Below are 57,113 nucleotides of genomic sequence, written 5' to 3'. Positions count from 1 at the left end.
CGGGAGCGCCTCGTTCTCGTTGACGAGCAGGGTGGTGGTGCGCTCGGCGATCCGGGCGGCGGCGAGCCGGTGCCTGCGTGCGCCGACGACCCGATCGACCTCTCTCGGGGACACGTAGGGGCTGCCGCTGAGCAGACCGACCTTGTCCTTGAGCCGCAGGATGCGCAGGACCGACGCGTCGAGCCGGTCCTCGGTGATCTCTCCGCTGCGGACGGCGGCCAGGACGCCGTTGTAGGCGACGTCGATGTCCGGCGGGAACAGCAACTGGTCCGCGCCGGCCTTGAGGGCGAGGACGGGCACGCGGTCGTCACCGTACTTGGTCCGCACGCCGCGCATGTTGAGGGCGTCGGTGACGATCACGCCGTCGAAGCCGAGCTCGCCGCGCAGCACGCCCTGGAGGATCGTGGGCGAGAGGGTGGCGGGTTCGTTGCTGGGGTCGAGCGCGGGGACCTGGAGGTGCGCGGTCATGATCGAGTCGACGCCCGCGGCGATGGCGGCCCTGAAGGGCGGGGCGTCGACGCGGTCCCACTCCTCGCGGGTGTGGGTGATCACGGGGAGTCCGGTGTGGCTGTCCTCCGCGGTGTCCCCGTGGCCGGGGAAGTGCTTGGCGCAGGCCACGACGCCGGCCTGCTGATAGCCCGTCACCTGGGCTGCCACCATACGGCCGACCTCGCGGGGGTCGGCGCCGAAGGAACGGACGTTGATGATCGGGTTGGCCGGATTGACGTTGACGTCGGCGACCGGGGCGAAGTTCTGATGGATGCCCAGAGCGGCGAGTTCGGTGCCGGATATGCGCCCGGCGGTCCGCGCGCCGGAGAGCGAGCCGCCCGCGCCGAGCGCCATCGCGCCCGGCAGCTGGGTGGCGCCGCTGCCGATGCGGACGTTGGCCCCGTGCTCCTGGTCGATGGAGATCAGCGACGGGATGGGGGTGGGCAGGGCGAGCGAGGCCCGCTGCACACCGTTCGTCAACTCCGCGACCTGATGGGGGTCCTGGATGTTGTTCGCCCACCCGGAGAAATAGATGACACCGCCGATGTGGTACTTGGCGATGAGCTCGGCCACGGTACGGACGCCGAGTTCCCTGAGGTTGCGGTCCTGGTCGAACTGGCTGGGAGAAGTCGCCGACGTGCCGTAGAAGTACGGCACGAAGAGCTGGCCGATCTTCGCCTCGACGCTCATCCCGGCCATGATCTTTTTGAGGCGGTCGTCACGGTCGTGCGCGAGCGCGGGGGTGGCCGTGACGCCCACGACGCCGGTCGCGCTCGCGGCGGCCACGGTCGCGGAGGCGAGGACGGTTCTCCTGGACAGACTCCGGTCCTGCATGCGGACATGCTCCTTCCAGCCTTGCCCAGCAAGGGAATTGAAGGAAACGTGCACTGCTCGGTGCTCCGAACAGCGGGAAACGTAGCCCTCACGTCACGGGCGGGGCAAGAGGTCTAGACAAAATAGGTCTAGACAATGTGGAAAGGCGACGAGCCGTCGGACCCGCCCGGTAGCGCTCCGCGGCCCTGGCGCCGGGCCTCGCCATCTCGGGGTCGATCTCGCGGTCGATCTCGCCGTCGCGGTGGTGGAGCCGGCGCGTGTGTGGGACCGCGGTTTCCGTGGCACTCGTAGCAGCGGCGGGGTGCCGGCCAGGCCGCACCGCCCGGAGCGAGGGGCCGTGGCCGACCGGGTGAGTGGCGGACGGTGCCGACGTGACCCGCAGGATTGCCCTCACAACGTGGTCGGGACGACATGGTCGAGCACACGAAACGCGGCAAGCAGTACGCCGTCGCCGCCTCCGGACAGTGGACCGACGAGGAGGAAGGCCGCCGTAGGCTGCCCGCCGGAGAGGTGCACGCCTGGGAACCGGGCCGGAACGAGACCGTGTGCGGGCTGTCCCTCCACCGCTCGCAGCTCGCGCGCTTCCCCCACGTCAGCTGGCCCGACACCTTCCCGGAATCCGGCGGCGCGGCCGACAGGGTGCAGCGGGTGTGCCCACGCTGCGCCGCCGCGGCCGGACGCCGCGGCCGGGACGCGCGCCCACGGTGGCACCGCGTCCGCCCCCGGCCGTGAGTACGGCTCCGGTGTCTGCACGCATCCCGGACAACGGCGGCCACGGACGCGGCCGCCGTGACGAAGGCCCGCCACGGAGTCCGGTTGCCGCCTCCCACACGGCGCCGGAGCGAATCCTCAAGGCGCCACGCACCGTTTCCGCACCCGGACCGGGGGCAACCGTGCGGGCATGACAGGTACATCGTTCGCGCGACGCACCCGGCGCACCGCGCGGCGCGCCGCCGACAGCACGGCGATCGACCGTGCAGCCCGGGCCGGCTTCGTGGCGCGAGGGGTGCTCTATTTCCTCATCGGGATGATCGCGATCCGTATCGCCTTCCACCCCGGCAGCGGCGAACAGGCTGACCGCTCGGGCGCGCTCGCCGAGATCGCCGACAAGCCCTTCGCCTCGGTGCTGCTGTGGGCGCTGGGCATCGCCACGGCCGGGATGGCGCTGTGGCGACTGTCGGAGGCGGCGTTCGGCGCCTCCGCTCCGGACGGGCGCAAGGCGCACAAGCGTCTGCTCTCCGCCTGCCGTGCCGTCTTCTACGGCTTCGTCGCCTACTCCGTGATCGCCTTCGCCACCGGGTCGGGCAACGGGGGCAACTCGTCCGACCGTCAGTCCAAGGACATCACCGCGAGGGCGCTCGAGATGCCCGGCGGACGCTGGCTGGTCGGCGCCGCGGCGGTCGGGGTGATCGTCGCGGGCGGATGGATCCTGGTCCGGGCGGTACGTCGCACATTCCGCAAGCACCTGCGGATGGCCGGAGTCGGCCGACAGGTGCGCCGGACGGTCGACGCGCTCGGCGTCTGCGGCGGTGTGGCCCGGGGGCTCCTGTTCGGCGGCGTGGGAGCGTTCGCCCTGATCGCCGCCGTGCGGTTCGATCCCGAGAACGCCAAGGGGATCGACGACACGCTGCGCGCCTTCACGCGGACCCCGGTCGGCCCGTGGCTGCTCGTCGTGATCGCCGCGGGTCTGCTGGCCTTCAGCGGCTTCTCCTTCGCCAGCGCTCGCTACCGCAGGACCTGAGCCGGCGGTCGTTCGACGGCGAGGGATCGCGGGGACCGGCAACAGTGGCGCGATCGCAGGAGTCGGGCCCTCGATCCCTGCGGGGGCCGGGCTTCGCCCCACCGGCACCGTGCTGACCGTGATGAGCGGGACACCAATGCCCGGTGACGGGAACCGATGTGACGCGTTGACACTCCTGTCTGACGGGGATCCGGGAGACCGCGCTGTCGTCGCTCCTCCCCGGACCTCCACGGCACACCTCTCACGTGTGCCGTCACATCGACGAGTCGAGAACGAGGAAGCCACGTGCCCCTGCCGATGCACCGACGTCTGGCCATGAGCGCCACCCTGATCGCCGCCCTCGCAGGCGGCCTCGTCCCCGCCACAGTGGCCGCCGCGGCGCCGGCCGCCCCCACCGCCCCCGCGGACCGCACGACTCCCGCCCCCGACATGGTCGGCGTGACGGCGGCCCTGGAGTCCGCGATGGCCAACGGCGCACCCGGCGCGATGGCCCGCTTCGTCGGACCCGACGGCATCAGGACGCGCACGGTCGGCGTCCGCGACCGCGTCTCCGCGGCAGCCATGGACATCCGGGCACGCTTCCGCATCGGCAGCGTCAGCAAGACCTTCTCCAGCGTCGTGCTGCTCCAACTGGTCGACGAGGGAAGGCTGGAGCTCGACGCCCCGGTCAACCGCTACCTGCCCGGACTGCTGCCCGACGACCGCATCACGGTCCGGCACCTGCTCACCCACCGCAGTGGCCTCGCCGACTACACCGAGGCCATGTTCGCGCAGACCGTGCCCGGCTTCGAAGCCGTCCGCAACCGCGTCTTCACCTACCAGGAACTGGTCGACCTCTCACTGGCCGAACCCCGCACCACCGAGCCCGGTGTCGCCTACAAGTACTCCAACGCCAACTTCATCGTCGTCGGCATGCTCATCGAGAAGGCCACCGGGACGTCGGTCGCCAAGCAGTACGAGCGGCGCATCATCGAGCCGCTGAAGCTGGGCCGGACCTCCTACGTGCATCCGCAGACCCGGATCGCGGGTCTGCACGCACGCGGCTACCTCCACCCCGACGAGGCCGGGGCGCCGCTCGTCGACTCGACGGAGCAGACCGCTTCCTGGGCCCAGTCGGCCGGCGCGGTCATCTCCGACCCGGCCGACCTGAACACCTTCACCACCGCGCTGATGCGGGGCAAGCTGCTCTCGCCCCGGATGCTGGACGCCATGACCACGGTCACCCCGACGGACACCGCCCAGACCCGCTTCTACGGGCTCGGGCTGCGCCGCTACGACCTGTCCTGCGGCACCCAGGTGTACGGCCACACCGGCACCGTGCAGGGCTTCTACACGTACGCCTTCGCCACCCGCGACGGCCGGCGCGCGCTGTCCGCCATGGCGAACACCTCGAACCGGGGCGCGGCGAACACGGCGCTCGGCGGATCGCTGGAAGCCGCCTTCTGCGGGAAGAAGACCGAGCCCACGGCGTCGTCGACGCGTGCGCCGCGCCCGCTCGCGACCATGCCGGCGGAGGCCGACCTGCCCGAACGGCGCTGAGGCCCGCCGCGGGACCCCGGTGACGGAGTCCCGCACCCGCCGTCCCCGCGTTGCCCGCCCGCCTGTTCGCCGTCGACGACGTCGAGGACACCGTTGCCCGCCTGCGGTGCACGCCTTTGACGAGGTGGCCCTCGTCCGGCCGCACCCGTCGAAGACGGGCCACGCCGCACGGTCCGCAAGTGGCAGGCCAACCTTCCGGTGGCTCGTGAGTCTCACTCATCGGGGGTGGCGGGCATGTCGGAGCATCAGATCGCGTTCTTCGTGCGGGAGTTGGGGACGTCGGCGGACCCGGCGAGGCGCGCGGCGTCGGCCAAGGGGCTGGGGCGGCTCGGGCGGGCGGAACACGCCGCCGCCCTCGTCCGGGCGGCCGGTGACGGGGATGCCGCGGTGCGGGCGGCGGCTGCCGTGGGGCTGGGCCGGCTGGGGGTGCGGCAGGCCGCCGCCGAGGTGCTGCCGGCGCTCCTGGTGGACCCGGATCCGCGCGTGCGGCGCCGAGCGTCGCTGGCCGTGTTGCGCCTCGGGCTCGACGGGCCCGGGATAACGGAGACGTTCGCACGGCTGCTGTCCGACCCGGACCGGCATGTGCGGATCAACGCCCTGACCGCCCTGGAGGCGCGGGGCACGGTCGGGGACGCGGCGGCCGTGGCCCGGCTGCTCGGCGACCCGCACGACGTCGCCTGGGGACTCGCCCGCAAGCTGCTGTACCGGTCCGACGACGATCCGGCCGTCGCGGCGGAGGTACTGCGCACCGCCAGGCAGGGCGCCCCCGCCGCCCGTGTCCGGGCCCTGGCCATGGTCCCCTCCCGCTGCGACGGGGCACTGTTCGACTCCCTGCTCACCGGACTGCGGGACCCGTCGGCGCAGGTGCGTGCCGCGGCGGCCTCCCGGCTGAGAAGCATCGGGTACACCACCGTGCGGGACACGCTGGCGGCGGCTCTGGAAGCGGAGACCGACCCGCGGGCGGCCGCCGCGATGCTCAGGGACGCCGAAGGGGACGACGATCCGGACACGGCCGGTGTCGCGCTGCGATGGCTGACGGACCCCGTGGCCGGACCGAAAGCCGTACGCGCCCTGGGCGGCCTGGGCGTCTCGGAGGCGGCCGAGCGGCTGGAGTCCGCACTGGACGACAGCAGTCTTCCCGCCTCGACCCGGGCGGCCGCCGCCGTGGCCGTCGCGGAGGGCGGCGGGTGGGACGCCGTATGGCAGCTTCTGCCGTACCTCGACGACGAGGACCCGGTACTGCGCGCCGGGGCGGTCGACGGGCTGGGCGTGCTGGTGAGGCACGGGCTGCGGCCGTGGGAGCGTCACGCGGTGGCGTGGGCGCTGACGGCGCATCTGGAAGCCGGGCACGACGTCTCGCAGACCCGCAACGCCCTCCGCGGCCTCGCCCAGGCGCTGCCCGGCCTACGCCGCCTGGCGGACGAGACGTCGAGCGGGAATGTGAGGGCCGCCGCGCTGTGGCTGCTGGAGGACGGCGGTGCCACCGCACGCCAGGACCTGCGGCGCTTCGTGCGGAGCCTGGACGATCCGGACGAGGGCGTCCGCCGTACGGCGACGTCCGGTCTGCTCGCGTGGGCGAGGGCCACCGGCGCACTGCCTCCGGACATCGGTCCCGCCCGCGACCGTCTGGCCCGCCTCGCGTCCGACGACGGCTCGCCGGGGGTGCGGTGGGTCGCCGCCGCCGCACTGGAGGCCCTCGACGCCCCGCCGACCGGGTGAGCCGACCGAGACGGGCCCGGCCGTCGCTGCAGGCGACGGCCGATCGCCGGGCCCTCGGGGTGGGGGAGGTGACAGCCCCTCCCACCTGCAAGCGATCCGCCTGTCCGGACCGGCGAAGAGCGACGTGAGTGGGGCCGGCGAGGAGTTCGTCCGGCACGATGCCTCCCCGAACCGCCCGCCGCCCGGTTCCGTGACCTCGCCGCCCTGCGCCGGTTCCACTCCGCGAGTTCGTCATGGCACCGCACGCCCCCATCGGGCGCCGGGCCCGTGCCGCGTGACACCCCCGGTGCCGCGGCTGCCCCGCACGGCACCACCGAAACACGCCGGACCCGTGCGGTCCAACGCCTGCCTCCATACGTTGAGGGCATGATCCGACCGGACCCGGCGGGGAAAGGACACACGTGGACGTCGATACGAGGGTGCTGCGCTACTTCCTGGCCGTGGCCGAGCATCTGAGCTTCACCCGGGCCGCTCGGGAACTCTTCGTCACCCAGCCGTCCTTGAGCCGGCAGATCCAGCGGTTGGAGAGCGACCTGGGGGCCGAGCTGTTCACCCGCGCCGGCCGGGAGATCCGGCTCACGCGTGCGGGCGAGGACCTGGTGGCCGCGGCGCGGCGGGTGCTGGACGACTGGGAGCTGGCGCTGCGTCAGGTGCGGGGCGCCCGGGCCGCGCGGGAGCGGTTGCTGCGGGTGGGGTTCGTGGCGACCGGCGCGGGACCGCTGGGGCGCAGGGCGCGTGCCGTGTTCAGCGCCCGGCGCCCCGACGTCCGGATCGAGCCCAAACGGTTCGAATGGGGCGGTGAGGCGGAGGCGTTGCGGCAGGGCCTGGTCGACGTCGCCTTCGTCTGGCTGCCCGCGGATCTGACGGGGTTGCGGGCCGAAGTCGTCGCGACGGAGCCGCGGTGGGTGGCGATGGCCGCCGGGCACCGGCTGGCGGGCTCCCGGGAGCCGGTCGACATCCTGGAACTGCGCGACGAGCCGCTGATGTGGACGGGCCGGGCCCCCCGCGCCTGGGTGGACTGGTGGGCGGTCAACCCCCGGCCGGACGGCTCCGCTCCGGTATGGGGGCCCGAGAACGACAACGTGGAGGAGATGCTCGAACACGTCGCCGCCGGCGCCGCGGTGTGCTTCGGCACGCGTTCCATGGCCGCGTACTACGCGCACCCCGAGCTGGTGTGGCGGCCGATCGCCGGCATCGAGCCGCTCCGCGTCGCCGTCGCCTGGCCACCGGAGGCACACGGCGAGGCAGTCCACGACTTCCTCACCGCCGTCCGGGAAGCGGCGACCGACGACGCCCCGCGGACGACAGCGTGAGGGCGAGGGCCTGCCGGCCCTTCGGCCCGCGGCCGGGAACCCATGCCCCGAACGCATGGGCACAGGCATTGGACCGCGTCGCGGAGCGGCTGATTCGCTGAGCCCACCTTCGGCAGCGGGAGTTCGGCACCGACGTCGGACCGCGCCGGAGGGGAACCGCGGGACACGAGGAGGGACATAACGGTGGACGAGCCGTTGAGCAGAAGCAGCGTGCTGCGCGGAGTGGGACTCGGGGCGGCGGGGCTGGCCGCCGTGATGCTCCCGGGGGCGGGCGCCGCCGGCGCCGCGGTGCCGGCCGGAACGGGTGAACACCCGCATGTGCGGCTGATCCGCCGCTACTACGAGGCCTACGCGTCGGGCGACCCGGAAACGCTGAGGCCGTTCTTCACGCCCGACATCCGCTGGACCATTCCCGGCCACCACCCACTGGCCGGGACGAAGGAAGGCGTCGACGAAGTCCTCGCATTCTTCAGGGAGTTGAGCAAGTCCGGCTTCCGGGCGAACACGCTGTGCATCGCAGCCGACCGGGACTGGGTCGTCGACCTGCACCGGGGGTGGAGCACGACTCCCGAAGGACTCGACACCATCTGGGCGCTCGCCTTCCGCATCCGGGGCGGGAGAATCGCCGAGGCGGTCAACTTCGCCGGGGACCAGCACGCCGCCGACGCCTTCTTCTGGCGCGCCCACCCCCTCGCACCGCTGCCGGACCGCCTCGCCGCAGAGCACGACAGGTAACCGACCGCCGACCGGACGTGTGTCCCGGCCGCGATGAGCGCCGAGGGCGTCGCCGACCGCCTCGACTCGGGTCAGTACCCGCAGTGCGCGCCGAAGATCCCGCTGAAGGATGCCCTGTCAGTACCTGCCTCGGCAGTGACTCCCTCTTCACCAGCGAGAGAGGTTCGCTGAGGGCCGGACAATCCAGGCCGTCTGAAAGGATCCACTCGGCATGCGTTTCAGGACTGCCGCACCGCCGGCCCGCGTCGGCCTCCATCGCGCCGGGCTGGCCGCGGCCTCCCTGCTCTCCGCCACGATGCTCCTCCTGTTCTCGGCCGGTGGCGCGCAGGCGCATCACGGGTTCGACGACTTCGACACCGACCGCCTCTACTACATGGCCGGTACCGTCTCGCAGGTCCGCTGGGGCGAGCCGCACTCCTATTTCACCGTGACCGTCGAGGACGGCCTCCCCGCCGATGCACCCGAGCGCGATCTGCCCGTCGGGCTGCGGGACGCCGCCGACAGCGATCCGATCAGCGCCGCACCGTCCTACAGCGGTTCGCACGACGAGCTGGCCGTCACCATCGCGCCGCCGAGCTTCACCTCGATGTGGGGCCTTGACCGCAAGCTCGACGACGGCGAGCGGATCGAAGCCGTCGGCTACATCGGCAAGAGCCACAACGACGAGTTCCGTCCAGTGGTGTTCTGGGTCGAGGACGGGCAGCCTGTCAACCAGGTGCTCAACGAGGAGCTCCCGGCCACTCCGCTGCCGGTCCCGTATCCGGAACGCGGCGCACCGTCCGCCGACGCCGATCAGGATGCGCCGTCGACCTCAGCGGACTCCGAGGCCACGTCACCGACTGCGGTGTGGGTCGTGCTCGGTGTCGTGCTGGTTGCCGTCGTCGCGGGTGGAGTCTTCTCCCTGCGAGCACGGTCGCCCCGAGCGTGATTGCTCTTCATGGACGAGGTCTTCTTCCGGCTGGAGGACAGCTGGTTCGCCGAGGCTGTCCGAGGCACGGCCTATCTGTATCCGATGCTCGAAAGCGTCCACATCATCGGGATCGCCCTCCTCGTCGGCCCAGCCGCAGCCTTTGACTTCCGGCTGCTCGGGATCGGCCGACGGGCGCTGCGGGTGACGACTGCGGCCGACCACTTCCTGCGCCTGTCGCACCTCGGCTTCATGATTGCCGCGGCCACCGGCGTGATCATGTTCCTGCCCGGCGCGAGCCTCATCGCCGATCGTGGCAGCGCCCCGTGGAAGCTCGGCCTCATCCTGCTCGCCGGTCTGAACATCCTGATCTTCCACCGGTGGACCTACCGCAGCGTGGCCGACTGGGATGAAGATCGGCCGACGCCTGTCGCCGCCCGACTGGCCGCGGTCGTCTCCCTCACCTCGTGGACGGGTGTCACGGTCGCGGGAAGGCTCCTGGCCTACAGCTGAACAGGACGGTCGGGTCGGCGTCGCTCAGGTCGGCGGTGGTGACGTCCTTCGACGCACTACCGAGGGCCGCAGGGAGCCGCCCATGGCCGACGTCGCGCAGGGCGGCACTTCCAGCGCGAGTGTTTCCGCAGCTCAGGGCGGACATGGGGGACATCTCGTTGGCGGTGGCGGGGAGATTGAAACGTATCAGCACATTGACCGGGGTCGGAGCCCATGCTCTCCTGGTACTCGCTTGCTGGATGCTCCGGCGCTGTGGCGGCCATTTCGCTGCAGCGACAAGCCGGCCGGGCATGATGGCAGTCAGGGAAGACTCGCCCCTGGCCGGGCTCCGGTTGCCGGCTATCTCACTTCGCGCCCTCACAAGGCGGCGGGTGTGGCCGGACGTCCAGTGACCAGCGCGGAGTCATCACGTCGAGTGATGTGGTTTCGGGAGTTCGGACCACCCGAAGGGGACGCCGCCACAACGAGAAACGCATCCCATGCCGATCGATCACATCGCTCGCGCCTGTGCGTCCCTCGCTGCGGCAGAACCGACCGATGAGGAAGGCAGACCGCCGAAGGCGCGCGCCGGTCGATCGACATGATGGATGCAGCCCCTGGAGGTTGGTCATGCAGGACGAGATGCGCGGGCGCTCGGGTACGCGATACCCGGGAGACAACCGCAAGACACCAAGAAAGGCGGCGGTGAGTGGCTGGATCGGCAGTGCACTTGAGTACTACGACTTCTTCATTTACGCGCAGGCCGCTGCACTGGTGTTTCCCAAGGTCTTTTTCCCCTCGGCCAGCCCGACCGTAGCGGTCATCGCCTCGCTGTCCACGTACGCCGTCGGTTACGTGGCCCGGCCGCTCGGCGCGTTCGTCCTGGGGCACCTGGGCGACAAGCACGGCCGGAAGAACGTGCTGGTGCTGGCCATGCTGTTGATGGGCGCGTCGACGTTCGCCGTGGCGCTGCTCCCCACCTACGGCCAGGTCGGCCTACTGGCGCCCGCCCTGCTCGTGCTGCTGAGACTCGTCCAGGGATTCGCGGTCGCCGGTGAGCTGGGCGGGGCCGGCGCCATGATTCTGGAACACGCCCCCTTCGGCCGGCGCGGTTACTACGCGAGCTTCGCCCTGCAGGGAACCCAGGCCGGGCAGATCATCGCGGCCGCCGTATTTCTTCCGCTGTCCGCGGTGTTGTCCACCCACGACTTCACCACGTGGGGATGGCGTATTCCGTTCCTCATGAGCTGCGTGGTGCTGTTCGCCGGCTACCTGATCCGTCGAGGCGTCGAGGAGACGCCCGCATTCCAGGACCAGGCGGCGCAGCGCGAGATCCCCAAGGCGCCGATCCTCGAGGTCGTCCGCGAGAGCCGAGGGAACATGGTGCGGGCCGTGTGCATGGCCCTGACGAACGTCATCGGAGTCACGGCGGCGGTGTTCGGCGCGGCCTACGCGACGCAGCCCGGGTACGGCGTCGAAATGAGCACCACGGTCTATCTGTGGATTCCGGTGGTGGCCAATCTCGTCGGCATCGCCGTCATCCCGGTCTTCGGCAACCTGTCCGACCGGATCGGCCGGCGGCCGGTGCTGATCATCGGTTCCCTCGGCTCGGGTGTGCTCTCCTTCGCCTACCTGTACGCCGTGAGCCAGCGGCACGTCATGCTGACCGTTCTCCTGGCGATCGTGATGTGGGGCGTCCTGTACCAGATGTGGAACGCCACCTTCGCCAGCGCCTTCCAGGAGATGTTCCCGACGCGCACCCGGGTCACCGGGTTCGCGGTGTCGCAGAACCTCGGTCTGCTCATCGCGGCGTCCATGCCCACATTGTTCGCCGTCATCGCTCCGCCCGGTTCCAGCAACGTGCCGCTCATCATCGGAGGCATCTCCTTCGGGCTCACGGTCGTCGCCGCCGTCGCCGCTTGGTCCGCCCGCGAGACGCACCGAGTCCCTCTGGACGACCTCGGCAGGCCGGACGCGGTTCCCGTCTCGATCGAGGCGTTCGAGAAACTGCGGCGGGGCGCGAAGGTCGGCTAGCCCGTCTCCCCGTGGCCACGGGAAGCCGCAGACGGGTGGGCGGCGCATCTTTCCGGGCGGTGTGACTGCACCGGTCCAAGAAGGCCTTCCCTCCGACGCTCGGCTTGCGACCGTGACGGGTGGGCGCGGGCCCGCGCCTCCAGCCGGATGCGGCCGCCGCGTTGGACGGCGCCGACGACGTGAGGCCGGTGGGGCCGGGCCGCTTCGGCGATCCCGGCCGCCGCCCGATCGGCGGCCGGGAGGTCGGCGGCCGGGAGGTCGGCGCCGGCGCCTCATGGCCAAGTCGGTGGGCACCAAAGATGTGCCCGTGCCACCGGCCCATCCGTCGGTACGGCGTCCGACCTCGTGCGGATGGAGCCCTGTCCGTGCTGCCCACCATCCTGTCCTGGAAGTTGAACAGGTAAATTTCAAACTCGGTGGTATTCGAACGTCAAGACTCCTCGGGTGCCCGAATGATTCCGGGCGAACCGGAGTGTTGACTCAGAATTTCGGCCGTGGATAAAGTGGACAAGGCGTTATTGAAACGATTCATAAAGCTCACCGCCCGCCGGGCGAAGTGCCCTTCCGTGGCGTCCCCTCCCCTCGTGACGTTGACGCAGAGGAGACCACGGCACCTGCAGTGACTCACACAAAGGCCGATCTCATGACGACACTGCGAATTTCCCGACGTGATCTCCCCGCGCTCGGAAGCATCCCTTCGGGCCGTCGCGCACGGCGTCATCCGATTCCTGGGCTCACCGGTCGGTCGGCGCTGTGCAGGGCCGTTCTCGCTGTCCCGGGGGAAGCCTCCCAGGTGCCGAAAGCGCGTCGATTCACGACGACCGTCCTGCGTCACTGGAGCGTTCCGGAAGACGTCCGGGACACCGCTGAGCTGGTAGTGAGTGAACTTGCCTCCAATGCGGTGAGGCACGGGTGCGGCGACTTCCTGCTTCGCCTGTCCCTGGAGGACAAGGTGCTGCGGATCGGTGCGACCGACTGCGGGGCGGGGCCCGCAGTCGGTGGCGCTGAACCAGAGAGCGGCCTGAGTGAGCGCGGCAGGGGCATGGCCATCGTGGAATGCGTCTCCGCGTGGGTGCGGACCCGGGCGTGCGAGGGGGGCTACACCGTGGAAGCCGGGCTGACCATCGGCAACTGAAGTCCGCGGACGCGGTCGCCTTCCCGGCAGTGCAGGAAGCGCGCACGACGCTGATCGGGCCGTGCCTGTTCCTCCTCCTTCCCATCCGCCCCTTCAGGACGCGGCGCCTGAGCCGGTAGGCCTCGCGCAGAAGCGGCGGGGCGTGCTTTCCACGCGACGCGACCGGTTCGCCGCAGGCCGCAGGCTCGGCCGGCAGCCCGGCAGCCCGGCAGCCCGGCAGCCCGGCAGCCCGGCAGCCCGGCGTACGACACGGCCGCCTGTCCTCGTGCTCGACCGGAACGCCGTCGCCGCGCCGGCCGACCTCCGCGGCCACCCCACCGGCGTCTTCCGTACCCGACACCGCAGACCACTCCCCACGTCGCACCGGCACCGCCATGATGGGAGCGCTCCCGCACCGCCGCACGTGCAGATCCACCGACGCCGGAAGGACCGCTCATGCGCACCACTCCCCGTCTCTCCCGGCGCACACTCCTTACGGCCGCCGTCGCCGCGAGCGTCACCGCCGCCGCTCCCTTCCAGGCGTCCGCCGTCCACCGCTCCCTGCCGTCCGCGTCCTTCGCCGGGTTCCGGACGGTGGGCCGGGTCAAGCCGGCGGCCGACGGCTGGGTGCAGTACACCTGGCCCGGCGTCGCCTTCGAGGGCCGGTTCCGAGGCACCGGCGTCGGGATCCTGCTCGACGACGCCGCCAACGACTACGACGTGCAGATCGACGGAACGACCGTCAACACACTGGTGACGCCAGGGCGCACGATGTCCTGGGTCAGGGATCTCACCGACACCGAGCACACCGTACGGCTCGTCAAGCGGACGGAAAGCCCGTGGGCCGTCGGCCGCTTCGGCGGATTCGTCGCCGCCCGAGGAGGAAAGGTCCTTCCCGCCCCGGCGGCGCGGAACAGGCAGATCGAGTTCATCGGCGACTCCTTCACCGCCGGATACGGCAACGTCTCGGGCACGCGCGACTGCTCGGCCAACGGAGGAGTCGACCGGAACAGCAACGCGGACCTCGCCTTCGGCGCCCTCACCGCCCGGAAACTCGACGCCGACCACCAGCAGAACGCGTTCTCCGGCCGCGGCATGGTCCGCAACTACAACGGCGGCGACCCCGGCACCGATTACCGCACCTACTACGACCGGGCCCTGTTGAACATCGCCGGCGACGTCTGGCACAGGCCGCGCACCTGGCGGCCGCAGGTCGTCGTCATCGGCCTCGGCATCAACGACTTCTCGACCCCGCTCCGCCCGGGCGAGCCATGGGCCACGCAGAGTGAGCTGATCGCCGCCTACGCGAGCGCCTACCACGGCTTCCTCGACAGGCTGCGGGCCCGCTACGGAAGCAGGACGTTCCTGGTGGTCAGCGCCACGGCGGTGTCCGGCACCGCCTTCGCCGACACCGCCCGGGACATCGTCACGGACCGCAACGCACGGGGGGACGACCGGGTCGGCTACTGGTACTACGACGATCCCGGCCTGGACCGGCTCGGCTGCGACTGGCACCCCTCCCTCCGCGACCACCGGATCATCTCCGGTCTGCTCGACCAGTACCTCGCCACTCTGCCGCTGGACTGGTGACCGGGAGGGGCGGCCCAAGCCGAGCGGGGCCCGGACCGCCCGCAGCAGTGCGGCACGACGAGGCGCTTCTGCACGGGTGGCGGGGCTGAACACGGCTGGCGGGACTGAACGAGGAACGGCATCCCGGCGCCCTTGGGCGGGGCGGAGCGGCAGGATGCCTTCGCGCTTGCCGGCAGCACCGTCATCCCGAACGGACCGGGGCGGTGCCGGGGTGATCGAATCGTTGCCGCACCGCGTACAACCGCGTACGGCCCTCTCCTGTCCCACAGTTGGCCGCGAGGACGAACCTTCGGCCGGGGCGCCTGCGCGTGGGGACCATGCCGCAGGGGAAAGGAGCGACCCGAGGATGGGGAAGACGATGTGGAAAGCGGCGGTGGCCGGTGGAACGGCGGTCGTGTTCACGGCGTTGACGGCGGTGCCGGCCGAGGCCGCGGAGGGCGGGGTGGCCTTCACCCGGGTCGCGGTGAACGGCGGGAAGCCGATCGTGATCGGGGTCAAGGACGAGGTCGAGGTGCGTGCGTCCTTCCGGATGACGACCACACTCAGATACGACGCCGGGCCCACGGTGTTCCCCTACCGGGGAAAGCCCGACAGCGGAGACACCCTCTACACCTCCATCATCACCAGCGACTGCGAGGTCGTGGACAAGGAGAAGGGAATCTGCGACTTCAAGGAATGGCTGTACATCGACCCGCGGCACCTCGACTTCGGAAACGAGGACGCCGGCACCTGGCAGACCGCTGCTCGGGTCTATCTCGCCGGCGATGCCCACGACACTGACGACGAGGACCTCCCGTTGCAGGTCAAGCGGGCCACACGCGTCTCCGTGAACGCCTCGCCGGAACCGGTCGCCGCGGGAAGGACGATCACCGTGACCGGGCGGGTCACACGGGCGAACTGGGACACCCACACATACCAGGGGTACGCGGGCCGCACGGTGAGCCTGCAGTTCAAGGCGGCGGGAGCCTCCTCCTACACGACGGTCAAGAAGGTGACGTCGAGCAGCACAGGGGCGCTCAAGACCACGGTGAAGGCCGGCAACTCGGGGACGTGGCGGTGGTCGTACTACGGGAACTCCACCTCCGGCGCGAAGTCGTCGACCGGCGACTACGTCGCTGTGCGGTAGGCGAGGCGCGCGGACCGTCCCTCGCCGAAGCGGCATCCACCGGACGGGCGGGACGCGAGAACTTCACCCCCGTCAGGACGTGGCCGACCTGGGGAGGCGGACTCGTGCCGAGGCATGTCCGATCCCACTGGGCCGGCTGACCTGACACCGCTCGTCCGTGACGGAACGCGCTGCTTGGCCGGCGTGGCCAAGCAGCGCGCTCGACCTGGTCCGCCACCAGCGGCCGAAACCGTCCGAGAGGGCAGTCGCCCCCTCGACGCATCGGGGCGCCCACGCGGTTGCGGCGGTGCTCTCGTCTCCGGGACGACGAGCGGACGGGACGAACACAGGGTCACGCGTGACGTCGTCCAGGGCCCGCGCCCGGGCGTCGCACCGTCGGCCGGTCACCTCGACGCGAGGGATCCCGACCGCGCTGCGGCGCGGTGGGCGCTGGGACTCACGCCCTTGTGGCGTTTGTACGCGGCGCTGAAGCCGAAAGCGTCGGCATAGCCGACGGACCTGGCGATCTGGGCGATGCCGAGGTCGGTGTCGGACAGCAGCGCCTCGGCCTCGTCCATCCGGCATTCGGTGAGGTAGGCGAGGGGCGGACGGCCCATCAGCCGGGTGAAGCGCTTGGCGAACAGCGCGCGGGAGACGCCGGCACGAGCGGCCAGGGAGGCCACCGTCCAGGGTTCGGCGGGCCGGTCGTGGAAGGCCTGCAGGGCCGGCGCGAGGACCGGATCGGTCAGACCCCGGTACCAGCTGGGCGCGTCCGCGCCGGCCCGGTCGAACCAGCTGCGCAACGTGCACACCAGGGCCCAGTCGAGGAGCCGGTCCATCAACGCCTGCGATCCGGCCGAAAGACGGGCGGCGTCGGTGGCCGCCGTCTCCAGCCAGGCGCAGACCTCGACGTCCTCCTTCATCACCAGGACGGGCGGCAGGGCACGCAGGAGCCGCTCGTGGCGGTGGCCCGAGGCACGGTAGGCGCCCACGATCAGCGCGGTCGCCTCCTTCGAGTCGGCGCCCCATCGGATACCGCCGAGTTCCTGGGCGCTGCACCCGGCGCTCTCGGTGAAGCAGGCGATCTCGTACGCGGCGTGGGAGCCGCGCACGGTACCGGGGCGGTCCGCGAGATGGAACGGTTCGGGGCCGCGGACGATGGCCGTGTCACCGACGCCGACAGCTCGCTCGGTGCCGTCGGCCAGCAGCAGGGTGCCCCCTCCCCGCAGCACGCTGATCATGGTGAGCGGCGCGGCGTCGGAGAAGCGGATGGTCCACGGCACCGTCAGTACCGCGTGGCTGACGACCGACCCCTCGGCCCGGATGCCGCTCAGTAGCGAACTCAGAGGATCCATGAAAGACACCGTAGACGATCTCCTATGTTTGAGAGCGCTTCTCCCATGGATCATCTACGTCGTCGGGGCTGTACTGGACTTGTTCCTTCGGACCCAACGAGACCAGCCGGGAGACACCGTGACGCAGCACGACAGCCGTGCCAGGACAGCCCTCGTCGTCGTCGCACACCACCGCGCCGATTCCCTCACCGCGCACACGGCCCGCCGTGCCGCCGCCCGGCTCGAAGCCGCCGGCTACCGCGTCGACCTCCTCGACCTGCACGCCGAGGGGTTCGACCCTCGGATGAACGTGGCGGACCAGCCGGACTGGGGCGACCGGGACAAGCGCTACTCGGACGAAGCGCACGCCCACATGCAGCGCGTCCTCGACGCCGATGCCGTCGTCGCCGTCTTCCCGGTGTACTGGCAGCACGTACCCGCCCTCCTCAAGGGCTGGATCGACCGCGTGTGGAACTACGGGTTCGCCTACGGCCGCAGCAAGCCCCGCCTCGCCGGCAAGCGCATCCTGTGGCTCGGCCTCGCCGGCGCCACTGCCGACGATCCCGTCGTGGAGGGGATGCAGACCGTCCTCGAGACCGCCCTGAGCGAGGGCATCGCCTACTACTGCGGCTTTTCCCACTCGACCGTCGGCCTGCTCACCGACGCGGAGGAGCGCCCTCAGCGCGTCGACGCCGAAGGCAACCTCCTGGTCGGCGACGCGGTGACGGGCGCCGAGCGAGAGGCGCAGTACGCCGATCTCGACCGTCGCGCACGGGAGTTCGTGGAGAAGTTCGTCGCCGAGGAACTCGTGGCGGCCTAAGCGGAAGGGGACGCACGCACCTGAGTGAGGAGCGTTCGCCGAACCGGGCCGAGCAACGCTCCGAAGCCCTGTCGCCGCGCAGGCCGACGGAACCCGGCGGCGGTTTCGTCGGGATCGGTGGGTCGCGCGGCGCGCGGTCTCAGCGCCAGTCGTCGATCACGTACGCGTCGGGGTGGCTGTACCCGGGTTCGTTGGGCCTGTGCATGGTGACGCCCTGCAACCAGGTGCCGAAACCCCGGTCGATCATGCGCCGGTAGGCATCCGGGCGGCCCAGGTTCACGCCGGCGTCCAGTTGCCCCAGCCCGCGCTCGGCGGCCAGCCGCTCGCACGCGACCAGCAGTCGCTCGAACCGGTCGGCGGCCCCCGGACCAGGACGCACGGCGCCGAATTTGACGAAGCACACGTCCGAGCCGGCCTCCGACCCGGCTCCGCAGTGGCAGACGGCCAGGCCCTCCAGCTCGGAGCCGGCGCCATGGAGCAGGACGGTGTCACCGAGCCCCTGCGCGTGCGCCGCCACGATCTCCCGCTCCAGGCTCAGGCCCTCGTGCACGGCTCCGGTCAGTGCGCGACAGGAACTCAGCGCGCCGGGCCGCTCGGCAGCGGGCAGTTCGCCGTAGAGCACTCTGCCGGGCACCGCGGCACCGTCGGTGACCTGCTTCTTCATGATGGCTGTGAGGAAGCGGGGCCAGAAACCGTACCGGCGGTAGAGCTCAAGATGCTTGGGACTGTGCGCGAAGGTGAACAGGCCGAGGTGGCGGTTCCCCCAGGCGTCGAAGCAGTCCATGACCGGTTGCATCAGACGTCTGCCGATGCCCTGGTCCCACAGATCCGGACGTACGGTCAGCGGTCCGAAGAACCCGACGCTGCCCCAGTTGGTGGCGAAGTTCGATCCGACGACTTCGCCCTCGACCGTCGCCGCGAATGCCGCCCGCGGATCGGCCGCCCAGCGCGTACGGACGTAGTCGACGGTCCCGAAAGGATCAGGAGCCCCCAGGAAGGTCCCGAAGGCGAGCCTGCAGATCTCATCGGCCCGATCCAGGTCCACCGCTTCCAGTGGGCGGACTGATACCGGGGCCGCGCCACTCCTGCGCTCCGCTGCTGGTGGGGTCATCGCTCTCTACCTCCGTCGCCCCTTTCCATCGCACCACGGAGGTGCGCCGCGGGCGAGGCGACAGGAAAGCCACTGCTGCCCGGGACGGACCGACAGGTGCTGTCCCGCGTGCCCCCGGGCGGACGCCTCCCATGTGAGGGCGTGCATGGCAGACGCGGTGCGCCGGTCAGTCGCTCAGGGCTTGTTCGACGGTGGGGTGGCAGGGGATGACGGCGTCCAGGCCGACGAGTCGTAGAACGCGCAGGACGGATTCCCGGGCGGCGGCGATGCGCAGCCATCCGCCCGCGCCGCTCGTCTGCTGGTGGACGGCGACGAGGACGTTGATACCGCTGGAGTCCATGAAGGTGACGTCGCCGAGGTCCGCCACGATCCGCGTGCCGGCGTCGCGTCCGCCTTGCAGGGCCTGGCTGAACCGCCCGGTGACGTCGTGGTCGATCTCGCCCCGTACGGTCACGACGAGGACGCCGTCGACCTGGGAGTGCTCGATGGAGAGCCGGTCTGGCCGGTCCGCTCTCGGAATGTCGCTCACGGTCTCCTCGACTGCGCTGGGGCGTGCCCGGGCGGGGCACGTACACGGGGATTCTGCCCCACCTGCCCGGGCGGATGCACTCACCCGTACGGCCCGGCCGTGCCCGGGACCGCCGACGCATGCCGGACGGCACGGCGAACAGCCGCCCTCGTGATGAACGCGAAGGGGGCGGCAGCAGTTTCGTAATGACATCCATTTTCATGTACTGTCTGTCCCGTACACGCTCACACCGGAGGTCCTCATGGCCGTACCCAAACGCAAGATGTCGCGCAGCAACACCCGGCACCGCCGCGCACAGTGGAAGGCGGTGACGCCTCAACTGGTCACCGTCACGGTGGACGGGGTGGCGTACCGCATCCCCCAGCGGCTGGCCAAGGCGTACGAGCGTGGCCTGCTCCGGCCCGAAGGCTGACGCTGCGTGGCCCACGTACCCTTTGCGCGCCTGCCCGTCACCGTTTTGTCGGGGTTCCTCGGCGCCGGCAAGACCACCCTGCTCAACCACGTCCTCGGGAATCGGGAAGGGCTGCGCGTCGCCGTCATCGTCAACGACATGAGCGAGGTCAACATCGATGCCGCCCTCGTCCGCGGCGGCGAGGCGGCCCTCTCGCGCACCGAGGAACGCCTGGTCGAGATGACCAACGGGTGCATCTGCTGCACTCTGCGCGACGACCTGCTGGTGGAGGTGGACCGGTTGGCGCGCGAAGGGCGCTTCGACCACCTCCTCATCGAGTCCTCCGGCATCTCCGAGCCCATGCCGGTGGCCGCCACGTTCGCCTTCGCCCGCGACGACGGCGCCGCCCTCGACGAAGTGGCGCGGCTGGACACGATGGTCACGGTGGTGGACGCCGCCAACTTCCTGCCCGAACTGGCCGGCGGTGACGAACTGGCCGAACGGGGCCTGGATCAGTACGAGGACGACGAACGCACGGTCAGCGACCTGCTGATGGACCAGGTCGAGTTCGCCGATGTCATCGTCCTCAACAAGCTCGATCTCGTCGACGCCGAGTCCGCGGACCGCCTCCGGGCGACCTTGGCACGGCTCAACCCCGCCGCCCGCGTGGTGCCGGCCGTGCGGGGCCGCGTCCCGGTCGGCGAGGTCCTGGGCACCGGTCTCTTCGATCTGGAGCGAGCGCAGCAGGCGCCGGGCTGGGTCAGGGAACTCAACGGCGACCACGTTCCCGAGACGGAGGAGTACGGCATCTCGTCGACCGTCTTCCGCTCCGCCGCATCGTTCCACCCCGGGCGGCTGTGGGCGTTCGTGAACGAGTCGCTCGACAGCGGCGCCTACGGACAGGTGCTCAGGTCCAAGGGCTTCTTCACGCTGGCCAGCCGCCCCCGGGTGACGGGGCTGTGGTCCCAGGCCGGCTCGGTCGCACGCTTCGAGCCGTCCGCCGCGCGTGACGCCGACAGTCCCCACGCCCAGGAACTCGTGTTCATCGGCACCCGTCTGAACGCCGAGGCCTTGCACATGGCCCTGACCGAATGCCTGATGAGGGAGGACGAGCGGCTTCCTCGTCGCGATCCCTTCCCCGCCTGGGACACCTACGGCTTCGACGAGGCGTGCGCGCACGATCACGAGCCCCTCACCGCGACGACGGGGCCCTGAGACTCCGGGCTGGACGGTGGTCGCAGCCACGGCACCGTCCGGCCCGGACAGCGCCCTCATTTCCGGCGCACTGCCCCTCGCCCGTCGGATGCCGAGCAGTGCACCGGGGCCGGGCGGGCGGACGCGACCGAGTCACGGCCGGGGTCCCGGCACGCGTGCATGCCCGGCCTGCCTGCCCCGGTCGTCCTGAGAGGGCGAGCAGGGTGCGCACGGCCTCCGTCAGCTCGCGCGGCTGCGGACCCGGCCCGGGGCGTCCGGGGCGCGCTGCCGGCGGCGTGGCGGTTCTCCCTCGTTCGCGGACGACTGGCAGGTGATGCAGATGCCGGTCAGCTCGACGGTGTGCTCGAGCGCGGCGTAGCCGGTGTCGGAGGCGATCCGCCCGGCCCACTCCTCCACGGCGTCGAACGCTCCACCGTCCCCGACCGGGCCTCGCCGGACTGGAGAGACCGGGCCGGGCGACCGCCGTCCTGCCCGGGCGGGGGAGGCAGGACGCCGCGTGCGCGGCGGCCGGCCGCAACGGCGATCGCCCGCCGCTGCCCCCCTGGTGGCGGGCGGCGGCGGGCGGTCGCGTCGGTGCGTCAGTGACTGGCGGTGAGTTCGCCGCTGAGCTTGCCGTGCAACCGGGCGCTGGGGTCGTTGAGACCGGTGATCTCCACCGTCTTGCCGCGCTGGGCGTACTTCGTCTCGATCGCGTCCAGAGCCGCGACGGAGGAAGCGTCCCAGACGTGCGCTGCCGAGAGGTCGATCACGACCTTCGCGGGGTCACCCGCGTAGTCGAACTGGCCGACGAGGTCGTTGGAGGAAGCGAAGAACAGCTCGCCGGTGACCCGGTACACCACCGTGCTGCCGTGCGGGTCCGTGACGGCGGTGACCTCGGCGAGGTGCGCGACGCGCCTGGCGAAGATCGCCATCGCGGTGACCGAGCCCACCACGACGCCGATCGCGAGATTGTGGGTGGCCACCACACACGCGACGGTGATCACCATGACCGCGATCTCGCCCGCGGGCATCCGCTTGAGGGTCTTGGGCGCGACGGAGTGCCAGTCGAAGGTCGCGAACGACACCATGATCATGACGGCGACCAGGGCGGCCATGGGGATGTCGGAGACCACCGGGCCGAAGACGATGCACAGCACCATCAGGAACGCGCCCGCCAGGAACGTCGACAGGCGGGTTCGGGCACCGGACACCTTCACGTTGATCATCGTCTGGCCGATCATGGCGCAGCCGCCCATGCCGCCGAAGAAGCCGGTGACGATGTTGGCGATGCCCTGGCCGACGGACTCACGGGTCTTGTTGGAGTGGGTGTCGGTGATGTCGTCGACCAGCTTCGCCGTCATCAGCGACTCCATGAGGCCGACCAGCGCCATGGCGAACGCGTACGGGGCGATCGTCGTCAGCGTGTCCACCGTGAACGGCACGTCCGGCAGCCCCGGCGCCGGCAGCGAGGACGGCAGCTCGCCCTTGTCCCCGACGGTCGGTACGGCGATGGCCGCGGCGACGGTGATCACGGTGAGGATCACGATGGAGACCAACGGTGCCGGGATCACGGTGGTGACCCTCGGGAACAGCACCATCAGGGCCAGGCCGCCGATGATCAGCGGATAGACCGCCCACGGCACGTCGGTCATCTCCGGCACCTGGGCCATGAAGATCAGGACGGCGAGCGCGTTGACGAAGCCGACCATCACCGAGCGGGGGACGAACCGCATCAGCCTGGCCACCCCCAGCGCGCCGAGGACGACCTGGAAGACGCCGGCGAGGATCACGGCGGCGACCAGGTGGCCCAGGCCGTGCTCGCGATTGAGCGGGGCGATGACCAGGGCGACGGCGCCGGTGGCGGCGGAGATCATCGCGCGGCGGCCGCCCACGACGGAGATGACCACGGCCATGGTGAAGGAGGCGAACAGGCCGATCGCGGGGTCGACGCCCGCGATGATCGAGAAGGAGATCGCCTCGGGGATCAGCGCGAGGGCGACGACCAGTCCCGCGAGGACCTCGGTGCGCCAGACCTTCGGGTCGTTCAGCCAGTCGGGCTTCAGGCCGCGCAGGCGGGCGGCCGGGGACACAGCGGCAGCGGAAGACAAGAGTTCGGGAACCTGTCGTGCTCGGGCACACCCCCTGTGTCGATCGGGGACGCGCGGAAGGACGCGGAGGGGCCGGGCCGGCGCCCCCGCGGGCGGCCCCGTCATCGCGGAGCCGGAAGACCAGGGAGGACGGAGCGGGCGGGCACGAGGGCGCCGGGAGTCACGTCCAGGGGCGAAGCGTCACGGCGGGCAGGCGGCGGCGCCGGGCGACATGGGCTCGCGCACGCGTCTCTCCTGCAGGAATCGGAATCGGATCTTCGCCGGGGGCGCCATCGGCCCCGACACGGCAGAGGCGGAGCGGCGGCACGCCGCCCGCACACCGGCAACTCTACCCTAACGTTAGAGTAGGGATTGGCGGCCCCGGCCAGGGGCGGCGTCATGACGCAGAGGCCAGGAGCAGGGACGTGGGCGGCAAGCAGATGCAGATCGGCGAGGTCGCCGCGCGCACCGAGCTGTCCCTGCGCACCATCCGGCACTACGAGGAGACCGGTCTCGTCGTCCCCTCGGCCCGCTCCCGCGGCGGCTTCCGCCTCTACACGGACAACGACGTCGCCCGCCTCATGGTCATCCGGCGGATGAAGCCGCTCGGCTTCACCCTGGACCAGATGCGGGACCTTCTGGACGTCACCGACCGCCTCGACGAGGGCGGCGCACTCGGCCCGGACGAGCGCGAGGAGCTCCTCGAGCGCCTGCGCGCGTACGAGCGGAGCGCGGCGCAGCAGGTGGAGAAACTGCGCGTCCAGCTCGCCCGCGCCGAGGACTTCGCCGCCACTCTGCGGGCACGGCTGCCCGAGCCGACCCGCCCCTGACCGCTCCCGGTGTGCTGTCGGTGCGCGGCATCGCTGCCGGCCGACGGGTGCCGACGCCCTCGGCGTCTCGCGAGGCACCTGCTGAGCGCCACAATGTGGGAACGATCCGGCCGGCCGCGCCCGTCGACCCCACCGTGTGCCCGGAGGCGTCGGTGCGCGCACGCGCTCGGCCCCGGATCCGGGAACGCGCCCGTCGTCGGTGCCGGCCTCGTCGTCGACGTCCGCGCCCGGTTCGGTTCGCCGCCGTGCCCGACACGACGGGCGACGCACGGAGCGCCCTCACGATTTTGAAAGTCGTTTTCATGTGACTAGCGTGGGAGCCCGACCGAAGGGACACCGAGATGAGTCGGATCACACCTGGCGGGTACACCGTGCGTCCCGCGACAGCGGCGGACGTGGACGGCGCACGCCGCGTCATGCTCGACACCTTCTACAACGAATTCGGGTACGGGTACGTGCCCCAGTGGCACCATGACGTGGTGGACATCGAGGGCACGTACCTCGACGTTCCGCGGCACCTCCTGCTCGTGGCCGTCCACGACGGCGAGGTGGTCGCCACGACGGGCGTACGGTCCCAGGGCCCCCGCCATCCGCCCCACCCGCGCTGGCTGGCCGAACGCTACCCGTACGGCACCACGGCCCAACTCGTCCGCGTCTACGTGCGGCCCGAGCACCGGCGCCGAGGGCTCGCCCGCACACTGGTCGACGCAGCCTGCGACTTCGTCATCGGCACCCCCGGCTACGACCGCATCTACCTCCACACCAACGTGAACGTCGAGGGGGCGGAGGCATTCTGGCGCAGTCTGGCCAAGGAAGTGTTCGACGCTCGCACCACCGGCGAACACGGACCGGGCGTCGCCACGGTGCATTTCGAGATCCCGATGTGACCGGCAAGCCGTCAGCCGGCGTGCCGGCCGGCAGGGCGAGGCGCCGCGGACCCGGCGCGGCCGTCGCAGCACGCGAGGTTCGACCACTTCGTCGGCTTCAGCCGCGCCTTCCGCGCCGCCTACGGCCTCTCGCCCCGCGACTGCCGGCAGTGCGCCCTCAGCCCGGCCTGCGGACGCCAAGTCAATCGACCGTGGACACACGGTCAATGACCTTCCCGACGGCAGGGCAACCTGATCGGCATGGCATCGCTGGATGCCGTCCACTGAGGTACCTCACAGACGGGAGAGATCTGTGCACATGGCAATGAGCAAGAGCAAGGCGGCGCGGCGCATGGGTCCAGGGGTTGCTGCGCTGTGCTTCAGGGAAACTCGTCCCGAAGCTCCTCGGCGGCGAGCCGGCACGGGCGGCGGCCCTGGAGGGCGGCGCGGGGCGGATTCATCCGGTGCACGGCGTGCGGCGCCCGGCCGGGGCGGGTACCGCGTACGGGATACGCCATCGTCGCTGCGGCGGCGGGAGTGGACGCCGCAGCAGAACGCGGGGCGACGTCACGCAGGGACGCCGAGCGGCGGGTGCTCGAGCACGCGGGGCTTGTACTCGACCAACTGGATGCGGCCGTCGAAGGTGCGGTGCTCGATCATCTCGAGGGCGACGTCCGGATAGCCGTCGTAGATGCGTTCTGCGCCCGTGGCCCCGGTGATCACCGGGAACATCACGACCCGGAAGCGGTCGACGAGTCCGGCTCGTAGCAGGGATCGGCACAGGCTGAGGCTGCCGATCGTGCTGAGCAGCCCCGAGCCACTCGATTTCATGGCGCGGACCGCCTCTACGGCGTCGTCGCGGACGAGCGTGGAGTTGGCCCACGTCAGGGGCTCCTCGAGCGAGGAGGAGAAAACCACCTTGGACGCCTGCGTGAGCTGGTCGACGGACGCCTCTTCTTCGGGCCTGAACTCGTCTTGGCCGCTCGGGACCTCGCCTGCGGCGAAGCCCGACATCAGGCGGTAGGTGTTCGCTCCCATGAGGTAGGTCGCCCCGGGCTGCTCCCCGAGCCATGCGAGGTACTCCGAGCCCTCGAGGCCCCAGAACCCGGGCCATCCCTCTCCCGATGCGTGGCCGTCGAGGGAGGTGATGAAGTCGACGAGAAGTTCCGACATGGCTGTGTCCTCTCCTGGGGTGTCACGAGCTTGGACCGGCAGGGAGCCGCAAACTCATCGGCCGTGCTGTGGAGTGAGGAGAAGACCCATGGCGCCGCAGCCGATCAGGTCGGCGGAGCGGCACCGCTTCGGAGGACCTGGGTCCTTGAATGATTGCGCTATACATGCAGTCGGGTGATGATCTCCACCGGGCCGACGTGGATCACCTCTTGACGATGTCGTCGCGGGTGACGGCGAGCGTCGCGTCGATGTCGCGGTGCATGACGGCGGCTTGGGCGGCATGGTCACGTCGTGGGGCTGCCGGCCTGTCCCCGGCGCCCTTGCCCGAGAGCTGGACGAGCCGACGGCCTCGGCGAGGTCGCCACCGCCGGTGAGGTCCAGCAGGAGGTAGCGGTCGACGCGCAGCGGCGCGAACAGGCCGGTGTCGCCGAGGACACAAGACGCACTCAACAGCCGCTCGAACTGCCGCGCCCAGGCCGCAGAACATCTCTACCCACAGCGGCACAGCCTTCAATTCTTCGGCCATACAGGGGGAATGACGGTAACTCATCCTTCAGTGGCCCATTGTGAGGCCTCAAGGGCTACGGAGATGGTTCGGCCCCCGAAACCTGAACTTTCGCGATCTCGTGGACGTCACTGCGCTCTGCCACACTCTGGCTACCTGTCCGCCCGGCAGGTTCTCCCGAGCCCACGAGGAGCACTTCGCATGCTTTCCAAACTGCCCGTGAGGATCACCGTCGCCGCCCTCGCCGTCACCGGACTGCTCGCCACCGCGCCTTCGGCCGCGGCGATCCCCGCGGACACGCCCCCGGTAGCCGCCGCCCAGTCGCCGTCCTCCGATGTCACCGTGAAGATGCCGTCCGCGGTCGCCGATCGCCTCGGCACCGGCCGCCAGGCGCTGATAGACGCCGTCTCCACCGATGTCCTCTCCCGGTCCCACGATGCCAAGGGCCTCGCCCCGAAGGACGCCGTCAGAAAGCTCGCCGCCGAAGGCCGCGACGTGGTCGTGGACGTCCGTACCGTCTCGCGTGGCTGGGCCCGTGGCGTCGCCTACGTCGAGGCGCCGCGCACCCACCACGGCGAGCCGGAAGGGTGGCTCTACATTGCCCACCGCAAGAACGGGCGCTGGGTCACCGGCCTCGAGGGCGACCGCGAATTCGCCGACCATGTGGCGAAGTCCCCGCTGGTCGGCAAGGCGGAGCGGAAGACCATGACGGCGTACGCGCAGCGCAAGGTGACGGCGCCGGAGCAGGCGCCGTCGATGGGGACCATGGCCAACACCGGCGGGCTGTTGCTGCCTTGGATGCCCGACTACTACATGACCCTCACCGGTGGCGCGCACTCCCACGACGGCTCGACCGGCTACTGGAGCAGCCTCGACTTCGCCGGGGGCAACGCCAGCGGCCGGATCCGCTCCTCGCAGGGAGGGACGGCGACCTCGATGTGCGGCGCGGGCGGCGGCTGGACCCGGGTGATCCACCCGGGCGGCTTCTCGACGGACTACTACCACATGTGGAACGCGACCTACTACAACGGGACCTCGATCGGCAGTAGCGCCCTGCTCGGCAACATCGGCACCGACACCTGCGCGGGCGGTTCCGCGACCGGAGCCCATGTGCACTGGAGCCTGCGCACGTACGACGCCAACTACGCCGGTCAGTACACCTGGCTGAACGGCCGCACCATCGGCGGCTGGACCTGGTGGAACGGCAACAGCCAGTACTCCGGCTGCGCCACCCGCCTCGGCGTCACCGCCTGCCCCGGTACGGCGATCTACAACCGCACCAGCTGACAACCCACCCGCGTCGCCGTGCCCGGCCGACACCGCCGGGCACGGAGTCGCCGGTCAGGCATGAGAGGCCCGCGGCGGCCGAGTACGCAGTGTTCAGCGGCGCTTGGACCGCGACCGGCTGATCGTGTCCTACCAGTCCCGCTACGACGCCGGCCGGCGGGGCAGCGGTGACATTCGGCCCTGAAGGCGTAGCCGAGTATGGCCTGCATCGGGGCGAGGGCACCGGTTCGGCACCGCTCCGGCGGGGCGTGATGCCAACGGCGGTGTGCAGGAAGGGATCTCGCGACAGTGATCGCACTGGTGTTCGCCTGGCGCCGTCATGGCCTGGCTGGGCCAACCGGTCCCTGCCGCCGCCCGCCGTGCGCCGCCTCTTCCGCCTTGCCGTCCCCACGCCTTCCCGCGCCTGGGCTGGGACGATGGGTCCATGGATCCAGTCCTGCACCGACTGCCAGCCGCTTTCTGGACCGTTCCGTACGTGGGCTCCCGGTTTCCGGGGGCGTCGGAGGTGACTGACCCTCCCAGTCTGGAGGAGGGTGCGAACTGCCAGCTGTTCGCCTACGAGGTGCTTCGGCACTTCGGTCTGGCTGTGCCCGCTCTGCGTTCGAGTGAACTGTGGGCCGATACGCAGAGCTCAACCCGTGTGTTGGCCGCCCAGCCACTTGACCTGGTGCTGTTCAACGCCACCGACGACGCTTACGGCGCCCACGTAGGCGTCTGGGTGGATGAGGGACGAGTGCTGCATCTGTGCGCAGAGGTAGGACGCCCGGCAGTCTGGGAGACGGAAGAGTTCGCGGCGCGGGAGCGTTACCGGGTCCTGATCGGCATCAAGCGTGTGGTCGACACGACGCAGAACACCCTCGGCTGACTCGACAGGGCCCTCCGGGGGCATGGCGCCCGCGGGGCCTTGAAAGGGCCCGCCCGGTGCCGGAGGGCAGAGCGGTGGTGTCGGCCGCGCCCCGGCCGCCGGTGCCCCGCAGCCCGTCGCCGTGCGGCGGCCCTCCTCCGTGCCCGTGGTCACCTCCGCCGGCGGCGGGCCGGGCATCGACCGCGACGTAGCCGTGGAACGGCTCCGGACGGCCCGGGCGGCCGACGTCCTGCGGGGCAACTGGGCAGGCCGTGGGCTTCCACCGGGCCCGGGCGGCAGGGATCGCGTCTTGCCGCACTCAACATGCCCCATGCGCTCGTGATCTCGATCGTGAAGGACGCCGAGGAGGCAGCTGTCACCGTCGATCAGCTGGACGAGACCGACCACGCCGTCGCGGGCGTCCGTTCCTTCTCTGCTACCCGAGTCCACCGAGACGGAGGGCGTTCTCGATCTCGCTGAGTTTCGCGGAGGACAGAACGCCCGCTCGCTCGATCAGGTCGTCGCGGGACACGGTGGTCAGCCACGTGCAAGGGGTGAAGCCCGGACGCGGCAACGCGACCCGAAGCACGCCTTCAAAGGGCAGTCCTTCCACGGCGCCTACTGCCACTTCGACGCCCAGACCGGTGATGTCGACACCCGCCCGAGCGACGACCTGCATCACCCGGATCCCGGACGCGTCGTCTCCCGACAGCAGCACGACCGGCCGCCGCTCGTCGAACTGGACCCACCAGAGTTCGCCACGTTGCACATGTCCTCCTGACACAGGACGGCGGGTGGACGCTGCGCGACCCCGTCACGCTGTGGAGACGGGGGAGGCCACCCGTTGATCATCGGTGTGCGAAGACAGACGATCACGCGATGGCCGCAGGTCACAGCGTAGACCCTGCCCGCTGGCAGGAGGCTTTGGAGGACCCTGATGAGCCGGACAGCGGGACGGTTCACACGGGACGAATCCCGGTCCCCGGTACGGAAGTTGGCGCTCGGACTGCTGCCCGACCTGCCGCGCGAGAACTGCTGGACCATCGCCGAATGGGCTGGGGAGAGGACCCCGGACGGCATGCAACACCTGCTCGGCCGGGCCGGGTGACGCCGACCGGGTCCGCGACGACGTGTGTGACTACGTGGTGGACCACCTGCACGACGACCAGGCGGTACCGGTGGCCGACGAGACCGGGGACGTGAAGAAGGGCACCGACACGGTCGGCGTCCAGCGCCAGTACACCGGTCCCGCGGGCAGGATCGAGAATGCCCACATCGCCGTCTACCTGGTCCGGGCCGGCCGGGGCGGGCACGTGGCAGTGGGCCGGGAACCGCACGTCTCGCGTTCATGGACCTCCGACCCTGACCGCTGACGGGATGCCGGACTCGACCAGGACACCGGCTTCGCCACCAAGCCGGAACCGGCCACTCGTAGGGTTGCCCCGTTCCTGGACGCCGGCCACCAGGCCGCATGGGTCGCCGCTCCAGATGCCGGGTCGGCAGTGCGCTGACGCACTCACCGCTGGGCGGATTGTTGAGGAAACCGGACGCCTCGTACGGAGCCGATGATGACGACCTCGCGCACATCCTGCGGCTGCGTCACGGGGTCACGCCTTCTGCGCGGCGTCGATCTCGGAGATCAGGGCCTCGATGCGGGTCCTGATCTCGTCGCGGATGGGGCGTACGGACTCGACGCCCTTGCCGGCGGGGTCTTCGAGCGCCCAGTCGAGGTACTTCTTGCCGTGGAAGACGGGGCAGGCGTCGCCACAGCCCATCGTGATGACGTAGTCCGACGCCTGGACGGCCTCGGTGGTGAGGATCTTCGGCTTGGCGGCGGAGATGTCGATGCCGACTTCCCTCATCGCTTCGACAGCCGCGGGGTTCACCTGGTCGCCGGGGACGGAACCGGCGGAGCGGACCTCGACGCGGTCGCCCGCGAGGTGGGAGAGGAAACCGGCAGCCATCTGCGAACGGCCGGCATTGTGCACGCAGACGAACAGCACGGAGGCGAGCGGAGCGGAGGACATGCGTTCTTCCTTCACAGGGTGAGTGGCAGGTGGGGCGGGGGTTCCAGGTGCTCGGCAGGCCGGCGAGCAGGTCGGTGATACGGCGGTCGGTGCCGTCGCGGATCCGGTGCGGCGGACATGGGAAGACCCTTTCGACGGGCCTGTGGGTCAGTCTCAGCTGGTATCAGTGCCGGATGATGTGACAGTATCAGTCCATGATGACGTCAGTCGACACTGACCTGATCCGGGTTCTGGCCGACCCGCTCAGGCTCCGGATCGTGACCCTGCTCGCCCGCGAGACGCTGTGCACCACCCACCTCGTCGAGGAGACCGGTGCCAAGCAGACCAACCTCTCCAACCACCTGAGAGTCCTGCGCGAGGCCGGAGTCGTCGAGACCGAGCCGTGCGGACGCTTCACCTACTACAAGCTGCGCCCCGACGTCATCGCCCAGCTCGCCGGGCAGTTCGCCGACCTCGCCGAACGAGCCCGTACCGCCGCCGACAACAAGAGGGCCTGCCCGTGACCCGCACCGAAGCGCCCGCGACGACCCAGGAGGCATCCGTCGTCGCCAGGCTCTCCACGCTCGACCGCTACCTCGCCGTGTGGATCCTCGTCGCCATGGCCGTCGGCCTCGGGCTCGGGCGGGTGATCCCCGGACTGAACGACGCGCTGGCGAAGGTGGAGATCGGCGGCATCTCCCTGCCGATCGCGCTCGGCCTGCTGATCATGATGTATCCGGTCCTGGCCAAGGTCCGCTACGACAAGCTCGACGCCGTCACCGGCGACCGCAAGCTGATGATCTCCTCTCTGGTCGTCAACTGGATCCTCGGTCCTGCGGTGATGTTCGCCCTGGCATGGATCTTCCTGCCGGACCTGCCCGAGTACCGCACCGGCCTGATCATCGTCGGTCTGGCCCGCTGCATCGCGATGGTGATCATATGGAACGACCTCGCCTGCGGCGACCGCGAGGCCGCCGCCGTCCTCGTCGCGCTGAACTCGGTCTTCCAGGTCCTGGCGTTCGGCCTGCTCGGCTGGTTCTACCTCGACCTGCTGCCCGGCTGGCTGGGCCTCGGCGACGGCGAGCGCCTGGACATCTCCATGTGGAAGATCGCCCTGAACGTGGTGATCTTCCTGGGCATCCCGCTGCTGGCCGGCTTCCTGACCCGCCGGATCGGCGAGCGGAGGATGGGCCGCGAGAACTACGAGCAGAGGTTCCTGCCGAAGATCGGGCCGTGGGCGCTGTACGGGCTGCTGTTCACGATCGTCGTCCTCTTCGCCCTGCAGGGCAGGACCATCACCTCGCAGCCGCTGGACGTGGCGCGTATCGCGCTGCCGCTGCTCGTGTACTTCGCGGTGATCTGGTTCGGCACCTTCGCGCTCGGCAAGGCGATCGGCCTCGCCTACGACCGCACCGCCACCCTCGCCTTCACGGCCGCCGGCAACAACTTCGAGCTGGCCATCGCGGTCGCCATCGCGACCTTCGGCGTCACCTCGGGCCAGGCTCTGTCGGGCGTGGTCGGCCCGCTCATCGAGGTCCCGGTGCTCGTGGCGCTGGTGTACGTCTCGCTGGCCTGGCGGCGGAGGTTCACGGCCGCCCAGCAGGGTTCATGACGCAGTACGCGGACGTGGTGGTGGTCGGCGGCGGCCAGGCGGGGCTCGCCGCCGGCTACCACCTGCGCCGTCAGGGTGTGGACTTCACGATCCTCGACGCCGCTCCGGCGCCGGGCGGGGCCTGGCGGCACATGTGGGACTCGCTGCATCTCTTCTCCCCGGCGGAACACTGTTCGCTGCCCGGTCGCCCCATGCCCGCCCAGGCCGGTGAGACCTACCCGGACGCCGGGCACGTGGTGGACTATCTCACCGACTACGCAAAGCGCTACGACCTGCCCGTCCAGCACGGCACCCGCGTGGACGCCGTACGTCGCGACGGCGACCGGCTCCTGGTCGAGGCGGACACTGGTGCATGGCGGGCCCGGGCGGTGATCAGCGCGACCGGCACCTGGTCGCGGCCCTTCCTTCCCGCCGTCCCCGGCCGCGAGGTATACGCCGGGCGGCAGCTCCACACGGTGAGCTACCGCCGTCCGGCCGACTTCACCGGGCAGCACGTGATCGTGGTCGGCGGCGGGAACTCCGGCGCGCAGGTCGCGGCGGACCTCGCCCTCCACGGCCACGTCGAGGTCACGTGGGCGACTCGGCGCCCGCCCCGTTTCCTGCCGGACGACATCGACGGCCGCGCCCTGTTCGACGTCGCCACCGCCCGCCGCCGCGCCCTCGACACCGGCCGCGCCGACACGGGCGGGGCCGCCTCACTCGGGGACATCGTCGCCGTACCGACCGTCCGCGCCGCCCGCGACGCGGGACTCCTGCGAGCCCGGCCGATGTTCGGCCGACTCACCGCCACCGGCCTCCAGTGGGCGGACGGCAGCAGGACCGAGGCGGACGCCGTCATCTGGTGCACCGGCTTCCGGCCCGCCCTGGCCCACCTCGCTCCGCTTGGCCTGCGCGGCTCGCACGGCCATGTCCCCACGGTCGGCACCCGGGCAGTCGGCGAACCCCGCCTGCACCTGCTCGGCTACGGCGACTGGACCGGCCCGGCCTCCGCCACCCTCATCGGCGTCGGCCGCCCCGCCCGAGAGGCCGCCCAGCAGATCGCGCGTCAGCTGAACACCTGACTCGGCGACTTGGTCCGCGTACAGCTGTGCACGGCCGGACAAACGGAGAATCACCGCCTTGGGCGTCGCCGCCCCGCCCCGGCGCCGGACGGTCCGGCATCTAACACCGGCTCCCACAGGCACCCGGGTCATCTCCCTGGCCGAGTCGAGCACCACGCCCAACCGGATCGGTCCGCACCTCCTCGACCTGCGTGCCGGAAGTCGCCTGTGAACGTGCGGCAGAGCGGGCCGGCGGGAGTCGATGGCGCGGCGTCGGAGTCTGTGAGGCACCGCTGCGAGCCCCGAAAGACCGGTGCTTCTGTCGGGGCTCGCAGGGGGGGGTCAGTTGCCGGTGGAGGTGACGCCGAACATGAGCGTGCGCCGGGAGACGTCGTAGTGGACGGTCTTGGTGTTCTCCAGCAGGTCCTGCAGCACGTCGGCGTCCTCGGCGTCCACGGTGAGGACCTCTTCCCAGGCGCCCTCGTCGAGGACCAACTGCAGGGTGAATGTGCCGCGCCGGCCCGGTTCCCCGGCGACCCAGCTGAACTGGTAGTGGTTGACCTGACGCACCTTGATGCTGTCGTCGGTCACGGGCTGCTGAACCTTGGGCATGAACCGCCGCCTCCGTCTTTGCTGTCTGTGCTGTCTCAGCGCGGCGCCGACCGTGCGGCCGGTGCCTCGCCACCGCGTTGGGTATCCAGCGCCTGCACGGAACTAACGCGGAGACCGGAGGGCACGCTGAGATCGACCCGTTCGGCCGACCGACATGGCCCCGGCGGGCCGGATGCCAGAGAGGCAGAGCGCCATGAAGATTCGGCCCGGCTGGGCGAGATGCGCGGGTGCCGTCACGGACCATCCGGAGTCGGCGTTCCTCTACGGCACAGCCAAGGGCCTGGCCCAGTCGGGCAGATCATCCAAGGAATCACCGCTCACGCTCGCCGAGTACCGCGCCGAGCCGGCCCGGACCTCCAGGACAAGCTGCCTCGACAGCAGCAGTCGACCGCGGGTCACCCTGGCGTCGCCGGTGAGCGCCTTGCGCACCAGTTCCCCTGCATGCTCCGTGCGCACGTCCTCGAACGTGAAGTCGTCCAGCATGAGCCGCACGCTCTCAGGATGGTTGCGGGCGCCCATGACGAGGACATAGACGTCGTGACCGTGGACGTCACCGTCCCACTCCGCCACCCAACCGTGATCGTCCCACCGCTCGCGCGGCGCGGGGGCGGCGGCGCCCAGCGACCGGAGAGCAGCTTCGAGTCCCGCCGACGCGGACGGCCGGGAGGCGGTCTCTGCCATGTCTGGAACTCCTCCCGCCCTCTGGGATGTCGCTTCCCCTGGTGTCCCATGCTGGTCGGGGCCACGAAGTACCCTATTCGACTTGGTCAGCGGATTGCCTGCCGCATCCGCCGACCACGCCTCAAAAGCTATGCGAAGGTGCCCGCGCACCCGCACAAAACGGCGTGTCCAGCGGCCTTCCCTTGCGTCGCTGCTTGTTCCGGGCCCCAGCGCCGAGAGCGACCCAAGCGCCTGACCACCGGACATGACGACTCGCACCTTGCCGGAGCCAACCTCCCCCGTCGCAGGCCGGCCCCGCTCCAAGCCGAGCCGAGGGAGGCGGACCGACGCCGCAATCGCCTCAGCGAGGTAGGGGGTGCGTCACCCTTGCGCGTCGACGAGGACCCCTGATCCGGCCGGGACCTGAGCGCGCGCGTTGACCGGTCTCAGGGGCGGTCCGCGGTGACCAGCCATGATGTGCTGAGCAGTCGGACCGTGCCGTCCGCGGCCTCGTGGCAGCGCAGGTGCCCGGTCAGGGTGTGGCGGGCGCGGTCCCGTGCGGTGCGGTCGGCCTGTTCCATCAGGTGACGGCCGGGGCCCGTCTCCAGCAGGAACCGCGCCGCGTCCTCGGCTCCGCTTCCCCACACCCCGTACGCCTGCGTCCGGGTGATGGCGACGCCGGTGAAGCCCGCCGCGGTCAGGACGCCGCGGACGTGGTCCGGGTCGGCCAGGGAGAACATACCGGGCTGCCCCGTCCTCCCGAAGTCGCCGACCGGCAGCAGGCCGCGCAGGGATGCCATCGCGGTCACCCACTCGTTGAGCGAGGCGTCGGTCGGGCAGATGAACGCCAGGCGCCCGCCCGGTCGCAGCGCGCGGCCGATGTTGCCGAAGGCCGCCACGGGGTCGCCGTAGAACATCACTCCGTAGCGGCTGATCGCCGCGTCGAACGTGCCGGCCTCGAAGGGGTGCGCCTGCGCGTCGCCCTCGGTGAAGGTGACGTTGGTGATGCCCTCCTGTTCGGCGCGCGCTCGTGCCCCGTCCAGCATGGGCCGGGACAGGTCGAGGCCCAGCGCGCTTCCTCGGGGTGCCCGGAGCGCGGCGAGGCGGGTCGTCTGCCCGGAGCCGCACCCCAGGTCGAGGGTCCGATGGGCGCCGGCGATTCCGGCGGCGTCGAGCAAGGGCTCGTTGAACCCCTGGTTCACGGCGTTCCAGCGGTCCTGATGGCGTGCCCAGTGAGCGCCTTCGGGGCCGTTCCATGCCTGTGCCTGCTCGGTGTTGACGATGGACACGGGCGCCTCCTGCTAGGGAGCGAAGTGGTATGGGCGTGCGCCCAAACTGTATGGGCGTGCGCCCAAACAGGCAATCGCCGGTACCCTCCCAGGAGTCCGTCCTTGGTGGGTGACGGTGTGGGAACGGGAGAGAAGGCCTATGTCACCGCGCGGAGTGGCGACGCCCGACGTCCGTGAGCGGCTGTTCGCGGCCGCCGAGCGGGTCGTGGAGAGGGACGGACCCGGGGCCCTCACCAGCCGGTCCGTCACCACGGAGGCGGGCTGCGCCAAGGGGCTGCTGCACGCGCACTTCGCAGGGCTCGACGAGTTCGTGGCCGAGCTCTGCCTCGACCGGTTCGCCCGGACAGCGGCCAAGGCGCGGGCGCTGACGGGCCTCGCCGGGCAGGGCGAGGTGGCGCGGAACCTCGACTCCGTCGTCATGGCGCTGTTCGACTCCGGCGGCCCCGCCCTCTCGGGCCTGGCCATGACCCGCCCCGCCGTCGCGTCGCGTGTCCGCGAGGCCATGGAAGGCGGGGCGCCGGGATTCACCGCCATCCAGGAAGCCGTCACCGGCTATCTGAAGGCCGAGCAGGAACTGGGCAGAGTGCCCGAGACGGTCGACCCGGCCACCACGGCTCTCGCGATCGTCGGCACCGCCCACCACCTTCTGATGACCGCCTGGCCCGGCACCCCCGACCCGCGCCCCGCCATGACACGCCTGGTCGCGTCGTTGGCGGGCGGCGGGTAGTCCGGTACGACATCGTGATCTGCTGCCGGAGGCGGCGGTACGTCACCTCGGCGGCGAGGGCTGGCGCCTCACGGTTCCACGGCCTCCAACCGAGTGCGGTTTACGGCTACCAGCTATGAGGGGATGAGCAGCCTTTGTTCGCCGCTTCGGCGGCGGATCTCACGATCGAGCGGATCCGTGCTCTTGCCGCGCGGCCGGACCAGGTCGAAAGCCCGACCTCGCAGTTGACGACGACCACAGCGACCCCGCCCCGGGGCAGCGGTCAGACGCGCAGGTCGAGCATGGCGGACATGGCAGCCACCACGGACGGAGCGACCCGGTAGTAGACCCAGGTGCCGCGCCGCTCCGAAGTCAGCAGGCCGGCCTCGCGCAGTTTCTTCAGATGGTGGGAGACGGTCGGCTGGGAGACGCCGACATCGGCGATGTCGCAGACACACGCCTCCCCGCCCGGATGCGAGGCGATCCTGGAGAACAACCTCAGCCGCACGGGATCCGACAGCGCCTTGAACATGGCCGCCATCCGCTCCGCATCCGCCGGGGACAGCTCTCCGGCCGTGATCGGCGGGCAGCACGGCACCGCGTCGCCGTCCTGCAGGACGGGCAACTCCACAGCCTTCGACTTCGACATGCCTCTATGTTGACAGCTGTCGATATGGCTGGCAAGCTCCGCGATATAGACAGACATCGAAACAAGGGGGTCGTCGTGACCGCCGCTTGTCGAGCCCTGACTTCACCGGCCCGGGCCCGCCGCACCGCACCCGCCACCTGGTCGGCGTCAGCTTCTGCGACAGCCGCGCCCGGGCCGGCGACCGTGCTGCCCGAGCGGCCGAACGCCGCCCGCGCAACCAGGTGACCGCCCTCGCCCACCCGCACTGACCCCCCTCGCCCTCAAGGAGACCGACACCATGAGCACCCAGCAGCTCCCCGTCGTCGTGATCGGAGCCGGCCCCACGGGACTGGCCGCCGCCGCCCACCTGACCGGACGCGGCATCGAGACCCTCGTCCTGGAAGCGGGCGACAGTGCGGGCGCGGCCGTCCGCGAGTGGAGTCACGTACGGCTGTTCTCCACCTGGGGCGAGGTCGTCGACCCGGCCGCCGAGAAGCTGCTGGCCCCCACCGGCTGGAGCCGGCCCGACCCGGCGACGTACCCCTCCGGCGGAGACTGGGCGGAGCAGTACCTTCAGCCGCTCGCCGCCGTCCTCGGCGAGCGGGTCCGCACCGGCGCCACCGTCACCGGTGTCTCCCGCGCGGGCCGGGACCGGATCGTGGACGCCGACCGCGAGAAGCAGCCGTTCGTCGTCCACATCGCCGATGGCGACGGCCGTGAGGAGCGCGTCTTCGCCCGCGCGGTCATCGATGCCTCCGGCACCTGGGCCACGCCGTCCCCGGCCGGCGGCAGCGGCCTGCCGGCCCTCGGTGAGAAGGCCGCCGGGGATCGGATCACCTACCGTGTCCCAGACCTGAAGGACCCGGCCGTGCGGGCTCGGTACGCGGGCAAGCGCACCGCCGTGATCGGCTCCGGCGCCTCTGCCTTCACCGCCCTCGCCTACTTGGCCGACCTCGCCAAGTCCGTCGACGGCACGGACACGAAGGGCGTGTGGATCCTGCGCAGGGGCATCTCCGGTGCCACCTTCGGCGGTGGCGAAGCCGACCAGCTCCCGGCACGCGGTGCCCTGGGCCTGGCGGCGAAGGCCGCCGTCGACGAGGGCCACGCGGACGCGGTCACCGGCTTCCGCACCGAGGCGATCGAGCAGGCGGACGACGGCCGCCTCAGCCTGGTCGGCGAGGACGGCCGCCGCCTGGATCCGGTCGACGAGGTGATCGTCCTGACCGGCTTCCGCCCCGACCTGTCCTTCCTCGACGAGCTGCGCCTGGGCCTCGACGAGCGCCTCCAGGCGCCGGTTGCGCTCGCTCCGCTGATCGACCCCAACCAGCACTCCTGCGGAACCGTCTACCCTCACGGCCACCGCGAGCTCTCCCACCCGGAAACCGGCGTCTACCTGGTCGGGATGAAGTCCTACGGTCGCGCCCCCACCTTTCTGGCGATGACCGGGTACGAGCAAGTCCGCTCCGTCGCCGCCGCGATCGCCGGTGACATCGAGTCCGCGGACCGCGTCGAACTCACCCTGCCCGAGACCGGAGTCTGCGGCGGCGCCGGCCTGTTCGACGCCCCCGAGGCCCAGCAAGCAGACGGCGGCTGCTGTGCGCCCACCTCGCAACTCGTCCGGCTCGGCGCGCCCGCCACGACGGGGGCAGCCGCCGACCAGGCCCCGGCGGGCGGCTGCTGCGGCTCGTGACCGACCTGAACGTCCGCGACGGCGAGGCAGCGACCGGAACAGGGGACCGGTCGCGGCCAGGCCGCCGCCCTGCCGCCCTCTGCGCCACACAGATCACCGGTTCGGGAATCGTCTCCTACGCGTCTCCCGTTCCCAACACCCTGATCACCGCCGCGACCGGGTGGCCGGCCCGGGCCACCCCCGCGACGTTCTCCCCAGCTCTCGTCGTCCCCGCCCTCGCCCGAATCCGCGTTCGCCGCATCCAGTCACGATGACGATGTCCGGCCAGCCCGGCGCCGTTGTCCTGCTGCGATGAGCAGTTCACCGAATTCGCGGGGCTGGGCGGCAGTCACCGCGGTGGCGTCGTAGGCCGGGCCGAGGCGGACCGCATCCAGGATCTGCGTCCAGGACGACGCGCCCGTCCCAGGACAGCGACGAACGAGTTCCGATGACGTAGTCCGTGGCCCTGACGGCAGTGCCGGGGCAGGCCACCGCGCCGGGCCCGTCCGCGACGTCCGGGCCGCCACCACCCGGCGAAGGGTGTTGTGTGGCGGCCCGGCGCGGTTGGGTGCAGCCTGGGCAACTCACGGGTAGAGGCAGAGGGGCACTGCCACCTTACCGGCGTTGCTGACGACACCCGTTGTCTCGTTGACGGCGAGCACATACATCGTTCGAGATTCGGACTTCCGGCAGCCTCGATCAGTCAGCCACCTCTCGCCGAAGATGATGGTCCCGCTGCCAATGGGCCTGTAGTTGGCTCCCCGGGCCGGCTCCCAACTGTAGAAGGAGAAGTTCGGGGGAGTCGCTACCAGCTGGTTGTCCGACTTCCAGTAAGCGGAGATGCCGTTGCTCGGGAGCTGCTCGGGATGGGCATACCCCGAAACTGCGTTCCTGTTGGCCTGCTGGTTCTGGGTGCGGCTCAGCGGGGGAACGCACACATGGTCCGAGGGCCGAGTTTCACGCCACACGAATCCTTGCTTGCAGGTGTCCGGACCGTAGGGCCCTCCGCCGGGCTGCACCCGCGAGGGGCCAAGAGCATTCTCGTTCCATGTCTTGGTGCGCCACTGCGGAGTTACGCAGACACGATCCCCTGGCACAGCCTCACGCCACACAAGGCCGAACACGCAGGTATACGGGCCGTATTGTGCGTGAGCGGACGGTGCCAAGGCGAGAGAGCCCGTGACGACAGCGGCAGTCGCCACCCCTCCGGAGAAGAGGCAACGAAGATTTCGTCGAGTCTTCGTACTGAAGGATTTTTTGCTCATGAGATCCTCCGGGCGCAGCGCACAGATCACCTCTCGTCGAAAGGGGTGAAGTGCTTTCCGTACCGTATGAGGGCTTTTACTTCGGGACGATCACAGTTCCCAGTACACCCCCATTCGGCCCAACGCGCATCCGGAAGTAATTACTACTTCAACTGCCAGGGGCGTTGCGAGTGCATGCTGCGCCGGGAGGACGACCGTACCGCCCGCCGGTACAAGGTAAATGGGTCGACAGCGCCCCTTGGCGCCCGGCACAGTTGCCGCTTGTGACGAGCAGTGAGCTGTGGAGCCGTGCGACCGCCGACCGCTATGACGCCGAGGAGACCGAGATGTCCTCGGCCGCCGTTCTCGGACCGACTCTCGCCTTCCTCGCCGAGCTGGCCGGAGATGGCCGGGCACTGGAGTTCGCCATCGGAACCGGACGAGTAGGCGTCCCGCTCCGGGAACGCGACGTGCCGGTGGTGGGCATCGAACTGTCCGAGCACATGGCAGCAGTGCTGCGGCGCAAGATCGACGAGGACGCACTCCCGGTGGTCATCGGGGACATGGCCACCACCGTCGTCCCCGGCGAGTTCACCCTGGTCTATCTCGTCTACAACACCATCACCAACCTGCTCACGCAGGATGAACAGGTCGAATGCTTCCGCAACGCCGCACGTCATCTGGAGCCCGGCGGCCGATTCGTCATCGAGCTGGGCGTGCCGCCGCTGCGTTTCCTGCCGCCCGGCCAGGTCGCGGTGCCGTTCGACGTCTCTGAGCAGCATCTCGGTTTCGACACCTTCGACCTGGTTGAACAGATACTCGTCTCGCACCACTTCACCCGCGACGGTGACGACGGCCGCTACCGTCGCGGCAACTCCCGACACCGGTATGCCTGGCCGGCGGAACTCGACCTGATGGCACGGATCGCGGGGCTTGAACTGGAACGTCGCGTCGCGGACTGGGGCGGGGCGCCGTTCACCCAGGACTCGGCGAAGCATATTTCCGTGTGGCGCAAGCCAACCTGATTCCCGCGGCTCACGGCAGGGCGGGGTCTACGGCCGCCCACGTCCTGCCCCGCCTGCCGGACCACGCCGTAGCCGTCCAACTCCCCTGTGCCCCACTCTGCCGGCCGGGTGGCGGCTGAGTCAGAGTGGGACGGCTACCGAGCCCAGCTCGCCGTGCGCCCCGGCGGGCGGGTGCTGCTGGGATCGAGGCAGGGCACTGAAATGACGACCTCAACCCCCCTTCAGGCGGGCGAAGGCGGGCGAGCGTCCCGACGACTTCGACCACGTCGGCACCGATCGCACAACCCGTGCCCGGGATTCGAGGTCATGGCCCCACGTCCTGCCTCAGCGGTCCCGACTGCCCGGAGCCCGCGCACGGACCGGATCCCGCGAACGGCCTGCCCCGGCCCCCGTACCGGTACGGCGACCGGGACGAGGAACGGGCGTCCTCCCGGACCGGGGGCGTCATCCGGAACCGAGTTTCCAGGACTCGACCGGCGGCTCACCGACCCGGTCGGCGACGCCGATCTCGAGCAGCGCAGTCGTCTCCTCGACGCCGAGGAAGACAGAGCTCGACACGTCGAAGACCAGGGCACGGTCGTACGTGCTGGAGTGCGGGAGGGACAGGCCGGTGCCCGTGCGCCCGATCCGGTCCTGGGCCTCGCCCTCGACGACGATGCCGGGGATCCGGCGCGCGGCCCGGTAGAGCGCCTCGCTGAGGCCGGGGACCAGGGCCGCCGGTTCGAGCAGGGTGGATATGTACCCGAGGGCCGCCTCCTCGGGTGACCGCCCCTGCCCTTCCGTTTTCCTGTAAGCGTGTTTCAGCAGCTTCTGCGGGTCGGCGGGCAGCTCCTGGAGTTCCCGGTAGTCCATACTGCCGGAAATGGCCATGCGCTCCGTCGTGGGCGCATTGGGGTCAAGACGGTCCGTGTCCGCGGGCTCCGGCCCTGTCAGGGCCCGGCCGTCCCGCCCGCCGTCCACGGCATGCCAGTCCTCGCGCTGGACGATCTCCGCGTCCGCGTCGGAAGGGGTGTAGTCCCTCGACATCACTCGGCGTTTGTACAGGAACTGATCCTCGCCCATCGTGATCGCCGGGGGATCGCCGACCGACGTGACGGACCGGCCCGGCGTCTGCACGGCCTCACGCCCGTCCCGCAGCCCGTCGACGACGACCGTCCCCGTGGCCACGGTGGCCGCCAGGGCCAGCGGCGCCGCCCAGACGGCGAGCCGCCGACCGAGGAAAGGCCGGAGCTTCACCTTCCGCTTCTTCCTGCCGATCTCCCGCATCAGGTGCTGCCTGAGGACCCGGTGCCGTTCCGGGCCGAGCACCGGGTCGCCCGGGGCCGGCAGCAGCTCGGCCATCTCCTCGGGCTCGAGCCGGTGGTGTCGCTCCGGGGTCATCTATTCCTCTCCTCCGTGCACTGGTTCACTCGGCTGTGCCGCTCCCGTGTCCCGTCACCGGACACGGGGCGCCGAGCCGCTGCTGGTCCCGGTCCGCGCTCCGTGTCCGTGAGCTCGCGCAGTCTCCTCCTGGCGCGCGACAGTCGCACTCGCACCGTGCCGGCGGTCACCCCGAGCGCCTCGGCCACCTCGGCGGTGTCGAGACCCTCCCAGACGCACAGCGTGAACACCTCCCGCTCGGCGCGCCGCATCCCGCTCAGCGCCCGCTGCGCGGCGACCAGCTCCTCCCGGTCGGCCAGCCGTTGCGTCACCTCGTCGGCGAAGTCCGGGACCGGGGGAGCGGGAGGGAGCCGGGCGAGCGCGCCCTGGTGCCGACGCGCCGTCCGCGCCATGTTGCGCATGACGTTCGTCCCGATTCCGAGCAACCAGGGGCGCAGGCTGTCCCCCTCCGGCCGCACCCGTTCACGCAGCCGCCAGGCCTCGAGGAAGGTCAGCGACACCACGTCCTCGGCCGTGGACCAGTTGCCCGTGACCCGAACGGCGTGCCGGTGGACCGTCGATGCGTAGGTGTCGAAAAGTCGCCCGAATGCCTCGGGGTCCCCGTCTCGGACACGGACGCGCAGTGAATGCTCCACGCTTGTAACTGTCCGCATCACGGGCAGCGCATCAGTGACGTACGTCATACGAACGGATGCCGAGGGCGCGGAGGCACAACGGGTGGCCACGCGGCGCTTCGCGAACGCCCGGCCGAGGCTCCGGCCGCAGGTCCGATGCAGCCGCAGGAGCCCGATGCGCCGGCACGCAGGCCGGCCAAGCCGCTCACCGGCTCGTTCCGGCCGACCAGCCGGACGATGACAGGGCTGGGGTCGCGGTCCTGGAAGGGCGGGATACGAAGGGCGTACCCGTCCGGACGGTCCTGTGAAGGTCACCGAGTGGGCCCGCGTCGCGGCGCGGCGAGCCGAAAAGGTACGCCCGTGCCCGGCGTCGTCCGCGTCGCGTCATGTGACCCGAGCAACAGTAACCGCGCCCCGCCTGCGGACAGTTGGGAGTGTGACACGCACACCCATGGCCCCCCGTCCGAAACGGGCATCGACGCCGGACCGGCCGGACCGTCTGCCCGAGGAGGGCCCACCTCGTGAGCACGGGCACGCAGCGTCCCGTGCCGGCGGCCGGCCGGAGCCTCCGTTCCGACGGGACATCCAGGGGCTGCGCGGGCTGGCCGTCGTCCTCGTCGTGCTCGCGCACGCCGGAGTCCCCCGGCTGGCCGGCGGCTACGTCGGAGTCGACGTCTTTTTCGTCATCTCCGGTTTCCTCATCACGTCCGGCCTGCTGCGGGAGGCCGGGCGGTGCGGATCGCTGTCCCTGCGGCGCTTCTACGGCAGACGCGCGGTGCGCATCCTCCCGTTGGCGACCCTGGTCTGTCTGACCACCCTCGTGGGCTGCCGGCTCTTCGCCTCGAAGGTCCGTTACGAGGAGTTCCTGCATGATGCGCTGACCAGCGCCTTGTACGGCATGAATCTGAACCTGGCGGTCTCCGAAGCCGATTACCTCCAGGAGGGCGGCACGCCGTCGCCGTTCCAGCATTTCTGGTCGTTGTCCGTGGAGGAGCAGTTCTACCTGCTGTGGCCCGCGCTCCTGCTGGTGAGCTGGAAGGTGCTGCGGCGCCCGTGGCTGAGGGTCCTGCCGCTGGGCGTGCTGTGCCTTGTCTCGTACGTCCTGAGCGTGCGGGCGACCGCGGTCTCGCCGTCCTGGGCGTACTTCGGCCCCCACACCCGGCTGTGGGAACTGGGGGCCGGAAGCCTGCTGGCCTTCTGCGCCGGGACGCCGGTGCGTGTACCGCGTTGCGTGTCCGCGGCGTTGGCGTGGCTCGGGCTGTCCGCGATCGTCGCCTCGGCCGTCCTGTACGACGCCGACACGCCCTTCCCCGGCCACTTCGCACTTCTGCCCGTACTCGGGACGGTCCTGGTGATCGCCGACGGGTGCCGGCCGTCTCCGTCCGGCGTTTCACGGCTGCTCGCGCTCCGTTCCGCCGCCTGGGTGGGGGACCTCTCGTACGGCTGGTACCTGTGGCACTGGCCGCTGCTGATGCTCGGTCCCTTGGCTCTGCACCGGGCGGCCACTCCTGTGCTGTCCCTCCAGCTGAGCGCGGCCGCCCTGCTGCTGGCCTGGGCGACCCTGCACCTGGTGGAGAACCCGGTCCGCTTCCGTGCGTCGCTGCATCGCAGGCCCACGGCGGCAGTGACCCTCGGCCTCGGTCTGTCCGCGAGCGTCGTGTGCGTCTGCCTCGTCGCGGCGTCCTTCCCGCCGGCGATCGGCTCCTCGGTCCACTCCCCGAAGCTGAGCGAGACCCTGGCGACGGCGCAGGACCCCCACGCCCGGCTCGCCGACCTCATCGCCACGTCCGGCACCGCACTGCCGGCCAATCTGTCCCCGTCGCTGCCGGACGTCAAGGAGCAGCGATCGGCCGTCTACCGCGACGGCTGTCACCTCGGCTACGGTGCCACACGCTCGCCCGCGTGCGTCTACGGGGACCGGTCTTCGAAGAAGGTCGTCGTCCTCTTCGGCGACTCCCATGCGGCGCAGTGGTTTCCCGCGCTCGACCGGTGGAGTCGGGAGCACGGGTGGAAGCTGGTGTCGCTGACGAAGGCGTCCTGCAAGACCGCCGACGTCACGCTTCGCTCCAAAGGCAGGGCGTACGAGGCGTGCGACACCTGGAGGAGGGGAGCGCTGCAGCGGATCACAGAGCTGCGGCCGATGCTGGTCGTGGCCTCCTCGTCCGAAGAGGCCACGCCGGTGAACCGGATGGAGGAGCCGCCGCGGGAATGGACAGCGGGGTACGAACGCGTCTACCGGCGGCTGACCCGTGACGCCGGCCGCGTGGTCGTGCTGCTCGACAATCCGTGGCCGAGGGGCGATGCCGTCGAGTGCGCGGCGCGGCATCCGCTGCGGCTGGAGAACTGCGAGGCGGACCAGCGAGATGTGATCAGGTCCCCCACTCTCCGGGAGGCCGGCGAGAGGGCGGCCCTCCGCACCGGCGCCGCGGTCATCGACCCGAAGCCGTGGCTGTGTCCGCAGGCAGGCCGATGCCCCGTGGTCGTCGGCGACACCTTCGTCTACCGTGACGGAAGCCATGTGGCGGAGTCCTACGCGCAGGCGCTGACCCCGGTACTGCGGCAGGAGATCCGGGAACTGGGGATCGCCGGCGTCCCGCACCCCGCCGATCGACCCCGCCGCAACGCCGATGGCGCAGTCCTGGGTGACCCCACCGGGCCCGTCACACCAGCCGGACTCGGTCACGCAGGAGGACGAAGCCTGCCCGGCCGAACATCTGGCGTTTGAGCGTCTTGATCCGGTTGACGTGGCCTTCGGCGACGCCGGAGTTCCAGGCCAGGGTGGGGCCGGCGATGACGGCGTCGCGGTCCCGGTCGATGCCGACGGCGAGGGTGTGGAGGCTGGGCGAGTCGTCCTGCCGGACGGCGTCGAGGCGGTCCGGCAGGCGCTCGCCCCGGCGCTCGGCCGGCATGGTCGGGAAGGAGCGGGCATGCCCCGGGTGAGGGCGGCCAGTTCGGGGCAGTGGGCCCGGACGTTCTCGGGCGGAAGCTGCTCGGACTCGGTGAGGGTTTCCGGATGGCGGAGGTTCCGTCCGCAGATGGCATTTCCGGCACGACCTGAGCGAGGCCGCCGAGCGGACCGTTGCCCGGTCATGCCGTTGCCTGTGGGTCCTGACGCCGGCAGCCCCTGCCCTTCCGGCCTCCTCCGTTGCTCCTCGGCCGCTTGCCGTCGGCGCCCTCGACCGAGTGGTCGCCGACCGTCGGTCACGGCATGTCTGATGCCTTCACCGTCCTGTGGACCCATGTCATGTGCCGTCGCGCCGTGCAGCACCACAGTGGTGGCCCCGGACGGTGGACCCACTGAGCACACCGCCGAGCCGTTCACCGTCATGGTCGTGCATGAGAACGAAGAGCACGCCTCCCCATTCGACCACCGCGCGCCGACGACGCCCGGAGGTCCGGCGGCGCGCGGAACGGCGGTTCGTGCCCTGCTCCGGTGGATGCGCTTTCCCCGAAGCCGCCGGGACCGCCCGGATCAACCCTGGTTGCGCACGACGCGCCATCGGTTGTCGGCCGTGCCGTCGTCGGAGTCCTGGACCGCGAACGCGCCCACGGCGGTGGAGTCGCCCGCGATGGCGAGCAGCTTGCCGCTGTGGACGTTACGGATCTTGTAGGTGCCGTCGGCCTGGTCGAGGAGGGTCCAGCGGTGGTCGGCGGTGCCGTTGTCCGTCCACTGCAGGACGGTCGCGTCGTCGGCGGTGGACATGTCCCGGACGCCGAGAACCTTGCCGCTGTGCGCGTTGCGGAAGCGGAAGTCGCCGCCGTCGGCGATCATCTCCCAGTTGTGGTCGGCGGTGCCGGAGTCGGTCCACTGCAGGGCCCGGCCGCCGTCGGCGGTGGACATGTCCTGGATGCCCAGCACGAGCCCGCTGGCCGCGTTGACCAGGCGGACGGTGGGCACCGTGCCGATGGTCCAGTAGACCGTGTAGTTGTGGCCATGGGCGTCATGGAACGGACCGAGGTTCACGGTGGATCCGGACGCCGTGGCGGTGAAGGCCAGTGTGGTGGAGCCGGTACGCCTGATCGAGGACGTGTCCAGGGCCGGCGGTGAAGCGAGCGTGGCGTTGCCGTAGTTCCCTGAGAGGACCACCGGGCCGTAGGTGATCGCGGCGATGTTCGGGTCGTCGTTGGCCGGGCGCATGACGATCCGCATGGGCAGACGGACGGTGACCGTGTCGCCGGATGCCCAGGTGCGGTTGAGGACGGCGTAACTGCCGGGTGTGGTCGCGATGTTCTGCACGACGCCGTTGACGCTGACGGTGGCGCCGGTGGTCCAGCCGGGAATGCGGATGCGCATCGTCCAGCTGCCGGCGGCGTTGCCGGTGACGCGGAGGGTGGTCGTGTCGCCCGCCGGGTACGACGTGGTCTGCGTGACGGTGATGCCTCGCTCGGTCCACGTGAGCACCGAGGGGACGAACAGGTTCACCGTGAGCGCTGTGCCGGCGTGGAAGTAGATGGAGTCCATCAGCCGGGTGTGCATCTCCAGGCCGGTGCCCTGGCAGCACCAGAAGGTGGTGTAGTCGGTGCTCCAGGTGCCGCCGCCCCAGGCCGGCCCGACCCCGCGCCGGCCGCCGGGGTTGAGCGGGGTGAAGTAGGTGACGTGGCCGTGCGGGTCGGCCGGATTCTGCTGGCCGGTCATCTGGTTGAGCCACGCCTGCTCGTAGTAGTCGAAGAGAGCGGCTCGGTTGGGCTCGAGGGCGAACAACTCCCGCGTGAGGACGAGCATGTTGAAGGTGTTGCAGCTTTCGCAGGTGTCCTGGCGCAGATGGGAGGCGATGGCGTGGGGGGCACGGAAGTGCTCCGCCTGGCTGTTGCCGCCGATGGCGTAGGTGTGGGCGCCGATGCAGATGTTCCAGGCGTTGGCGGCGATGTCGCGGTAGCGGGCGGCGCCGGTGGCCTTGTACGCGCGGGCGGCTCCGATCCACTTCGGCACCTGCGTGTTGGCGTGCAGGCCGTTGAGCCGGTCCTGCCCCGCGGCCAGGGGGTCGAGGACCGCTGCGTGCTCGAAGCGGCGGGCGACGCCGAGCCAGCGGGCGTCGCCGGTCTGCTGGTAGAGGTCGGTCAGCACGGCGCTCATGCCGCCGAACTCCGTGCCCAGCATCGCCTGCATCTGGGCCGAGGTCAGGCGGCCGGTCCGGGCGTCCACCCATGCGGCCAGGGCCAGCAGCACGTCGCGGGCCTGGATGTTGCCGAGGAGGCGCCAGACGTCCAGCAGCCCGGTGAGCGTCTTGTGGATCGTGTAGTACGGGACGTTGCCGTTGGAGAGCGTGCGTGCTTCCAGGGCGGTGAAGTCCGACTCGGGGTAGCCGGAGAGATATCCGGGGGCGAATCCGGCGACGCCGTTGTTCGCCTGGCACTTGGCCAGTTCGGCGACCATGTACGTCGCCTTGTCCCGGCAGACGGTGTCTCCGGTGGCGGCGTACGACTGGGCCCAGGCGGTGAGGAAGTGGCCTTGGACGTGGCTGCGGAAGGGGAAGTTCGGAGCCTCCCAGCCGCCGGTCGCGGCGGCGCCGGCCGTCGACAGGCGGTGGTTGTGGCGGAAGTTGTATAACAGCCGGTCCACGTCGACGAACCGCAGATAGGCGGTGGTGCGATTGTGGTTGTCGAGCCAGCGGCTCGCGGTCAGGCGGACCTGGCCGAGGGCGAACGGATGCGCGAGGGCGCCGATGTCTGCCCGGACGGGCGGGATCACCGCGGCCTGGGCCGGGCTGCCGCCGACGACGTCGCCGGCGACGGAGGCGACGGCCGTGGCTCCGGCGATCTGCAGAAGGCGGCGCCTGGTGGGGGAGAGGGGCATGGTGCGTCCTTTCCGTTCAGGTGGAACGGCCCGTGGGCCGACGATCGCTCCGCTGAATCCGCCACGACCCCGCGACCGGCCCGGACAGCGGGCAGCCGGGACACCGAGGCCGGCGTGCACCGCGAACAGCCCTCGGTGTTGCCGTCTACCCGCTTGTTCGGTATACCGAACATTGTTCGCAGTGTCGTCGGAACCATAGTGAGCCGGTACCGCGGCGTCAACGCCCCGGACGGATTCCCGTGGTTCTTCGACGACAGAGGGGCAGCGTCGCCTCACGCGCGTTGACTGCCGTACGTACCGACGCGTCTCGGCACGCTTGTACGGCCCGGGCGGCATGCCCCATCGCGTGCGAAGCGACGAGGTTCATGCCTCGGCGGCCGCAGCACCGGCCCGGCCGGGGGAGCGCCGTTCCCCAACGCGCTCACGTCGGTGGCGTGTGCTCCTCCCGCGCCTTCCGCGAGCACCTGCGCCAGCGTGGCATCCGAGCAGTGACCCCCGTCCTGGCTGCCCCGGCGGAGCCACCGGCTCGGCCGGGGCAGCCGAGGCGGCAGGCCACCGGCCTTCGACCGCGAGACCTGCAAGCAGGGCAACACCGTCGAGCGGTGTAGCAACTGCCTGAAGCGGTGAGGCATAGCCACCCGCTACGAGAAGACCGCCACCATCCACCTGCCCGGACCCCGCATGGCGGGCATCTTCCACGGTGCCGACGAGGGCTTCGGCGGTAACACGCACCCTTGTCGTGCAGCCACGACCGCACACCCCGCGATACGGCTCCTCCAGCCGTTTGCGGCAGCAGTCCTTCCAGTCCGGCCGCCGTCCACTGCAGCCACTCCCGCGCCACGGCCGGGTCGGTCGTGGACGGGCACGGCGTCAGCGGCGCCTCCTTCAGCCCGCGGTCGGGCGAGCGAAGCCTCTACTGCCATGCGCCGCCGCTGGTGGAAGTGCCCGGTCGGATCCGCCGCGCCCGCGTGGAGCAGGTCGAAGACCACGCCTGGTCAGGCAGTCTGATCGGGAGTACGCAGGGAGTCGAGCCAGTCGAGGAGGCGGGCGCCCTGGCGGGCCATGAGTTCCGGGTCGCGTAGGGCGTTGGCCAGGAGCGACATGCCCTGGTAGGCGGAGACGAGGGTGACGGCGAGGTCGTCCGGGTCGGGGAGGCCCATGGCGCGGAACTGCTGCCCGGTCCACTCCAGCAGACGCCGGATCACGGTGCCGGCCTCCGCGTCGAGGGTTCCGTCGGCGCGTTTGTCGAGTTCGACGGCGAGGGTGCCGGTGGGGCAGCCGTAGCGGGCGGCGACCTCGCGCTGGTCGACCCATGCCTCGATCAGGGCCTTGAGGCGGTCACGCGGACCGGGCAATCGGTCCAGGCGGCCGGTGAGTTCGTCCAGGTGCGCGCGATGCTCGGAGAGCGCGGCCAGGACCAGCTCGTCCTTGGTCTTGAAGTAGTAGTAGACGTTGCCGACGGGAACATCGGCCGCGCGCGCGATGTCGGCGAGAGTGGTGCGCTCCACGCCCTGCTCATGCAGGACCCGGGCCGCCTCGGTCGTGAGTCGTCGGCGCTTGTCGGCCGCCCGCGCCCGGGGCTTCACTGAGTCAGTCACCCAACTAACCATAGCCAACCCCCGGCCCGGCCGTGCTACGGTCGCAGTAAGTCAGCTAACTAACTTAGGTGTGAGGCATGCCAATGATCGTAGTGACAGGCGCGACCGGCAACATCGGGCGGACCTTGGTACCCCTGCTGACCGAGGCGGGCGGGGACGTCGTAGCCGTTTCACGACGCCCGCAGCTCGAAGACCTCCCGGCCGGAATCCGGCACGCCCGGGCCGACGTCGGGAACAGTGCGAGCATGCGGCCCGTCCTCGACGGAGCCGACGCCTTCTTCCTCCTGCTGGGCGGCGAACTCAACGGCCACGGCGAAGACCCGAACGACCTGATCGACACCGCCCTGAACGCCGGGGTCAAGCGGATCGTCCTGCTCTCCTCCCAGATCAACGCCACCCGCCCCACGGCCCCCTCCCACACCCGCCTGCGTGCGTTCGAGGCCGCCGTGCGCGCGTCCGGAGCGGAGTTCACGATCCTGCGCCCGGGCGCCTTCGCCTCCAACGCCTTCGCCTGGGCCGAGTCGGTGCGCACCCGGCGCACCGTCTTCGCCCCGTTCGGCGATGTGGCCCTGCCCGTGATCGACCCGGCCGACATCGCCGCGGTCGCGGCAGCCGCCCTGCTCGAAGAAGGGCACGCAGGCCGTGCCTACGAGCTGACCGGACCCAAGACCGTCAGCCCGCGTCAGCAGGCCGCAGCGATCTCCCGGGCGCTGGGCGAGGACGTTGCCCTCGTAGAGCTGACCCGTGAGCAGGCCCGCGCCCGCATGGCGCACTTCATGCCCGAGGACGTCATCGAGGGCACCCTGGACATCCTGGGCGCCCCGCTGCCGGTCGAGCAGACGACCAGCCCCGATGTGGAGAGCATCCTGCGCCGGCCGGCCAGGCCCTTCGACGAGTGGGTCGCGCGCAACCTCCAGGCATTCCGATAGAAGCCACCCCGGGCGCACGGAAGGCGGCGCGCGCCCGGGGCACTCCTTCGGCGCCCTGATCCACCGAAGCCGTTCCTTCAACCGAGTTCGCACCGGAAGAGGCCAAAGGGTGCGCCGCGCCTCTCAGCCGGTGCGGAGGCGTTCGCCCACGAGTTCCTCGGAGGTCTGCCACACGTGTTGGGCCTCCTCGGTACTCGTCAGCCGACCGTCGTGCAGGAGTACGTCACCGAGAAGCTTGGGGAGCCGGGCGGTGCGCTGGTCATCGACGCGGCTTCCTGAAGAAGGGCACGGTCTCGGCCGACGTCCAGCGGCAGCACTCGGGGACCGCCGGCCGGACGGCACCCTTGACCTCAACCTTGGTTGAGGCGCAACACTCGGCGCATGGAGATCACAAAGGGGAGCACCATTCTCTTCCGCAATACCATGCGCATCACGGACGGTCACCTCGACGGTTTCCGGCGCGCCATCGCGCAGGCGGTGGCATTTGCTCAAGAGCACGGCCCTCAGCTCATGGTCGAGGTCTTCATCGACGAGGAGCGGATGCTGGCGCACAGCTTCCAGCTCTACCGCGACTCCGATGCCATCCGCGCCCACTGGCGGCTCTCGGATCCGTACATCCGCGAGGTGATGGAGCACTGCACCGTGGAGCACTTCGAGATATTCGGTGCACCGGACCATGACATCGTGGCGGCTCTCAAGACCCCCGATGGCGAGTCCTTCCCCTTCGTCGTCTTGCCGCGCCTCGTCGGCTTCAACCGTCTTGGGACGCCCTGCTCGGGTGAATCATGCTCTTAGCGTGTTTCAGGACTTTCTGACTGGGTCTGTTGTCGCCTGATGGTGTGGCTGCGGAGCAGAATCTGCCGCTCCGCGCTTGTTGATCTGGTGATGCGACCGGGTCAGTGAACGCAAGCCGCACCCGAGCGACTTATCGGACGAGCGGTGGTCGTTGATCGAGCCGGTGATCACCGTGTGGAAGGACCGGCACCGCTCGGTCAGCGGCCACCAGGGCGCCTACGACCTGAGGGAGATCGTGAACGCGATCCACTGCCAAGGGCGGACCGGCTGACAGTGTGCCTGTCTCCCGCACGATCTGCAGGAAGAACGCCGAGGCTCTGCAGACGTCACCCGGGAGGAACGGTCGGCCGGAACACGCGGCGACGCCGCTTCTCCGAGGGCGGGCACCACCCGGCCTGCGCCTGGTCGCCGACAAGGCCGCAGAAACCCATCTCACGCGGGCGTTCACCATTCTCCACGCGCTGGACCGAGATGAGTTTGTCGAGGGGGACCTGCTGGTCCACCACCCCGCCGAAGTCGATCTTTCCGCTTTCCCCGTCCAGTGCGTCATCGCCATGAATACCGCTCAGGCCGTGCCAGACCGCAGCGGGCGTCAGCGGCACTCCCGGCGCGGTGTCCTGAAGGTGCGAAATGGCCGTGAGGTACAGGTTCACCGAGTCGAAGGCGAGAGCCGCATGGCCGTCCAGTGAGGTGTCAGGGGCACTCCTGCACTCCTTGGGAAACAGCTCCTTCATCGTCGTGTACAGGTCGCTGTTCCCCTCGCAGTCGGTGGAACCGAGGGTGAAGTCCAGGAACTCGTAGGGCACTCGGGCCAGCCCGCGCCGCCGAGCGGGATCCGCACCGAGCCGGGCGACATCGTCGCCCCCGAGGAAGGCGGGCGGGGTGCGCCCGCAGCGGGTGTTGGTGGATTCCACCACGGTGATGAAATCCTCGGTCCGTCCGGTGAAGAAGACCAGGCCGTCGTACCCGCAGGCCCGTTTGCCGATCTCGCCGGGCGTGGCTCCCTCGGGCACAGGCCCGGAGGCGGACTCCGGGACGTAACCCTGCTCTGTCACGTGGAAATCGGCTCGGCCGAAGGATTCGGCCGCGTCCTCGCGAAGATTGGTGCTGTACTCGTCGGTCGGATCGAGCGAGTACACGATGCGTACACTGCGTTCCCCGATCCTCTCCTGGTCGGCCATGCGGGCCGCGTACGCGGCCGCAACGGCAGCCTCGCGCCGGTTCTGCGGAGATACCTGGAGATACAGCGCTGAGTGGCTTGGCAGGCTGTCCGCGGAGAGCGTCGTGGCGATCATCGGCAAGCCCACCCGAGTGAGCTCGCGGATGGTGCCGATCGTCGCCCTGCGGCTCTGGTCGAGACCGGTGACGCCGACAATCGTGGAGTCCTGCGCCATCAGCTCCTCGATCTTGCGGGCCACATCGGCCCCGAAACGCATCCCCGAGCCGGCGCTGGCCGGGAAGATCCGCACAACGGGCGCATTGCCACGGGAGATGTCGAGCTGCCGGCGTTGCGCACTGGCCGCGCCCTGCAGCTGCTCCCGCGCATACGCCAAAGCACTGTCCGAGTCACCGCTCGGTGCGCTGAGCAGAGCGGACAGATGAACCAAGGTGATGACCGGCCGGCCGGGCACATCCTCATGGATACGGTCGGCCTCGTCGTTCTGCTCCGCGATGACCTGGAGAGTCTCCCGGACACGCCCGTCCTGGGAGCCGAAGGCGAACCCGTTCGGGGCGATGCCGACGCATTCGCCTGTCGTCTCTTCACGCCATACGGTCTCGGCGTCCGGATCGCTGTCACTCAGCCCGCAGTGCTGCTTCTTCCACGCCTCCTCATCGGCGCGGTGGTCCAGGACACGTTCGACGACCACCAGGGCTGCCGCACACGCGAGCACCAGGGCGGCTGTGCGTCGCAGCGCGCGCCTGGTCCAGCGCGGGGGCCTGGGAACCTGCCACCGGGCAGCGCGGGCGGTGCGATCGGCCTGCAGCTGATGGGCCGCATCACCTTCGACGATCGGGGCCGGAATGCGTACGGGCAGGTACCAGAACTCCGGCTGTCGGTCCCGTCCCCCTGCGATCAGCCGCTCGCACCAGGCGTCGTAGGGAGACGGATCGTCACAGACTTCACGGACCCGGACGGGTTCCCCGGCTTCTTCCGGGCGGCTCACGATGAGCAGCAGGGGGTCGAACGCGCCGGTGTCATTGCGTACCGTGGCCAGAAGACGGACGAAGTCACGGCCGCCGTTGCTGTGAGCGGCACCCTGCAGCCAGGCCGTGCAGTAGGCCGTGCGGCGATGTCCCCCTGCACGCAGACGGCGCGACCAGCCCTGCCGTCGATGGGCCGCCCGCAGATCCTCGAGGAATGCGTTGATCATCAACTTGCTGATCTGTTCGGGGTCTTCGCGTCCCCAGCGCGGCTGCGTCAGTCGCAGCGCGAACCCGACGAACGTCCCGGGGTCTGCGGGCGCCATATAGGGCTGCTTGAGCAGCCATCGGTACTCCTGACCGATGAACCGCCAGAGCCGAAACCAGATCAGCGGGACGAGGACCAGCACGAACAGTTGAGCCCACCAGCGGACCTGGCCGGTCAGCGCTGCCTCGGTGCTCGGGCTGCTCATCAGCCTGAAGAGCCGCCTGCGTGCCAGCTCCCGATCCCGCAGCCGCCGGATCACCACATGGCCCTGCTGGCCGTCCGGTTCCTGCATGGAATCAGTCGTCTGAAGCAGCCAGTTCACCATGCCGAGCCGCCGGAAGCGCACCCGCTGATCCTTGCCGTAACGGTCGGACGAGAACTCCTGGCCCAGGAGCACGAGGGTGCGGCGGCACAGCTCGGCCTTCTGCCATGCAGGTTCAAGGTAGGTCGCCGAACCGACGGCGCCGCGTTCCTCGACGACCTCCGTCCACAGCGCCTCCACGTCGATGCGCTGATACGGCACGGACCGGGGCCTGGCACCGTGCGCCGCATGACCGAACTGCGCGCCGAGCTCGGCAGCGTGGGCACCGAGCAGCTCCAGGACCGGAATGCCGTCCCGGCCCGGCACCTCCTCGGGTAACTCCTCCTTGGCCGGCCGCTGCACCAGCCTCTGTACAAGCTCGAACAGCCTGTGATCGAAAACAGGCGCCACAGTTCCCCCGTTTCCCGGCCTGCTGCTCTCCACGCCCGGAACGGGCACTGTAGGGGATCATTGTTCTCCTGCATAGGGTCAAATCCGCCACTTTCGGGTGAAGTTCGCGAACGTGGCCGGAGGTGAGCTGCTGATTCCGACGATCGTGTTGCTGTTCGGAGAGGACATCAACACCGCGGGCAGCCTCTCGCTGCTCATCTCGCTGCCCACCATGCTCGTCGCCCCCGCCCGCTACAGCCGCGACGGACCGACGAACCCTGGATGAGAAAGTACAGCGGGTCGCCCGTCGTATGCGGCACGCGTTCAGCGGGTGCGGCCTTGTCGCGGGGTCTTCCGCGTGGGCATGCACGAACATGACGTCCGATTCCTGCCAGCACCCACACGTGCGTCGATCCAGCATGGGCACATGACCAGGTACACCGTGCTTCCCGTTGACGCAGCCGCCCTCGAGCAACTGCGGGTCGCCGATGACGCGGGCCGTCCCTGCGCCCCGTACACCGCGACCCACGACGACGTGGGCTCGCCGCTGCGCTGCTGCCTGAGCCCCATCGCGCTCGGCGAGCGGATTGCCCTCGTCTCCTATGCCCCGTTGCGTCGCTGGGCCGCCGCGAAGGGCGCAGATCCGGGCGCGTACGACGAACAGGGTCCCGTCTTCATCCACGCCGATGACTGCGGCGGGTTCACCCCCGGCGAGACCTACCCCTTCGCGCGGCCGGGCGCCCTGCGTACCGTGCGTCGCTATGACGCCCAGGGCCATATTGCCGGTGGCCGTCTTCTGGAGATTCCGGCCGACGCCACGACCGGCTTCGACGCAGCCTTCGACGACGCGTTCAGCGACCCGGCCGTGGTGCTCGTGCATGTCAGGGCACTGGAATACGGATGCTTCCACTTCGAGGTGCGACGGCCCCCCACCGGGGGCCGGTAGCCGCCGCGCCACCCGAATGATCGTCTCAGGGGACCGGCCGCCCGCAGGGGACGAGGGAGCACGAAGTGCGGTTGTGACGCCGGACTTGGACTCCCTCACCACCGCGCTGTAACTGACCGCCCATGACCACTGCCCCAATGGAATCGATCATCCAGGCGGACGCCCCTCGCCGCCGCGGCGTGAGCGGCTCGGCCAATCCTTCCGGTCACGCCTCGGGCGAGTTGGGGCGCGACCTCGGACGGACTGTGCCGTGAACGTGGCCAGATCGGCTTGTTGCGACTCGTCGGTTACCCGCTCGCACCCGCCGGGCAGTCGCTCGGAGTGGCGCGGTGCCGGCACGCCGTTCGCATACGTGCGAAACGGTGCGGTCAAGGCCGTCCACGCGCCGGCATCTGGGAAGCAGCCCACATCGGCGTCGGAGCAGAAGCGGATCAGCTCGCCCGGCTGAAGCCGGTCGATGTCGTCGTCGACACTCAGGCCCATCTCCCACCCGACCACGGGGTCGTCACTGATGAGCAAGCGGGTAGCGGCGCACGCAACGCAGTCGAAACGCTCTCCGAAGTGTTCGTACGGCCCCGCCCGACGTCGCGACCTCCGGAGCAACGGCATCGGCGTGGTCCCGCCGTACGTACGGTGGGGACCACGCCGATGTCTTCTGCGCCCGGGGCGGCGGCATTCACGCCGCCGTCACACGGGGTGAGAGGCGGACTGTCCGGGAATCACTCGACCGCTATGGCAGGGTCCATTTCTGGTTGGGGCCGTTGTGGCAGGTCCACAGGTGGACGGGGGTGCCGTCGTTCCAGGTGGCTCCGGATGCGTCGAGGCACTTGCCGGAGTGGGTGCTGCGGATGCTGCCGTCGGGCTGGGGTGTCCACTTCTGGT

Annotated in this window: 51 protein-coding genes and 5 pseudogenes (1 of these 56 running past the window's edge); 34 read left to right on the top strand and 22 right to left on the bottom strand. The window is 70.4% G+C overall.

Annotated features, from left to right (window positions below; translation table 11 throughout):
• On the bottom strand, positions 1-1,323 hold the 5' portion of the coding sequence (locus ABZY13_RS07915) for a glycoside hydrolase family 3 protein (RefSeq protein ID WP_356628016.1). 504 nt of this gene lie to the left of the window's left edge; only the first 1,323 of its 1,827 coding nucleotides appear in the window; the start codon lies at positions 1,321-1,323; the stop codon falls past the left edge of the window.
• Between the two features lie 411 nt (positions 1,324-1,734).
• On the opposite strand from ABZY13_RS07915, the gene ABZY13_RS07910 reads away from it, so the two are divergent.
• The 12 genes from ABZY13_RS07910 to ABZY13_RS07855 all read left to right on the top strand — a co-directional run bounded on the left by ABZY13_RS07910 (position 1,735) and on the right by ABZY13_RS07855 (position 15,633).
• On the top strand, positions 1,735-2,055 hold the full coding sequence (locus tag ABZY13_RS07910; protein ID WP_356628015.1) for a hypothetical protein: 321 nt from the start codon (positions 1,735-1,737) through the stop codon (positions 2,053-2,055).
• 169 nt (positions 2,056-2,224) lie between these two features.
• Complete coding sequence (locus ABZY13_RS07905) at positions 2,225-3,064, top strand: DUF1206 domain-containing protein (RefSeq protein ID WP_356628014.1); 840 nt, start codon at positions 2,225-2,227, stop codon at positions 3,062-3,064.
• A 285-nt stretch (positions 3,065-3,349) separates the two neighbouring features.
• Positions 3,350-4,603, top strand: coding sequence for a serine hydrolase domain-containing protein (locus ABZY13_RS07900; protein ID WP_356628013.1), 1,254 nt, complete (start codon positions 3,350-3,352; stop codon positions 4,601-4,603).
• A gap of 234 nt (positions 4,604-4,837) precedes the next feature.
• Positions 4,838-6,322: a HEAT repeat domain-containing protein gene (locus ABZY13_RS07895; protein ID WP_356628012.1), complete on the top strand. Its 1,485-nt coding sequence runs from the start codon at positions 4,838-4,840 to the stop codon at positions 6,320-6,322.
• A 401-nt stretch (positions 6,323-6,723) separates the two neighbouring features.
• The gene (locus tag ABZY13_RS07890; RefSeq protein WP_356628011.1) at positions 6,724-7,635 is read left to right on the top strand and encodes a LysR family transcriptional regulator; all 912 of its coding nucleotides are present in this window, start codon (positions 6,724-6,726) and stop codon (positions 7,633-7,635) included.
• 183 nt (positions 7,636-7,818) lie between these two features.
• On the top strand, positions 7,819-8,370 hold the full coding sequence (locus tag ABZY13_RS07885; RefSeq protein WP_356628010.1) for a nuclear transport factor 2 family protein: 552 nt from the start codon (positions 7,819-7,821) through the stop codon (positions 8,368-8,370).
• Positions 8,371-8,665: 295 nt separating this feature from the next.
• Positions 8,666-9,298 (top strand): DUF6152 family protein, encoded by a 633-nt coding sequence (locus tag ABZY13_RS07880; RefSeq protein WP_356628009.1) that lies wholly within the window; start codon positions 8,666-8,668, stop codon positions 9,296-9,298.
• 9 nt (positions 9,299-9,307) lie between these two features.
• A complete protein-coding gene (locus tag ABZY13_RS07875; protein ID WP_356628008.1) occupies positions 9,308-9,790 on the top strand; it encodes a hypothetical protein in 483 nt (160 codons plus the stop codon).
• Between the two features lie 537 nt (positions 9,791-10,327).
• The gene (locus ABZY13_RS07870) at positions 10,328-11,803 is read left to right on the top strand and encodes an MFS transporter (protein ID WP_356628007.1); all 1,476 of its coding nucleotides are present in this window, start codon (positions 10,328-10,330) and stop codon (positions 11,801-11,803) included.
• Between the two features lie 643 nt (positions 11,804-12,446).
• The gene (locus ABZY13_RS07865; protein WP_356628006.1) at positions 12,447-12,938 is read left to right on the top strand and encodes an ATP-binding protein; all 492 of its coding nucleotides are present in this window, start codon (positions 12,447-12,449) and stop codon (positions 12,936-12,938) included.
• A 435-nt stretch (positions 12,939-13,373) separates the two neighbouring features.
• The gene (locus tag ABZY13_RS07860; RefSeq protein WP_356628005.1) at positions 13,374-14,507 is read left to right on the top strand and encodes an SGNH/GDSL hydrolase family protein; all 1,134 of its coding nucleotides are present in this window, start codon (positions 13,374-13,376) and stop codon (positions 14,505-14,507) included.
• A gap of 346 nt (positions 14,508-14,853) precedes the next feature.
• On the top strand, positions 14,854-15,633 hold the full coding sequence (locus ABZY13_RS07855; RefSeq protein ID WP_356628004.1) for a hypothetical protein: 780 nt from the start codon (positions 14,854-14,856) through the stop codon (positions 15,631-15,633).
• 383 nt (positions 15,634-16,016) lie between these two features.
• On the opposite strand, the gene ABZY13_RS07850 is transcribed toward ABZY13_RS07855, so the two are convergent.
• Positions 16,017-16,976: an AraC family transcriptional regulator gene (locus tag ABZY13_RS07850; RefSeq protein WP_356628003.1), complete on the bottom strand. Its 960-nt coding sequence runs from the start codon at positions 16,974-16,976 to the stop codon at positions 16,017-16,019.
• Positions 16,977-17,085: 109 nt separating this feature from the next.
• Here ABZY13_RS07850 and ABZY13_RS07845 point away from each other — a divergent pair, with 109 nt between their 5' ends.
• Positions 17,086-17,766, top strand: coding sequence for an NAD(P)H oxidoreductase (locus ABZY13_RS07845; protein WP_356628002.1), 681 nt, complete (start codon positions 17,086-17,088; stop codon positions 17,764-17,766).
• A 139-nt stretch (positions 17,767-17,905) separates the two neighbouring features.
• Here ABZY13_RS07845 and ABZY13_RS07840 read toward each other — a convergent pair whose 3' ends face one another.
• Positions 17,906-18,811, bottom strand: coding sequence for a GNAT family N-acetyltransferase (locus ABZY13_RS07840; protein ID WP_356628001.1), 906 nt, complete (start codon positions 18,809-18,811; stop codon positions 17,906-17,908).
• Positions 18,812-19,043: 232 nt separating this feature from the next.
• On the bottom strand, positions 19,044-19,406 hold the full coding sequence (locus ABZY13_RS07835; RefSeq protein ID WP_356628000.1) for an STAS domain-containing protein: 363 nt from the start codon (positions 19,404-19,406) through the stop codon (positions 19,044-19,046).
• A gap of 241 nt (positions 19,407-19,647) precedes the next feature.
• Between ABZY13_RS07835 and rpmF the strand changes: the two genes are divergently transcribed.
• Together rpmF and ABZY13_RS07825 are read left to right on the top strand one after the other, a co-directional pair.
• Complete coding sequence (gene rpmF / locus ABZY13_RS07830; RefSeq protein WP_356627999.1) at positions 19,648-19,818, top strand: 50S ribosomal protein L32; 171 nt, start codon at positions 19,648-19,650, stop codon at positions 19,816-19,818.
• Between the two features lie 6 nt (positions 19,819-19,824).
• Positions 19,825-21,012: a GTP-binding protein gene (locus ABZY13_RS07825; RefSeq protein WP_356627998.1), complete on the top strand. Its 1,188-nt coding sequence runs from the start codon at positions 19,825-19,827 to the stop codon at positions 21,010-21,012.
• 219 nt (positions 21,013-21,231) lie between these two features.
• Here the strand turns inward: ABZY13_RS07825 and ABZY13_RS07820 are convergent, their stop codons facing one another.
• Both ABZY13_RS07820 and ABZY13_RS07815 read right to left on the bottom strand, forming a co-directional pair.
• Positions 21,232-21,408 (bottom strand): hypothetical protein, encoded by a 177-nt coding sequence (locus ABZY13_RS07820; protein ID WP_356627997.1) that lies wholly within the window; start codon positions 21,406-21,408, stop codon positions 21,232-21,234.
• Positions 21,409-21,590: 182 nt separating this feature from the next.
• On the bottom strand, positions 21,591-23,081 hold the full coding sequence (locus tag ABZY13_RS07815; protein ID WP_356627996.1) for a SulP family inorganic anion transporter: 1,491 nt from the start codon (positions 23,079-23,081) through the stop codon (positions 21,591-21,593).
• Between the two features lie 422 nt (positions 23,082-23,503).
• Here ABZY13_RS07815 and ABZY13_RS07810 point away from each other — a divergent pair, with 422 nt between their 5' ends.
• Together ABZY13_RS07810 and ABZY13_RS07805 are read left to right on the top strand one after the other, a co-directional pair.
• Positions 23,504-23,908, top strand: coding sequence for a MerR family transcriptional regulator (locus tag ABZY13_RS07810; RefSeq protein WP_356627995.1), 405 nt, complete (start codon positions 23,504-23,506; stop codon positions 23,906-23,908).
• A gap of 341 nt (positions 23,909-24,249) precedes the next feature.
• Entirely contained in the window at positions 24,250-24,795 is a 546-nt protein-coding gene (locus tag ABZY13_RS07805; RefSeq protein WP_356627994.1) for a GNAT family N-acetyltransferase, read from the top strand.
• A 546-nt stretch (positions 24,796-25,341) separates the two neighbouring features.
• Here ABZY13_RS07805 and ABZY13_RS07800 read toward each other — a convergent pair.
• Positions 25,342-25,947 carry a dihydrofolate reductase family protein gene (locus ABZY13_RS07800; protein ID WP_356627993.1) on the bottom strand — a complete coding sequence of 202 codons (606 nt, stop codon included), beginning with the start codon at positions 25,945-25,947 and terminating at the stop codon, positions 25,342-25,344.
• Positions 25,948-26,653: 706 nt separating this feature from the next.
• Between ABZY13_RS07800 and ABZY13_RS07795 the strand changes: the two genes are divergently transcribed.
• Together ABZY13_RS07795 and ABZY13_RS07790 are read left to right on the top strand one after the other, a co-directional pair.
• Positions 26,654-27,739, top strand: a complete 1,086-nt coding sequence (locus tag ABZY13_RS07795) for a M23 family peptidase (protein WP_356627992.1) — start codon at positions 26,654-26,656, stop codon at positions 27,737-27,739.
• A gap of 424 nt (positions 27,740-28,163) precedes the next feature.
• Positions 28,164-28,604: a hydrolase gene (locus ABZY13_RS07790; RefSeq protein ID WP_356627991.1), complete on the top strand. Its 441-nt coding sequence runs from the start codon at positions 28,164-28,166 to the stop codon at positions 28,602-28,604.
• A 415-nt stretch (positions 28,605-29,019) separates the two neighbouring features.
• Here the strand turns inward: ABZY13_RS07790 and ABZY13_RS07785 are convergent, their stop codons facing one another.
• The gene (locus ABZY13_RS07785; RefSeq protein ID WP_356627990.1) at positions 29,020-29,352 is read right to left on the bottom strand and encodes a type II toxin-antitoxin system PemK/MazF family toxin; all 333 of its coding nucleotides are present in this window, start codon (positions 29,350-29,352) and stop codon (positions 29,020-29,022) included.
• A gap of 168 nt (positions 29,353-29,520) precedes the next feature.
• Here ABZY13_RS07785 and ABZY13_RS07780 point away from each other — a divergent pair.
• Positions 29,521-30,064 (top strand): annotated as a pseudogene (locus tag ABZY13_RS07780) (transposase); the annotation flags it as partial.
• A gap of 126 nt (positions 30,065-30,190) precedes the next feature.
• On the opposite strand, the gene ABZY13_RS07775 reads toward ABZY13_RS07780, so the two are convergent.
• Entirely contained in the window at positions 30,191-30,610 is a 420-nt protein-coding gene (locus ABZY13_RS07775; protein ID WP_356627989.1) for an arsenate reductase ArsC, read from the bottom strand.
• A 194-nt stretch (positions 30,611-30,804) separates the two neighbouring features.
• Between ABZY13_RS07775 and ABZY13_RS07770 the strand changes: the two genes are divergently transcribed.
• Genes ABZY13_RS07770 through ABZY13_RS07760 form a run of 3 tightly spaced genes read left to right on the top strand, consistent with a single transcriptional unit; the run spans position 30,805 to position 33,262 of the window.
• The gene (locus ABZY13_RS07770) at positions 30,805-31,113 is read left to right on the top strand and encodes a metalloregulator ArsR/SmtB family transcription factor (RefSeq protein WP_356627988.1); all 309 of its coding nucleotides are present in this window, start codon (positions 30,805-30,807) and stop codon (positions 31,111-31,113) included.
• Positions 31,110-32,201: an ACR3 family arsenite efflux transporter gene (arsB, locus tag ABZY13_RS07765; protein ID WP_356627987.1), complete on the top strand. Its 1,092-nt coding sequence runs from the start codon at positions 31,110-31,112 to the stop codon at positions 32,199-32,201. The genes ABZY13_RS07770 and arsB overlap by 4 nt, the downstream gene beginning before the upstream one ends.
• The gene (locus tag ABZY13_RS07760; RefSeq protein ID WP_356627986.1) at positions 32,198-33,262 is read left to right on the top strand and encodes an ArsO family NAD(P)H-dependent flavin-containing monooxygenase; all 1,065 of its coding nucleotides are present in this window, start codon (positions 32,198-32,200) and stop codon (positions 33,260-33,262) included. The genes arsB and ABZY13_RS07760 overlap by 4 nt, the downstream gene beginning before the upstream one ends.
• 321 nt (positions 33,263-33,583) lie before the next feature.
• Here ABZY13_RS07760 and ABZY13_RS07755 read toward each other — a convergent pair whose 3' ends face one another.
• From ABZY13_RS07755 to ABZY13_RS07745, 3 genes are all read right to left on the bottom strand, one after another.
• Positions 33,584-33,853 (bottom strand): hypothetical protein, encoded by a 270-nt coding sequence (locus tag ABZY13_RS07755; protein WP_356627985.1) that lies wholly within the window; start codon positions 33,851-33,853, stop codon positions 33,584-33,586.
• Positions 33,854-34,114: 261 nt separating this feature from the next.
• Complete coding sequence (locus ABZY13_RS07750) at positions 34,115-34,534, bottom strand: hypothetical protein (protein ID WP_356627984.1); 420 nt, start codon at positions 34,532-34,534, stop codon at positions 34,115-34,117.
• A 425-nt stretch (positions 34,535-34,959) separates the two neighbouring features.
• Positions 34,960-35,802: a methyltransferase domain-containing protein gene (locus tag ABZY13_RS07745; RefSeq protein WP_356627983.1), complete on the bottom strand. Its 843-nt coding sequence runs from the start codon at positions 35,800-35,802 to the stop codon at positions 34,960-34,962.
• Between the two features lie 139 nt (positions 35,803-35,941).
• Between ABZY13_RS07745 and ABZY13_RS07740 the strand changes: the two genes are divergently transcribed.
• Positions 35,942-36,529, top strand: coding sequence for a TetR/AcrR family transcriptional regulator (locus ABZY13_RS07740; protein ID WP_356627982.1), 588 nt, complete (start codon positions 35,942-35,944; stop codon positions 36,527-36,529).
• A gap of 262 nt (positions 36,530-36,791) precedes the next feature.
• On the opposite strand, the gene ABZY13_RS07735 is transcribed toward ABZY13_RS07740, so the two are convergent.
• Positions 36,792-37,157, bottom strand: coding sequence for a metalloregulator ArsR/SmtB family transcription factor (locus tag ABZY13_RS07735; protein ID WP_356627981.1), 366 nt, complete (start codon positions 37,155-37,157; stop codon positions 36,792-36,794).
• A gap of 86 nt (positions 37,158-37,243) precedes the next feature.
• Between ABZY13_RS07735 and ABZY13_RS07730 the strand changes: the two genes are divergently transcribed.
• Positions 37,244-37,405 carry a hypothetical protein gene (locus ABZY13_RS07730; RefSeq protein WP_356627980.1) on the top strand — a complete coding sequence of 54 codons (162 nt, stop codon included), beginning with the start codon at positions 37,244-37,246 and terminating at the stop codon, positions 37,403-37,405.
• A gap of 29 nt (positions 37,406-37,434) precedes the next feature.
• Positions 37,435-38,826, top strand: a complete 1,392-nt coding sequence (locus tag ABZY13_RS07725) for an NAD(P)-binding domain-containing protein (protein WP_356627979.1) — start codon at positions 37,435-37,437, stop codon at positions 38,824-38,826.
• Positions 38,827-39,072: 246 nt separating this feature from the next.
• On the opposite strand, the pseudogene ABZY13_RS07720 reads toward ABZY13_RS07725, so the two are convergent.
• Positions 39,073-39,224: pseudogene (locus ABZY13_RS07720) on the bottom strand (transposase); the annotation flags it as partial.
• Between the two features lie 1,109 nt (positions 39,225-40,333).
• Between ABZY13_RS07720 and ABZY13_RS07715 the strand changes: the two are divergent.
• A complete protein-coding gene (locus tag ABZY13_RS07715; RefSeq protein WP_356627978.1) occupies positions 40,334-41,074 on the top strand; it encodes a class I SAM-dependent methyltransferase in 741 nt (246 codons plus the stop codon).
• A 444-nt stretch (positions 41,075-41,518) separates the two neighbouring features.
• Here ABZY13_RS07715 and ABZY13_RS07710 read toward each other — a convergent pair whose 3' ends face one another.
• Both ABZY13_RS07710 and ABZY13_RS07705 read right to left on the bottom strand, forming a co-directional pair.
• The gene (locus ABZY13_RS07710; RefSeq protein WP_356627977.1) at positions 41,519-42,454 is read right to left on the bottom strand and encodes a CU044_5270 family protein; all 936 of its coding nucleotides are present in this window, start codon (positions 42,452-42,454) and stop codon (positions 41,519-41,521) included.
• On the bottom strand, positions 42,451-43,089 hold the full coding sequence (locus ABZY13_RS07705; RefSeq protein WP_356627976.1) for an RNA polymerase sigma factor: 639 nt from the start codon (positions 43,087-43,089) through the stop codon (positions 42,451-42,453). The genes ABZY13_RS07710 and ABZY13_RS07705 overlap by 4 nt, the downstream gene beginning before the upstream one ends.
• Positions 43,090-43,519: 430 nt before the next feature.
• On the opposite strand from ABZY13_RS07705, the pseudogene ABZY13_RS07700 reads away from it, so the two are divergent.
• Positions 43,520-45,568: pseudogene (locus tag ABZY13_RS07700) on the top strand (acyltransferase family protein); the annotation flags it as partial.
• 160 nt (positions 45,569-45,728) lie between these two features.
• Here ABZY13_RS07700 and ABZY13_RS07695 read toward each other — a convergent pair.
• Both ABZY13_RS07695 and ABZY13_RS07690 read right to left on the bottom strand, forming a co-directional pair.
• On the bottom strand, positions 45,729-45,977 hold the full coding sequence (locus tag ABZY13_RS07695) for a hypothetical protein (protein ID WP_356628162.1): 249 nt from the start codon (positions 45,975-45,977) through the stop codon (positions 45,729-45,731).
• 563 nt (positions 45,978-46,540) lie between these two features.
• Entirely contained in the window at positions 46,541-48,862 is a 2,322-nt protein-coding gene (locus ABZY13_RS07690; RefSeq protein ID WP_356627975.1) for a beta-L-arabinofuranosidase domain-containing protein, read from the bottom strand.
• Between the two features lie 440 nt (positions 48,863-49,302).
• On the opposite strand from ABZY13_RS07690, the pseudogene ABZY13_RS07685 reads away from it, so the two are divergent.
• Positions 49,303-49,486 (top strand): annotated as a pseudogene (locus ABZY13_RS07685) (IS5/IS1182 family transposase); the annotation flags it as partial.
• A 371-nt stretch (positions 49,487-49,857) separates the two neighbouring features.
• Here ABZY13_RS07685 and ABZY13_RS07680 read toward each other — a convergent pair.
• Entirely contained in the window at positions 49,858-50,460 is a 603-nt protein-coding gene (locus tag ABZY13_RS07680) for a TetR/AcrR family transcriptional regulator (protein WP_356627974.1), read from the bottom strand.
• 83 nt (positions 50,461-50,543) lie between these two features.
• On the opposite strand from ABZY13_RS07680, the gene ABZY13_RS07675 reads away from it, so the two are divergent.
• The 3 genes and pseudogenes from ABZY13_RS07675 to ABZY13_RS07665 form a co-directional block, all read left to right on the top strand.
• Positions 50,544-51,389, top strand: a complete 846-nt coding sequence (locus ABZY13_RS07675) for an NAD(P)H-binding protein (RefSeq protein WP_356627973.1) — start codon at positions 50,544-50,546, stop codon at positions 51,387-51,389.
• Between the two features lie 381 nt (positions 51,390-51,770).
• Positions 51,771-52,184, top strand: a complete 414-nt coding sequence (locus tag ABZY13_RS07670) for a hypothetical protein (protein WP_356627972.1) — start codon at positions 51,771-51,773, stop codon at positions 52,182-52,184.
• Between the two features lie 100 nt (positions 52,185-52,284).
• Positions 52,285-52,452: pseudogene (locus ABZY13_RS07665) on the top strand (transposase); the annotation flags it as partial.
• Between the two features lie 58 nt (positions 52,453-52,510).
• On the opposite strand, the gene ABZY13_RS07660 reads toward ABZY13_RS07665, so the two are convergent.
• Positions 52,511-55,306, bottom strand: coding sequence for a hypothetical protein (locus ABZY13_RS07660; RefSeq protein WP_356627971.1), 2,796 nt, complete (start codon positions 55,304-55,306; stop codon positions 52,511-52,513).
• 112 nt (positions 55,307-55,418) lie between these two features.
• On the opposite strand from ABZY13_RS07660, the gene ABZY13_RS07655 reads away from it, so the two are divergent.
• A complete protein-coding gene (locus ABZY13_RS07655; RefSeq protein WP_356627970.1) occupies positions 55,419-55,571 on the top strand; it encodes a hypothetical protein in 153 nt (50 codons plus the stop codon).
• Positions 55,572-55,712: 141 nt separating this feature from the next.
• Positions 55,713-56,231 carry a DUF1203 domain-containing protein gene (locus tag ABZY13_RS07650; protein WP_356627969.1) on the top strand — a complete coding sequence of 173 codons (519 nt, stop codon included), beginning with the start codon at positions 55,713-55,715 and terminating at the stop codon, positions 56,229-56,231.
• Positions 56,232-56,378: 147 nt separating this feature from the next.
• Here ABZY13_RS07650 and ABZY13_RS07645 read toward each other — a convergent pair whose 3' ends face one another.
• Both ABZY13_RS07645 and ABZY13_RS07640 read right to left on the bottom strand, forming a co-directional pair.
• Positions 56,379-56,840, bottom strand: coding sequence for a DUF4241 domain-containing protein (locus ABZY13_RS07645; protein ID WP_356627968.1), 462 nt, complete (start codon positions 56,838-56,840; stop codon positions 56,379-56,381).
• Positions 56,841-56,961: 121 nt separating this feature from the next.
• Positions 56,962-57,113, bottom strand: a 152-nt coding sequence (locus ABZY13_RS07640) for an RICIN domain-containing protein (protein ID WP_356628132.1), incomplete at its 5' end; no start/stop codon positions are given.

It is taken from the genome of Streptomyces sp. NPDC006610 (assembly GCF_040611575.1).
GTDB lineage: Bacteria > Actinomycetota > Actinomycetes > Streptomycetales > Streptomycetaceae > Streptomyces.
The sequence above is the reverse complement of the archived record's forward strand: the minus strand, read 5'-3'. Positions and strand labels throughout refer to the sequence as shown.

Coding starts and splice junctions, on each gene's coding strand:
- ABZY13_RS07910 (WP_356628015.1), top strand. CDS start 1,735: ATGGTCGAGCACACGAAACGCGGCAAGCAGTACGCCGTCGCCGCCTCC.
- ABZY13_RS07905 (WP_356628014.1), top strand. CDS start 2,225: ATGACAGGTACATCGTTCGCGCGACGCACCCGGCGCACCGCGCGGCGC.
- ABZY13_RS07895 (WP_356628012.1), top strand. CDS start 4,838: ATGTCGGAGCATCAGATCGCGTTCTTCGTGCGGGAGTTGGGGACGTCG.
- ABZY13_RS07880 (WP_356628009.1), top strand. CDS start 8,666: ATGCTCCTCCTGTTCTCGGCCGGTGGCGCGCAGGCGCATCACGGGTTC.
- ABZY13_RS07875 (WP_356628008.1), top strand. CDS start 9,308: ATGGACGAGGTCTTCTTCCGGCTGGAGGACAGCTGGTTCGCCGAGGCT.
- ABZY13_RS07870 (WP_356628007.1), top strand. CDS start 10,328: ATGAGGAAGGCAGACCGCCGAAGGCGCGCGCCGGTCGATCGACATGAT.
- ABZY13_RS07865 (WP_356628006.1), top strand. CDS start 12,447: ATGACGACACTGCGAATTTCCCGACGTGATCTCCCCGCGCTCGGAAGC.
- ABZY13_RS07860 (WP_356628005.1), top strand. CDS start 13,374: ATGCGCACCACTCCCCGTCTCTCCCGGCGCACACTCCTTACGGCCGCC.
- ABZY13_RS07855 (WP_356628004.1), top strand. CDS start 14,854: ATGGGGAAGACGATGTGGAAAGCGGCGGTGGCCGGTGGAACGGCGGTC.
- rpmF (WP_356627999.1), top strand. CDS start 19,648: ATGGCCGTACCCAAACGCAAGATGTCGCGCAGCAACACCCGGCACCGC.
- ABZY13_RS07805 (WP_356627994.1), top strand. CDS start 24,250: ATGAGTCGGATCACACCTGGCGGGTACACCGTGCGTCCCGCGACAGCG.
- ABZY13_RS07800 (WP_356627993.1), bottom strand. CDS start 25,947: ATGTCGGAACTTCTCGTCGACTTCATCACCTCCCTCGACGGCCACGCA.
- ABZY13_RS07795 (WP_356627992.1), top strand. CDS start 26,654: ATGCTTTCCAAACTGCCCGTGAGGATCACCGTCGCCGCCCTCGCCGTC.
- ABZY13_RS07790 (WP_356627991.1), top strand. CDS start 28,164: ATGGATCCAGTCCTGCACCGACTGCCAGCCGCTTTCTGGACCGTTCCG.
- ABZY13_RS07775 (WP_356627989.1), bottom strand. CDS start 30,610: ATGTCCTCCGCTCCGCTCGCCTCCGTGCTGTTCGTCTGCGTGCACAAT.
- ABZY13_RS07770 (WP_356627988.1), top strand. CDS start 30,805: ATGATGACGTCAGTCGACACTGACCTGATCCGGGTTCTGGCCGACCCG.
- ABZY13_RS07760 (WP_356627986.1), top strand. CDS start 32,198: ATGACGCAGTACGCGGACGTGGTGGTGGTCGGCGGCGGCCAGGCGGGG.
- ABZY13_RS07755 (WP_356627985.1), bottom strand. CDS start 33,853: ATGCCCAAGGTTCAGCAGCCCGTGACCGACGACAGCATCAAGGTGCGT.
- ABZY13_RS07750 (WP_356627984.1), bottom strand. CDS start 34,534: ATGGCAGAGACCGCCTCCCGGCCGTCCGCGTCGGCGGGACTCGAAGCT.
- ABZY13_RS07740 (WP_356627982.1), top strand. CDS start 35,942: ATGTCACCGCGCGGAGTGGCGACGCCCGACGTCCGTGAGCGGCTGTTC.
- ABZY13_RS07735 (WP_356627981.1), bottom strand. CDS start 37,157: ATGTCGAAGTCGAAGGCTGTGGAGTTGCCCGTCCTGCAGGACGGCGAC.
- ABZY13_RS07725 (WP_356627979.1), top strand. CDS start 37,435: ATGAGCACCCAGCAGCTCCCCGTCGTCGTGATCGGAGCCGGCCCCACG.
- ABZY13_RS07710 (WP_356627977.1), bottom strand. CDS start 42,454: ATGACCCCGGAGCGACACCACCGGCTCGAGCCCGAGGAGATGGCCGAG.
- ABZY13_RS07695 (WP_356628162.1), bottom strand. CDS start 45,977: ATGCCGGCCGAGCGCCGGGGCGAGCGCCTGCCGGACCGCCTCGACGCC.
- ABZY13_RS07690 (WP_356627975.1), bottom strand. CDS start 48,862: ATGCCCCTCTCCCCCACCAGGCGCCGCCTTCTGCAGATCGCCGGAGCC.
- ABZY13_RS07675 (WP_356627973.1), top strand. CDS start 50,544: ATGATCGTAGTGACAGGCGCGACCGGCAACATCGGGCGGACCTTGGTA.
- ABZY13_RS07670 (WP_356627972.1), top strand. CDS start 51,771: ATGGAGATCACAAAGGGGAGCACCATTCTCTTCCGCAATACCATGCGC.
- ABZY13_RS07650 (WP_356627969.1), top strand. CDS start 55,713: ATGACCAGGTACACCGTGCTTCCCGTTGACGCAGCCGCCCTCGAGCAA.
- ABZY13_RS07645 (WP_356627968.1), bottom strand. CDS start 56,840: ATGCCGTTGCTCCGGAGGTCGCGACGTCGGGCGGGGCCGTACGAACAC.